Source organism: Gelidibacter sp., from assembly GCF_035515035.1.
Classification (GTDB): Bacteria; Bacteroidota; Bacteroidia; order Flavobacteriales; family Flavobacteriaceae; genus Gelidibacter.
The window spans coordinates 57,672-98,247 of the sequence record NZ_DATJCA010000068.1; the positions used below are offsets into that span (position 1 = coordinate 57,672).

General features: G+C 39.1%; 24 protein-coding genes (1 of these 24 running past the window's edge). 7 read left to right on the plus strand and 17 right to left on the minus strand.

From position 1 onward, the window contains the following. The 7 genes from VLZ86_RS05515 to VLZ86_RS05545 all read right to left on the minus strand — a co-directional run. Positions 1–580 carry the beginning of a TIM-barrel domain-containing protein gene (locus VLZ86_RS05515; protein ID WP_325449553.1) on the minus strand. The gene continues 1,814 nt to the left of window position 1, outside the view, so the window shows 580 of its 2,394 coding nt (coding positions 1–580); the start codon lies at positions 578–580; the stop codon falls past the left edge of the window. A gap of 75 nt (positions 581–655) precedes the next feature. Beyond that, positions 656–1,636: an alpha/beta hydrolase gene (locus VLZ86_RS05520; RefSeq protein ID WP_325449555.1), complete on the minus strand. Its 981-nt coding sequence runs from the start codon at positions 1,634–1,636 to the stop codon at positions 656–658. Between the two features lie 127 nt (positions 1,637–1,763). Beyond that, entirely contained in the window at positions 1,764–3,614 is a 1,851-nt protein-coding gene (locus VLZ86_RS05525; RefSeq protein WP_325449558.1) for a glycoside hydrolase family 13 protein, read from the minus strand. A 48-nt stretch (positions 3,615–3,662) separates the two neighbouring features. Continuing rightward, a complete protein-coding gene (locus tag VLZ86_RS05530) occupies positions 3,663–5,969 on the minus strand; it encodes a glycoside hydrolase family 65 protein (protein WP_325449560.1) in 2,307 nt (768 codons plus the stop codon). A 192-nt stretch (positions 5,970–6,161) separates the two neighbouring features. Then, positions 6,162–6,818: a beta-phosphoglucomutase gene (gene pgmB, locus VLZ86_RS05535; RefSeq protein ID WP_325449562.1), complete on the minus strand. Its 657-nt coding sequence runs from the start codon at positions 6,816–6,818 to the stop codon at positions 6,162–6,164. Continuing rightward, a complete protein-coding gene (locus VLZ86_RS05540; protein WP_325449601.1) occupies positions 6,811–8,343 on the minus strand; it encodes an MFS transporter in 1,533 nt (510 codons plus the stop codon). Before VLZ86_RS05540 ends, pgmB begins: the two co-directional genes overlap by 8 nt. A gap of 308 nt (positions 8,344–8,651) precedes the next feature. Continuing rightward, positions 8,652–9,692 carry a LacI family DNA-binding transcriptional regulator gene (locus VLZ86_RS05545; protein ID WP_325449564.1) on the minus strand — a complete coding sequence of 347 codons (1,041 nt, stop codon included), beginning with the start codon at positions 9,690–9,692 and terminating at the stop codon, positions 8,652–8,654. 285 nt (positions 9,693–9,977) lie between these two features. Between VLZ86_RS05545 and VLZ86_RS05550 the strand changes: the two genes are divergently transcribed. From VLZ86_RS05550 to VLZ86_RS05565, 4 genes are all read left to right on the plus strand, one after another. Continuing rightward, positions 9,978–12,881, plus strand: coding sequence for a SusC/RagA family TonB-linked outer membrane protein (locus tag VLZ86_RS05550; protein ID WP_325449566.1), 2,904 nt, complete (start codon positions 9,978–9,980; stop codon positions 12,879–12,881). 28 nt (positions 12,882–12,909) lie between these two features. Next, on the plus strand, positions 12,910–14,508 hold the full coding sequence (locus VLZ86_RS05555) for a RagB/SusD family nutrient uptake outer membrane protein (RefSeq protein WP_325449568.1): 1,599 nt from the start codon (positions 12,910–12,912) through the stop codon (positions 14,506–14,508). Between the two features lie 12 nt (positions 14,509–14,520). Continuing rightward, positions 14,521–15,870, plus strand: coding sequence for a SusE domain-containing protein (locus VLZ86_RS05560; RefSeq protein WP_325449570.1), 1,350 nt, complete (start codon positions 14,521–14,523; stop codon positions 15,868–15,870). Positions 15,871–15,933: 63 nt separating this feature from the next. Continuing rightward, positions 15,934–18,795 carry an alpha-amylase family glycosyl hydrolase gene (locus VLZ86_RS05565; RefSeq protein ID WP_325449572.1) on the plus strand — a complete coding sequence of 954 codons (2,862 nt, stop codon included), beginning with the start codon at positions 15,934–15,936 and terminating at the stop codon, positions 18,793–18,795. A 68-nt stretch (positions 18,796–18,863) separates the two neighbouring features. Here the strand turns inward: VLZ86_RS05565 and VLZ86_RS05570 are convergent, their stop codons facing one another. The 8 genes from VLZ86_RS05570 to VLZ86_RS05605 form a co-directional block, all read right to left on the minus strand. After that, entirely contained in the window at positions 18,864–19,214 is a 351-nt protein-coding gene (locus VLZ86_RS05570) for a DUF488 domain-containing protein (RefSeq protein ID WP_325449575.1), read from the minus strand. 6 nt (positions 19,215–19,220) lie between these two features. Continuing rightward, the gene (locus VLZ86_RS05575) at positions 19,221–19,892 is read right to left on the minus strand and encodes a flavodoxin reductase (protein WP_325449577.1); all 672 of its coding nucleotides are present in this window, start codon (positions 19,890–19,892) and stop codon (positions 19,221–19,223) included. Between the two features lie 512 nt (positions 19,893–20,404). Then, positions 20,405–23,185 carry an aconitate hydratase AcnA gene (gene acnA, locus VLZ86_RS05580; protein ID WP_325449579.1) on the minus strand — a complete coding sequence of 927 codons (2,781 nt, stop codon included), beginning with the start codon at positions 23,183–23,185 and terminating at the stop codon, positions 20,405–20,407. 348 nt (positions 23,186–23,533) lie between these two features. Continuing rightward, a complete protein-coding gene (nhaA, locus tag VLZ86_RS05585; RefSeq protein WP_325449581.1) occupies positions 23,534–24,877 on the minus strand; it encodes a Na+/H+ antiporter NhaA in 1,344 nt (447 codons plus the stop codon). A 316-nt stretch (positions 24,878–25,193) separates the two neighbouring features. After that, entirely contained in the window at positions 25,194–26,516 is a 1,323-nt protein-coding gene (locus VLZ86_RS05590; protein ID WP_325449584.1) for a DUF3472 domain-containing protein, read from the minus strand. A 157-nt stretch (positions 26,517–26,673) separates the two neighbouring features. Next, positions 26,674–28,386 (minus strand): RagB/SusD family nutrient uptake outer membrane protein, encoded by a 1,713-nt coding sequence (locus VLZ86_RS05595; RefSeq protein WP_325449585.1) that lies wholly within the window; start codon positions 28,384–28,386, stop codon positions 26,674–26,676. An 11-nt stretch (positions 28,387–28,397) separates the two neighbouring features. After that, positions 28,398–31,403, minus strand: a complete 3,006-nt coding sequence (locus VLZ86_RS05600) for a TonB-dependent receptor (protein ID WP_325449587.1) — start codon at positions 31,401–31,403, stop codon at positions 28,398–28,400. A 28-nt stretch (positions 31,404–31,431) separates the two neighbouring features. Then, entirely contained in the window at positions 31,432–32,790 is a 1,359-nt protein-coding gene (locus VLZ86_RS05605; RefSeq protein ID WP_325449589.1) for a Gfo/Idh/MocA family protein, read from the minus strand. A 287-nt stretch (positions 32,791–33,077) separates the two neighbouring features. Between VLZ86_RS05605 and VLZ86_RS05610 the strand changes: the two genes are divergently transcribed. Both VLZ86_RS05610 and VLZ86_RS05615 read left to right on the plus strand, forming a co-directional pair. Next, entirely contained in the window at positions 33,078–35,102 is a 2,025-nt protein-coding gene (locus tag VLZ86_RS05610; RefSeq protein WP_325449591.1) for a ligand-binding sensor domain-containing protein, read from the plus strand. 29 nt (positions 35,103–35,131) lie between these two features. Further along, the gene (locus tag VLZ86_RS05615; protein WP_325449593.1) at positions 35,132–37,165 is read left to right on the plus strand and encodes a hybrid sensor histidine kinase/response regulator transcription factor; all 2,034 of its coding nucleotides are present in this window, start codon (positions 35,132–35,134) and stop codon (positions 37,163–37,165) included. Positions 37,166–37,177: 12 nt separating this feature from the next. On the opposite strand, the gene VLZ86_RS05620 is transcribed toward VLZ86_RS05615, so the two are convergent. After that, positions 37,178–37,606, minus strand: coding sequence for a GNAT family N-acetyltransferase (locus tag VLZ86_RS05620; RefSeq protein WP_325449594.1), 429 nt, complete (start codon positions 37,604–37,606; stop codon positions 37,178–37,180). Between the two features lie 169 nt (positions 37,607–37,775). On the opposite strand from VLZ86_RS05620, the gene VLZ86_RS05625 reads away from it, so the two are divergent. After that, positions 37,776–38,564 carry an Fpg/Nei family DNA glycosylase gene (locus VLZ86_RS05625; protein WP_325449596.1) on the plus strand — a complete coding sequence of 263 codons (789 nt, stop codon included), beginning with the start codon at positions 37,776–37,778 and terminating at the stop codon, positions 38,562–38,564. 251 nt (positions 38,565–38,815) lie between these two features. Here VLZ86_RS05625 and VLZ86_RS05630 read toward each other — a convergent pair. Further along, positions 38,816–40,576: sodium:solute symporter (locus tag VLZ86_RS05630; protein WP_325449597.1), on the minus strand; the 1,761-nt coding region annotated here is incomplete at its 5' end.

Here is a 40,576-nt window from a genome sequence, read left to right on the forward strand (position 1 = left end):
ATTGATTTGATGACATCATGATAGGCATGGTGTAGTTCATCAACTCCGAATGGGTTTCGTAACCATAATGCGCACGGTTGTAGAGTTGCAATCGGTGACCGCGACGGTTCATGCCCAAAGCTCTTGCACCGCCACCATAGAGAATTTCGTCTTTTGTGAGGTTGAACTGGATGGTCTCCAAACTGTCGTTTTTGACGTAACCCATTTTTTCTGAGATGATGGGCTTGCCATGATAACGATATGAAATTTGAAAGGGTTGTTTTTTTATTTCAACTTCCAATCCACAAGTTTTTAATCTATAATTTGACCCATTATCTGTGAAAGTTGTTGTTTCACAATTGTTGTGTTTGAAATCATTTATTACTGCATGTGATTTCCCGTTTAAATCTTCCCCATCAGGAACAAAACTGGTTTCAATAATTTCTGAAGAAAGAATTCTTATTTGATATACGCCATCACTTACCTCGACTTTAACGAATTCTCCATCTTGAAATTCAGCACTTTTGAAAATTCGGTTTGGGTTTTGGGAGAAACCCAAGAGTGATGAGAATAGGAATATTATTAATAGGTGATTTTTCATTTGTAATTCTCTTTCAAAATTCAAGTTTTGCTCAAACCTGACAGGTTTTAAAAACCTGAGAGGTCTACTACTGCATCATTCTGACTTCTTCAACAAAAACGTCAATGGAATATCCAATCGTTTTTGCCATGAGATTTCTGTATGTTCTGCGCCTTCAAATTTCAGGTTTTTAAAATTTGAGTGGTCATATCCCTTCTCCTTAAAGATGGCGTTGACTCTTTGCGCGTATTTTGGATAGAATTTATCCAAGGTTTTTGTACCGTAATCAAAATAAAATCGGTGGGTTTTTGGAGAAGGCACATGGGTTTTCATATACTCAAAAAACGTATCGGCCAATAAGTCGCCATCATTTGGGTTAGTTCCAGGCCAGTGTGTTGATAAACATGCAGCGGCTCCAAAAACTTCTGGATATTCGCAAATGGCGTACATAGAAATCAACCCGCCCATGCTCGACCCTGCCACATAGGTATTGTCCCTATCTGTCAACACCGAATAATTGGCATCCACATAAGGTTTTAACTCATTAACGATAAAGCCCAAATAGTTATCTGACGTAACCGCATCAAACTTAAAATTATCCAGCTTGGCTTGTTCAAAAAGAGAATCCCGCACTGATGTAGGTAAGGATTCAAATGGTTTTTGTGGAAAATACTCACTGTGACGTAAATCATTGATATTGAATGGGGCGACAACAATAAAATCTTTGGTGATGCTGTCCTTCATCAATTGACTTGAAATTTCATCTACTTTCCATTCCTGTTTATTCCAAGTAATGGTGCTATCAAACAGCATTTGCCCATCGTGCATATACAATACGGCATACTTTTTACTGTTGGAATAACCTTCTGGGAGCCAGATATCAACTTTTCTTGGCGGAATATAATTGGATGGAAAATCATCAATCCGTAATAAGGTGCCTCCGCCAAAATCGCCTTCAATGGTTTCTGTCTGAACCTTGGAAATGTCCGCAGGTTTGATATTGATTTTCTTTTCTTTCTTAGTTTCACAAGAAAGTGAGATTGCTAAAAGAAGGAGGATATATACTATTTTTTTCATGTTATTTGATAAGACCTACAAGGTTTTCCTCTTTCGGAGGACAGGTGGAAACCTTGCAACTCAATTTGAAGTTTAAAAATTGTTTCTTCTCGAAGCCTCATTCCATTTGGGGTGAAATCCGTGAAATTTAAAACTCAATGATCATCGAAGTTTTTCCTTCAACAGTCAAAGTATTTTCCAAAGATATTCTTTCTTGAGACAACATTTCCTTGCCATTCGTTGCTGAACCAATCATTTCACCAAAGCGTTTCAAATCTAATGTTTGAACTTCAGGATTGTTATTGATAATTACCATCACTTTATCGTCAGAATTATATCTAAAATACACATAGACATTATTCTCTGGAACAAAGTGCATCGTTTTACCCGAATGGATCACCGATTTCGATTTTCGCCAGTTAAAAACTTTCTTTGAAAATTCGAAATATTCGGTTTGTTCAGCCGTTCTTCCTTCTGGGGTAAAAGCATTCATTGGATCGCCTTCCCATCCACCAGGAAAATCGCGTCTTATATCACCATCACCTTTTAAATCCTTATTTCCCAACATGCCCAATTCGTCACCGTAATAAACTTGAGGAATCCCACGGACAGTGGCAATAAGTGTCATGATCATTTTGTAGGTGCGGACATCAGACCCATAAATTTCATTGATCCGATTGGTATCATGATTACCAGCAAACACAAACATATTGTTGATGTCTGGATATAGAAAATCATTGACAAAGTTTTCATAAGCTCTGATCATCCCTTTATCCCAACCCTGTTCATCTTCTGCAAACATTTTCAGAATCGCGTCGTGAAGTGTAAAATCCATGACGGTTGGTAAATGGGAATTGAAATTATCAATTGCTCCAATTTTACTATCCTTTTGCCAATACGCCATTTGTGCCTGATTGTGCATCCACACTTCTCCAGCAATGTTGAAATTAGGATATTCGTCCATAATCGCTTTGGTCCATTTGGCAATTCCTTCCTTATCATTATAAGAATAGGTATCTACCCGGAATCCGTCCAGATCAGCGTATTCTACCCACCAAATGGCGTTTTGGATCATATAGTTCAAGGCCAAAGGGTTTTTCTGATTGATGTCTGGCATAGTCGTATCAAACCAACCGTCCATACACGCTTCCTTATCGGCTTCAGAGGCGTTGGAATCAAACTGCGTGGTCATTCTGTAACTACTTCTTTGAAATCCATTTTCCCCATGTTCCCAATAATGGATCCAATCTTTAGATGGCAAATCCTGGATCATCCAATGCTTACTTCCCCAATGATTGGTTACATAATCCATGAGGAGTTTCATATCGCGCTTGTGCATTTCTGATGCCAATCGCTGGTAATCCTCATTCGTTCCAAAGCGCGGATCAATTTTATAATAATCGCTCTGTGCGTAGGTGTGATACGAATAAATGGGCTCATTGTCTTCCAAAAGAGGCGTGCTCCAAATTGCCGTCACACCTAAGTCGTCTAAATAATCCAAATGGTCAATGATACCCTGAATATCGCCACCATGACGTCCGGAAAGCTCCTCCCGATTCACTTTTTCAACGGTATCATCCGTACTATCGTTATCTGGATTTCCATTGGCAAACCGATCTGGCATAATCAAATAAATCAAATCACTGGAATCGAAACCTTTTCTTAAGGCAGAATTCTCACGACGCGATTTTAACTCATACGGTCTTGTTTCAAGAACTTTATTGTCCTTTGAAAATTGAAGCTCATAGGTGCCAGGATTTATGTTCTTGGTATTGATGGTTATAAACAGATAGTTGGTATTTTCGGTTTTTTTGATATCGGTAATTTGAATGGTGTTTGAAAACGCCACGTCATAATGTGCGATTTCCTTACCATAAACCATCAATTGAAGTTCTGGATTATGCATTTCTGACCACCAAAAAGGAGGTTCAATTTTTTCTACTTGCGAAAAAAGTGTCATGCTTAAAAGTAGTATTAAAATGCTCAATAAGTTCTTCATTCCATCTCATTTTTGAAATTTTGAAATTACAATTGGATAACGCTTAGTTTAGACGGTGACTACATCATTCGGATTTATGGTCACTTTTTTTCCATGGACCAAAATGTCCATAGCTTCATTGCCTTCCAATTCAAATTTCGTTTCGGTTTTACCAACGCTTATTTCAAGAATCTGATTCCTAAAGTTAATTTTAAAGGCATAAGAATCCCATTGCTCAGGGATTTTAGGCTCAAAAGAAAGTTTGTTATCAATAACGCGCATGCCGCCAAAACCCTCTACAATACTCATCCAAGTGCCCGCCATGGAGGTGATGTGCAATCCTTCTTCCACCTCGTGGTTGTAATCGTCCAAATCCAAACGTGACGTACGCAAATAAAACTGGTAAGCCTGTTCCATTCTGCCCAATTTTGCTGCCTGAATACTGTGTACACATGGCGACAAGGAACTTTCATGGACGGTAAACGGCTCGTAAAAATCAAAATGACGTTCCAGTTCGTCTATTGAAAATTGATCCTCAAAGAAATAGAAACTTTGAAGTGTATCCGCCTGTTTGATGTATGGCGAGCGCAAAATTCGATCCCAAGACCAAACTTGGTTGATTGGACGCTCTGATTTTGGTAAATCTTTTACCGTAATCAACTCCTTATCCAAAAACCCGTCCTGTTGTAAATACACTTGATGTTCTTCTGAGTATGGAAAGAACATTTTGGAAGCAATCTCTTTCCAATCTGATAGTTCGCTATCTAAAAGCTTCGTTTTGCCTACCACACGTTTCAAATCTGAAGCATAGTCATCCTTCATTTTGGAAATGATGTCCAAGGTATAATTTAGGCACCACTGTGCGATATAATTGGTGTGGAAATTATTATTGATATTGTTTTCGTATTCATTCGGACCTGTTACGCCCAAGATCACATACTTATTCTTATCGGTCGAAAAGGTTGCGCGCTGCTTCCAAAAACGGGCAATGGCAATTAACACTTCCAATCCTTTTTCTGGGATATAACTGAAATCGCCAGTATAGCGGTGGTAATTGAAAATTGCAAAGGCGATGGCACCGTTACGATGGATTTCCTGAAAGGTAATTTCCCATTCGTTGTGGCATTCTTCACCATTCATCGTGACCATTGGATAGAGTGCAGCACCATCTTTAAATCCGAGTTTTTCCGCATTTTCAATGGCTTTTTCCAAGTGATTATAACGATAAGTCAATAAATTCCTGGCCACTTCTTGATCTTTGGTAGCCATATAAAATGGAATACAATACGCTTCGGTATCCCAATAGGTGCTACCGCCGTATTTTTCACCGGTGAAGCCTTTCGGACCAATATTTAAACGGGCATCCTTACCTAAATAAGTATGATTGAGTTGCATGATATTAAAACGAATCCCTTGTTGTGCTCGGACATCGCCTTCAATAGTGATGTCTGACATCTTCCAAATTTTTGCCCAAGCTTCTTTTTGGTCTTTAAGCATGTGATCAAAGCCAAGTTTTAAGGCTTTGGTCAAGGTTTTCTTTGCGATCGAAACCAAGTCGCTTTTGTCATGATAGCGATCGACGGTATAGCCTCCGAATTTTGTCATGGTCAAAGTCTCTCCCTTGTCTACTTTTGAACTGTATTCAAAAGCGATGGTTTTCTCTGTCTTTTTAATAGTATGGGTGTCATTTAAAACTTTCCCGTTCAGAGACAGTTGGGTCTGCATGGCAGTACAGACATGGAAATTAGTGATCATGGTGTGCGATACAATATATGCTTGATCGTCATCAGAATCAACACTTAAAATATTCCAGAATTTATCATCCCAATTGCTGTCTTCATTGGTGATTCCGGCATCGAGATAAGGCTCAAAAACTATTTGGGCATCATTATTTAAAGGCGTTACATTGTATTGAATGACGCCAACCTCATCCATCTCCAAACTTAAAAATCGTTTGGTTTCCACTTTAAGTTCGATGGAATTTTGAAGCGTTACCTCAAAACTTCTGGACAACCAGCCCTCTTTCATATTGAGTTCCCTTCTAAATTCCCGCACCTCTTTACATGCTGCCAAATCCAAGACTTCACCGTTGACCGTGACATTGATTCCTATCCAATTTGGAGCGTTGAGCACTTTGGCAAAGTATTCCGGATATCCGTTTTTCCACCAGCCTACTCGGGTTTTATCTGGATAATAAACACCGGCAACATAACTGCCCTGAAAGGTATTTCCTGAATAGTGCTCTTCAAAATTGGCGCGTTGACCCATGGCTCCATTACCAATACTAAAAATACTTTCTGATGATTTGACACGCTCGGCATCAAAGCCTTCTTCTATAATAGACCAATTGTCTGGTACGATATAATCTTGATTCATTTGTTATAATTATTAAGCTATTCCGAGGATTGAAATAATATGACGATCTTATTATGAGATTCCTTCACTTCGTTCGGAATGACGTTTAGTGGTTTATTTGTTTTTATTAACTGCAAGGGACGCAAAGCTATTCGCAAAGGGTCGGCAATGAAGTTGTTCCTGTTTGTTACTATTCTTTCTTAATACTATGCACTATCTGCTGATTAACTCGTTTAAAAAATCAATATCGATTTCCGTAAAATCGGTAAAGACATAATCTGCTTCATGAAGTATGTCTTTTTCGCCAATTCCAATGGAAATCATTCCGGCATTATTTGCAGCTTGAATTCCCGCCACCGCATCTTCAAAAACCACACAGTGTTCGTTTGGAACATTTAAATGTTCTGCCGCTTTTAAAAATACTTCCGGATCTGGTTTGCCTTTAGTGACGTCATTCCCATCTACGATAATGTCAAATTTTTCGAGGATATTGACTTTTTCCAAGATCATTCTTGCATTTTTACTTGCAGAACCCAAAGCGATATGTTGCTTTTTATCCCTAAGAAAATCTAAAGTTTTGGCGACATCAGGAAGAATTTCCTGTTCGTCCATTTTATCTATATAAGTCAGATAATCAGTATTCTTAAGCGCCATGAGATTTGCAAATTCAGCTTCGGTAATTGTTTTATTCCCCCAAGCGAGGATTTTTTCCAATGATTTGACTCTGCTGACACCTTTCAATTGCTCGTTTTGCTGCTTTGTAAAATCAACACCAATAGTAGCTGCCAATTTCTTCCAAGCTAAAAAATGATATTTTGCAGTGTCCACAATGACGCCGTCAAGGTCGAATATGAATGCTTTTTTAGTCATTTGTTATTGTATTTACTTTGTCGTTTACCAATAGTGAAAGGATACCTGCCAAAATCATCGAGCAGCCCCCAATCAATAAGGCATAAATAGGTTCGTTGTTGAAAAATTTAGACACCAAAAATCCAAGGATTGAAGCGGCCACCAATTGCGGAATCACAATAAAGAAGTTGAACACGCCCATATAGTAGCCCATTTTGGAGGCGGGAAGCGCCCCTGAAAGCATGGCATAAGGCACAGATAAAATACTGGCCCAAGCAATTCCCACACCAATCATTGGCAACCATTCAATAGTGAAGGTTGTTGGATTGGTAATAAAATAGAGTGACATCATTCCAAGTCCGCCCGCTACCAAAGCCAAGAAATGTGTAAATTTTCGGCTGGTTGCTTTTGCCAATAAAGGCAATAAGAACGCTACTGCAGCAGCGATAATATTGTAGTTAGCGAACATCTCACCTACTTGGTTTGCACCGGTATTGTATGCTAAGGACGTGGTATCCGTAGTTTGATAAATATGTTCAGTTACCGCAGCCGTGGCGTAAATCCACATTGAAAATAATGAGAACCAAGAGAAAAACTGCACCCAAGCCAATTGCTTCATGACCTTTGGCATCATTTGAAAATCATTCACAATGTTTACAAAACCATTTCTGGTTTTATTGGTTTGCAAATACCCTGAAATAATCAGTGCGATCCCTCCAAAAGTGATCAATCCTAACGTAAGAACATAGAGATCCTTTTTCAAATCGTAGGTATAAACCAAATAACTGGAGATCAAACCCACGATCAAAATGATGATGCCTTTGCTCAGATGCGATTTTCCGTTTTTTTGGTACCATTCTTCAGAAAAACTTTCCCTGACAGGTTTAAATTCCTTTTCCTGTTCTTCAAAAACTTTCATTTCTTCAGGCGTGTATTCTTTAGATCTTATCACTGTCCACAGAACAGCAAGAAAAAAAGCAATACCACCAATGTAAAACGAATACTTGACCGAATCAGGAATAATCCCCTCTGGCGCCGTATTGGCCACTCCCATATACGTTAGCATTAATGGCAGTTTGGAAGCTACATAAGCGCCAATACCAATGAAAAAACTTTGCATGGCAAATCCTTTGGTGCGTTGTTCTTCTGGAAGATTATCTCCAACAAAGGCACGAAATGGTTCCATGGAGACATTTATAGAAGCATCCAATATCCAGAGCATTCCTGCTGCCACCCACAAAACGGGAGAATTGGGCATCACAAACAAAGCCAATGAGGCAAAAATTGCCCCAACCAAGAAATAAGGCCGGCGACGTCCCAAACGGGAATGCCAAGTCTTATCACTTAAATAGCCAATAATGGGCTGGACAATTAAACCCGTCAATGGCGCAGCCACCCAAAGGATTGGAATATCATCAATCTCAGCTCCTAAAGTTTGGAAAATACGGCTAACGTTAGCATTTTGTAGGGCAAAGCCCATTTGGATTCCTAAAAACCCGAAACTCATGTTCCAGATTTCCCAAAATCCAAGCGTACGCTTTTTCATCATAGTATGTTTATATTAATACTATTGATAAGCGATAAAACTTATCAAAACTTATTTGTTAAGAAGTGAAAATAAAGTTTTGATTATGTGGTAAAGATAGTAAAGTTTTTAAATCTGCAATACATTTTTGATGCTACAGTAATTTCTTTCGGGCATTCCATTCTATTTCCTAGAGTTGATATGGGACGAAACGACTAACGTTTATGACGTTGATTCTGTCGTACTACTATTTTGTATATCACCCTGCCCCTTAACCCTTTACGTGAGCTGTTATTGATCTTTCTTGTTCTTTGCAGTAGAAAGTCTTCTTATTTTGTCGAATTTCTTTCAACGAGTTCAGTTTCAATAACAATTGTGGTATAGCGCTCTTCCTCATCATCACGCTCAAGATTGTCTATCAGCAGTTTTGCTGCGGCCTCCCCCATTTCCTGACCATGTTGACTTACCGTCGTCAAACTGGGGGTAGCATGCTTAGAAAGCACCCCATCAGTAAAGCCAATAAACTGAATATCTTCTGGGATTTTCATGTCCAGATTACGAGCCACTTTCATGGCTATAATGGCATACAGCTCATTCACTGCAAAAACACCATCGATATTTTGATTATTCTTAAACAAGCCTTCAATCTCCCTTTCCAAAGACTCTAAATGGTCTTCAGAGACCAATTCGTCATCTACTTTTAGAATTAAATTTGTATCTGGAGTAATTTCATAGGCCTCTAAAGCTTCCAAATAGCCCTGAGTTCTTAGTTTTCCAACGCTAACATAATCTTTCGTAGTAATAATGGCCACATTTTTACAACCATTGGACAGCAATTTTGCCACCGCATTTTTTGAGCCTTTTAAATCATCAATGATCACTTTATCACAGTGGATCTCATTCACTATACGGTCGAACATCACAATAGGCATCCCTTGGTTAATGGTTTCCTTAAAATGATGGTAATCTTGTTGTTGTAACGTTTCCTTCGCAATGGAAAGAATAAACCCGTCAATACTGCCATTGGCCAACATTTGCATGTTGATCACCTCTTTATCAAAGGACTCATTGGAAAGCCCGATAATTACGTTATAGCCTCTTTTATTTGCGACCAACTCAATGCCCCTGATGACTTTGGAAAAAAAATGATGCACGATTTCAGGAATAATAACCCCGATGGTTTTAGTTTTTCGGTTTTTAAGACTTAGTGCGATGTTATTGGGCCTATAATTGTAAAGTTTGGCAAAAGCCTGTACTTTTTGTCGGGTGTCCTCACTAATTTCAATACTGTCTCTCAACGCTTTAGACACTGTTGAAATGGAGACATCCAATTCTCGTGCTATTTGTTTTAAAGTGATTTTCTTTTTCATATTAACCTATCGTCAAAAAATGGCATTTAACCGCCGATAATGTAATTATAATTAACTACAAATTCAATAGCGAAAACTAAAGGTATGGCATTGTTACTAAATTCGTGATTTTTTGGTTATATTTAAATCATTCCCCCCAAATAGAAAAAAGTTGTCAACACGAAAACGTTTTCGCTATGAATATGACAATGTTATTTCCGAAATCCATTTATTATTTATTTAAGTTTAACCCAAGAAGTGAAAATAAAAGTGAATTATTAACACAATCAACTTTAAAAATCGTGTATGAAAACATTTATGAATAGCTTAATGTTATTGGTATTTTTAATGCCCTCAGTCATGTGGTCTCAAACCACTGTTTCTGGGACCGTAACAGATGAAGCTTACGCATTACCCCTACCGGGCGTAAATATTGTAATTAAAGGAACTACCACAGGAACAACTACAGATTTTGATGGTAACTTCAGCATCAGCGTAAATAACGGCGATGTCGTTGTGTTTTCTTATGTTGGTTATGCCGCTCAGGAACTCATCTATACAGGACAACAACGTTTGAACGTGGTACTTAAAGAAGATACCGCGCAATTGGACGAAATTGTTTTGATTGGATATGGCTCAACAACTAAGCAAGACGCTACAGGTGCGGTTGAAAAAATAGGTGAAAAAGAATTTAATCAAGGAGCCATTGTATCTCCTGAACAATTATTGGCAGGAAAATCTGCCGGGGTACGTATTACCTCTGGAGGTGGAGATCCAGGTGGTGGCTCGGAAATCAGAATTAGAGGTGGTGCATCGCTATCCGCTAACAATTCACCGCTAATTGTTGTAGATGGTTTGCCATTGGACCAAGGTGGTGTGCAAGGGGTAAGAAATCAATTGAACGCCATCAATCCAAATGACATTGAGGATTTTGTCATCCTTAAAGATGCTTCAGCAACCGCAATTTATGGTTCGAGGGCATCCAACGGTGTGATTTTGATCACCACCAAGAAAGGAAAAACCAATTCGCCATTTAAAGTAGAATACGACCTGAAAGCGTCCGTAGCTACAGTCAACGATTATGTAGACGTCCTTTCGGCAGATCAAGTTAGAGCAATTGCCCTCACGGATTCCAATTACAATGCTAGTTTATTAGGAAATGCCAACACCGACTGGCAGAAACATATTTATCAAACTGCCGTTGGAGCGATTCATAATATTACCATTTCTGAAGGTTATGACACCTTTAACTTTCGCGCCAATATCAACCATACCTCACAGCAAGGGGTTTTAACTGGCGATTTATACGAACGAAATTCCATCAACCTTTCTGCTGTCAAACGTCTTTTAAACAACAATTTAAAACTGACCTTAACCACAAAAGGTATTTTAGATGACAACAAATACGCCGACAAAGGTGCGATTGGTGCAGCGGTAGGATTTGATCCAACCCAGGCGGTATACAATCCAGATGGATCATACTTTCAGCATGTGGGCCAAAACTTGGCTTTTACCAACCCTGTTTTCACATTGGCCAACAATAATAACAGAGCTCGTAACCAACGAAATATCACGAATTTCAATATCGATTATAACCTCCCGTTTTTGGAAGGTTTAAAATTCAATTTGAATGCGGGTCTTGATTATTCTGAACTTTCAGGTAAACAATACAGTCCTGCCAGTCCTAATAAACCGGGAAGCATTAATTACGAGAATTTTTACGAAGGCCTCAACAGAAACTCGTTGTTGGATTTCTATTTCAATTACAAAACAACCTTAGAATCCATTAATACAAATATGGATTTAACTGCAGGACATTCATATCAGGAGTTTTACATCAAATCTGATCGTAGTGAAACAGAATCTTCTGGAAGTTTTGTTGAACGTCCAACCATAATCAATAGAAATGCATTGGAGTCTTATTTTGCACGTGCAAGTTTTGACTTTGACAACAAATATCTTTTGTCTTTGTCTTTAAGACGTGATGGATCTTCACGATTTGGAGCAGATAATCGATGGAGTAATTTCCCTGGTGTTTCTATAGGATGGAAAATGACCAATGAAGAATTTTTAAAAAACTCGTTGTTCTCAAATCTAAAATTGAGAGCCGGTTGGGGTAAAACCGGTCAACAAGAGATTGGTCAAAATTATGGCTACTTAGGTATTTATAGCCCAGGTAGATCAGACGCCAGTGTTCAATTTGGATACGTCAATGGAGTTCCACAATTTATAAATACGTTACGCCCTGAGGAGTTTGATGAAAACCTTAAATGGGAAGAAACGTCGCAATACAACGTTGCTTTAGATTTTGGGTTCTTTAATGAGCGTTTAACAGGAACTGTTGATGCGTATTATAGAGAAACTACAGATTTGTTGGCGACCATTCCAACAGCTGCAGGTTCAAACCTTTCAGATTTGTTAACCACCAACGTCGGATCGGTTTTGAGTAAAGGTATTGAGATCAGTTTAAACGGTGCTTTGGCAAGATCAACAGATTTTAATTGGGACATGGGCTTTAACGTCACTTTCCAAGAAAATAAAATTACGAAATTGAGCCTAGGTGAAGATCCAAACTTCTTCATCGCCCAAGGTGGTATTAGCGGTGGCACAGGTAATAATATTCAGTTGTGGAAAGAAGGTTTAGATCCGTCTACTTTTTATGTATTTAGACAGGTTTATGATACCGCGGGAAAACCTATAGAAGGTGCTTATGTTGATGTAAACGGCGACAACCAAATTACCGAAGCCGATAAACAAGCTTATAAAAAAGCATCTCCTGATGCCTACATGGGATTCACCAACACTTTAAATTACAAGAATTTAGATTTTAGTTTTACGTTCAGAGGAAGTTTTGGGAATTATATGTATGATAACGTCGCTTCAGACAGAGGAAATATAACCACCATCAATGATGCACCGGGCCAATATTATGTGAACGGCCATACAAGTGTGTTCGATACAAATTTCAACAACCAAAATCTCTTTTCTGATTATTATATCAGCCGAGCGGATTTCGTGAAATTGGACAACGTGTCCTTAGGCTATTTAATTCCTGGTGAAAAAGTGGACTTGAGAATGTCATTAACCGCAACCAACTTAGTGACGCTAACGAAATTCAACGGTTTAGATCCTGAAATTTCTAATGGTATAGATAATAATTTCTATCCGAGACCACAGACTTTTGTATTGGGACTAAATTTTACATTTTAATATCATGAATAATATTAAACACAATGTTATGTTAAGAACACTTAAAAATATCTTTCTTGCCTTTACAATCGTGCTTTTCGCACAATCCTGTGAGAGCAATTTAGATTTACAACCTGAAGACAATCGTCTTACGGCGGAAGCAGCCTTTGAAGAACCTGGCGCCTATAAATCTTTTCTAGCTAAATTATATGCGGGCATCTCTGTCAGCGGCCAGGAAGGACCAGCTGGAAACCCAGATTTAACTGGATTGGATGAAGGATTTTCCAACTATTTACGTTTGTATTGGTCCATGCAGGAACTCACTACGGATGAGGCCATCGTTGGATGGAATGATGGTACCATTAAAGACTTACATGCGCAAACCTGGACGTCTGGTAATGAATTTATCCGTACCATGTACAGCAGAATATTTTATCAAGTGGCATTGACCAATGAGTTTTTACGTCAAACTGCCGATGCTAAATTAGATGCCCGTGGAGTGGACGCCAGCTTACGCTCAGACATCCAAAACTATCGCGCTGAAGCTCGTTTTATGCGTGCATTAACTTATTGGCATGCTCTGGATTTATTTGGAAACGTCCCATTTGTTACAGAAGAAGACCCAATTGGCGCCTTTCTACCAGAACAAATTAAGCGTGCAGACCTTTTTAACTTTATCGAATCAGAATTGCTCGCCATCGAAAACGAGATTGTCGCCGCAAGACAAAACGAATATGGAAGAGCGGACCAAGCTGCAGTTTGGATGTTGCTTTCCAAAATTTACTTAAATGCCGAAGTGTACACAGGTACACCTCGCTATACTGAGGTCATAACTTATACGACTAAGGTAATCGGGGCAGGATACACCATCTCAACAAATCCTTATTTCCATCTGTTTTTAGCAGATAATGACAGTAACGGCTCACAATCAGAAGTAATTTTTCCAATCACTTTTGATGGATTACATACCCAATCCTTTGGAGGAATGACCTTCTTGATCCATGCAGCAGTAGGCGGTAGTATGAAACCTGCTGATTATGGAATTAACGGCGGATGGGCAGGTTTAAGAACCACCTCTGCATTGGTAGAACAATTTCCCGGAGAAGCTAACTCTCCAGACGGTAGAGCCTTGTTTTACACCGATGGTCAAACAAAAGAGATCAATAACACCTCAACATTTACTCAAGGATTTGCAGTAGAAAAGTTTAGAAACGTAAAAGTAAATGGCGAAGCTGGATCAGATCCAACGGGAGATATTCCTGATACGGATTTCCCAATGTTTAGATTGGCTGATGCCTATCTTATGTATGCGGAAGCATTTGTTAGAGGTGGTGGTGGGAGTGCCGCAGATGCAGTAACTTATATCAACCAATTGAGAACAAGAGCCTATGGCAATAACATGGGCCATATAAATCAAGCCGACTTGACGCTCAATTTTATTTTGTCTGAGCGCTCAAGAGAATTATTCTGGGAAGCACACAGAAGAACGGATTTGATCAGATTTGGTCAATTTTCTGATCAAGGCATCTGGCCTTGGAAAAGAAATGTGCCTCAAGGTGCAACCACAGAAGCTTTTAGAGACCTCATGCCTTTGCCTGCAACAGATTTAGGTATCAACACCAACTTAGAACAAAACCAAGGATATTAAAAAAACAAACACATGAAAAATTTTAAAATATTTAGCTTATTTATTTTAGCCATGATTGGGCTAAATTCTTGTGAAACTGATGACGATGTCATTTTCATAGCTCAAGAACCAGGTGAATTTGTTTTAACAAATACCATCTTGCCAGAATATATTTTGACATCTACTACGGGAAGTAATCTTGGTGAACGTTTTACATGGAACAGCGCCGATTTTGGGGTTCCAACCAACGTGTCCTATGATTTACAACGTTCCATTAAAGGTGATTTCAGTGATGCGGTATTGGTAGGTACAACCTCAGGTAATGAAATTGCAATGACCATTGGCCAAATGATGGCTGCAGCTACTGAAGCTGGTTTGGATTCTAATCCTGCAACACCAGAACCAAACACGGGCTCTTTTGCAGTTAGAGTACGGGCTTACGTTGGAAGTGGTGGCAGTAATACAGAAATATTCTCTGACACCAAAACCATTTCCGTAGTCCTTCAAGAAGCTACGACTGGTGGCAGTGGGATTACTGAATCAACATGGGGCATTGTTGGTTCCGGTTATAATAACTGGGCTGAAGGTGGCATACCAGATGGTAAATTCTATACCACGTCAACTACGGGGGTGTTTGTTTCTTACGTATCCTTAATAACTGGCGAAATCAAATTCCGCGAAAACAATGATTGGGGAAATAATTTAGGAGATGATGGCGCAGACGGTAAACTTGAACAAGGTGGAGCGAATATCGCAGTTACAGAAGGTCATTATAAAATCACCTTAAATGTTAACGACAGTACTTACAACATTGAGCCATTTACCTGGGGTGTAGTAGGTTCTGGATACAACAATTGGGGAGAGGACGGTCCTGATGCCAAGTTTTATTATGATTACTTGACCGATACTTTTAAAGTAGGAGTGAGATTGATTGATGGTAAAATTAAATTCAGACAAAACAATCAATGGACGATTGATTTTGGAGACAATGGCGGAGATGGTACTTTAGACCAAGGCGGAGATGATATAGAAGTGACAGCCGGACATTACACCATAACTTTAGATTTCAATTCCAATATCTATACCATTGAAGAGGATGAAATATGGGGAATTGTCGGTTCCGCTTATAACAATTGGGGGGAAGATGGTCCTGATTTTGCCTTAACTGAGGTGCATCCAAATGTTTGGATCGGTGATATTGTAACCTTGATAGATGGTAAATTTAAATTCCGAACCAATAATGCTTGGGGCACAGACTTTGGTGACAACGGAGCTGATGGCACTTTGGATGCGGGAGGTGACGATATTGAAATCGAAGCAGGAAAATATCGCGTCAGAATGGATCTTACTGACAACACGTACAAGCTTTACAAAATAGAATAATCTTTGAAAGTAAAAAGGCTGTTAGAAATGACAGCCTTTTTTTAATTTAAATGGAAATAAAATATGAAATATCTCTACCTTAAATTACTTTTTTTAATCCCACTATTCACGTTCGCGCAACAACAGAACGTCACTTATAGTATAGCTCCTTCGCCTTTTGAAGAAAACCAGAGCATCACATTGACCTTTAACGGCAACAGCATCAACGAAGCCGCATGGGGAGTGACTACCAACTCCCTTTATTTATGGTCGTGGTCTTATGACCTCAACCTCAGTAATGAGCAAAACAGTCCAACAAATGGCGCTTGGGAAGCATCAATTGAGGCCAATAAGTTGACTTATAATGGCGGAAATGACACCTACAGCATCACTTTTACGCCCAACACCTTCTATAACCGAACAGGAATAGGGCGTATTGGATTTTTATTAAAAGCAAAAGATGGTTCTGGAGACAAGAAATCCCAGGACATTTTAGTTGATGTAGGAACTTTCCGAGTGGTGTTAAACCAACCAGCAGATGGTTCTACCACTATTATTAATTCTGGAGAAAGTCTCAGCATCTCCGCAGAAAACACCGGCGGAAATGCGTCGTATGTATTAAAGGAAGCTGGAAACCCAACACCTATCAATACACAAACAAATATCTCCAATTATTCTTTTACACAAGCCAATATTACACGAAATACCACTTTTCAATTGGAGGTTACCTTGGGTGGAAACACCATTGTTAAAAGTTTTTCAGTGTTGGTAGATCCTGGATCAAGCGTAGCAATTATGCCAACCACCTATCAAGATGGAATCACCTATTTAAGTCCTACAGAGGCGGTATTGGTTCTTTATGCTTCAGGTAAGGATTTTGTGTACGTTGCCGGAAGTTTTAATGACTGGCAGCCAGATGCCACTTATGCCATGAAGAAAGATCCAACACGCAACAATAAGTTTTGGATCAGATTGACAGGATTGACGCCAGGAAAAGTAGAGACCTACCAATATTGGGTGGTGGATCATACGCCCGTTGCTAATTCTCCAAAAATAGTAAAAACAGCCGATCCTTATTCAACCTTGGTGTTATCACCGTTTGATGACCCCAATATTCCTGCATCCACTTACCCTAACCTTCCCGCTTATCCTGCCGGACAAGAGCGTGAAGTGACCGTGTTACAAACCGGTCAAACGCCCTACAACTGGCAAGTCACCAATTTCACCAAACCTCAAAAAGATGATTTGGTGGTGTATGAAGTCTTGGTCAGGGATTTTGGCTCCAACCGAAATTTTCAGGATTTGATTGATAGGATGGATTATTTTAAAAATCTGAATATCAATGCCATTGAACTTTTACCCGTGATGGAATTTGAAGGCAATGAGAGCTGGGGCTACAATACGGCTTTCCATATGGCTTTGGACAAGTTTTATGGCACTGAAAATAAGTTTAAGGAGTTTATTGATGTCTGTCATCAAAATGGGATCGCCGTTATCTTAGATGTGGCACTCAACCACGCTTTTGGGAGAAATCCGATGGTCCGCATGTGGATGAATGATCCTGATGGCGATGGTTGGGGAAGTCCAAGCAATGAGAACCCGTATTTTAACACGACACCAAGACACGCTTACAACGTAGGTTCAGATTTTGATCATTCTAATCCAAGAACAAAAGAGTACGTAAAAAGAGTTGTAAAACATTGGATTGAAGAATTTAAGATTGACGGGTTCCGATGGGATTTGACCAAAGGCTTTACTCAAAACTGTACTGAAAATAACGAAGGCTGCACCAATGCCTATCAAGCTGATCGGGTGGCAATTTTAAAAGACTATGCCGATTATTCCTGGTCCCTGGATCCAACCCATTACGTTATTTTTGAACATTTAGGTTCAGAAAACGAAGAAAAGGAATGGGCCAATTACAAGTACAATGAAGGTAAAGGCGTGATGATGTGGGGGAATATGAATTATGCTTATAATGAATTGACCATGGGATATACCGCAGATATTAGTGGAATTGGACACAAATCGAGACCCTCGTTTCAAGGACCACGTGTTATAGGGTATGCCGAAAGTCATGATGAAGAGCGTTTGATGTACAAGAATTTGATGTACGGGAACAGCACCAACAGTTCTCATAATGTTAAAGATTTAAACACTGCACTGTCAAGAATGTCGGCGTTGGGTGCCGTGACCTTAACCGTCCCAGGTCCGAAAATGATTTGGCATTTTGGCGAATTGGGCATGGAAAACTCTATTTTTACTTGTAATAACGGTTCCGTTAATGTTCCTGGAGGTCCGGACGGCGATTGTAAACTGGACACTAAACCACAGCCCCAATGGACACAAAATTGGACTGGTGACACTAATAGAAATAAAATCTATAATGATTGGGCGCGTCTGATTGCATTAAAAACCAATGAACCCGTATTTAAAGGCGATTATACGATGACTTCCAATAACCTGACGCCATCCATAGAACTATTTGACAACAATTTATCTGATGGTGCACTTAACAAGGTTATTGTTTTGGCAAATTTTGATGTGACTGCAAAGACGATGAATACTGCCATCCCGACGGGCCAAACCTGGTATGATTTGATGGATGCCACCGGTAGCACTACTTATAATAGTGAAACCGTAAACATTGCTGCAGGTCAGTTTAGAATTTTTGGAAATAAAGCATCAACATTGAGTATGGAGAATTTTGAAAATGTTTCAGATTTTGCCATTTTTCCAAATCCTGTCAACAACACTTTTAAAGTGAATAAAGAAGTAAGGCTGCTGGATATTTATGATTTGACCGGCAAACGCATCAAATCATTTAAAGGCGACTTTACACCAACGGATAGTTTCGATGTTTCCGATTTGAACCAAAGTATTTATCTAATCAAAATAGAGAACAAGAATGGACACGTGTTAACTACAAAGTTAATTAAGATGTAATCCAAGGAATCGCCGCTATTTAAAAAGAGCTTCTCGTAAACGGGAAGCTCTTTTTGTTTTATAGTTTCTTAAATATTTTCCAAAACCTCCTTAAGAACCACGGCTTGATTATATGTTTCATCCTTTGCACCATAAAGCAAAGTCACTGTTTGATCTTTCGCCTTTTGACCCAGATGTTTTAGGGCATCTACTTTATCTTTTAATTCTTTCTTGTATTTAAAAGAGAAATCGTCAAACTTATCAGGATCGTGATCAAACCATTTTCGCAATTCTGTAGACGGTGCCAAATCCTTGTTCCAGTCGTCCAAATCAGCATCTTCTTTAGACACTCCTCTAGGCCAAATCCGATCAATCAAGATCCGATACCCATCACTTTTTGAAGGCGCGTCATACACCCTTTTTATTTGGATTGGTTTCATAGCAAATTAAAATTCTTCCATTACGATCTGTTCCTTCTTCACATTCAAATTGGATAATTGCTTTTCAACCGCTTCCATCATAGGCGGCGGGCCACAGAGGTAAAAATGTTTATCATAAGCAAGTCCGCAGTTATTCAAGAATTTCTCAGTAATCTTTCCATGTTCAAAACCTTCAGCAGCATCCCTGGATAGAATATTGATAAAATTCTGACCTAACATCTCTTTAAATTCTTTTTCGAGAATGATATCTTCTTTTGTCTTATTTGCAAAAATGAGCTTATTGTTGCCCAGTTTATTCTGTTCTTTGAGATTCCTTAAAATTGAAATAAAAGGTGTTACCCCCGCGCCGCCGGCAATAAATGTACCTTCACCTTTGTAGGCAATGGCACCAAAAACTTCATTAACAATCAAATGATCACCAGCTTTTAGAGATAGCAATTTGTTCGTAACCCCGTTACGGGACGGATACGTTTTGATCATAAATTCGAGGTTCTCATCCTTTGGAAGCGATGTAAACGTAAAAGGGCGACCTTCATTTTCCCATCCCGACTCTTCCACAAATATTTCTGTTGCTTGCCCCGGTTCAAAGACCATTCCTTCAGGTTTTTCCACCACAATATGAAGTACATCATGGGTGGCATGGTCAATCGATTTTATAGTTACTTCTTGATTTTCCATTTTTCAGAAATTATTTTTTTTCTATTATTATTTTTTAGTTGAGGCGCGGTTTGTTTAACTACTACCTATTAGAGTCAAAACGTGGTTAAAGGATACAAAATCTCAGATATTTCTTATTGGTATTTGTTATTGGTAATTGGAATTATTGTTTCTGGTTTTTGTTGTTTCCGATTTCTAATGCTTATAACAACCTAAAAACTGCCCGCCTTCTCAAAAGCTAAAGGCGGGGCAGTCCAACTATATGGTTATTAAAATTTATTTAGTGTTATTTGTTATGAGGACATATTGCTTGTCTTCAATTTCAATTTCTCTGCCTTGAGCATAACTCTGAACTCCTAACTCGAGTAAACCAACAATCGTTAATCGTTAATAATCAATTTGCCTTCGGCCACCCATCAGCCGCTACCTCAACAACTGGCCGTACCACCCGCTTGGACGGATTCATTCGGACAAGAAAAGGTACGTTCGGGTGGGTCATCAAACGTTCATCAACGATCATCAATCCCTACCCCCTATTTCTCATCCAAAAACTGTCTCAGTACATACTGCAGAATTCCACCATTGCGGTAATATTCAATATCTATCAACGAATCCAATCGGGCAATGGCCTTAAATTTAATACGTTCACCTTTATCATTCTCCGCCACAACATCTACAGATTTGTGCGGGGTCAATCCTTCAGAAATCCCTGAAATAGTAAAAGTTTCAGTTCCATTCAGTCCTAGTTTCTCAGCGGTTTGCCCAGCTTCATATTGTAGTGGCAACACCCCAAGACCAACTAAATTACTTCTATGGATACGTTCGTAACTTTCAGCTATAACAGCTTTTATCCCCAGTAAAAACGTACCTTTCGCGGCCCAGTCTCTAGACGAACCACTTCCATATTCCTTGCCGGTAAGGACCACTAACGGCGTGTTATCTTTTTGATATTTAAGCGAGGCATCATAAACACTCATTTCTTCTCCTGATGGTAAGTGCGTGGTATAACCACCCTCTTTTTGAGCAAGTTTATTCTTGATCCGAACGTTGGCAAAAGTTCCTCTCACCATCACTTCATCATTTCCTCTGCGGCTTCCATAAGAGTTAAATTCTTGTTTTTTGACACCGTTTGCAATCAAGTATTTTCCTGCCGCAGAATGCTCATCAAAAGCACCTGCCGGAGAAATATGATCGGTTGTAATACTGTCACCCAACACCAAAAGTGCCCGTGCATTTTCAATATTCTGAAGTGGGGGCGCCTTTTCAGAGATATCCTTAAAGAATGGGATTTCTTTAATATAAGTGGATTCTGGATCCCAATCATACAATTTACCTGTTGGAATCTCTAAATTTCTCCAAATCTCATTTCCATCGAAAATCTCTGAATAGTTTTTATCAAAATCTTTCGGCGTAAGTACTTCCTTCAGCACCGCATTGATTTCATCATCGGTTGGCCAAATATCTTTTAGATACACTGGCAATTGGTTTTTGTCATAACTGATAGGATCTGTGGTTAAGTTAATATCCACTCGACCCGCAATGGCGAAAGCAACGACCAACATAGGCGACATCAAGTAATTCATTTTCACCTGTGAATGGACACGTGCCTCAAAGTTTCGATTGCCTGAAAGCACGGAGCATACAACCAATTCATGATCATCGACTGCTTTAGCAATGGCAGGAGGCAACGGACCTGAATTCCCGATACAAGAAGTACAACCATAGCCCACCAAATGAAATTGAAGCGCTTCCAAATCCTTTAATAAATCGGCTTTTATCAAATAATCTGTAACCACTTTTGATCCTGGAGCTAAAGACGTTTTTACCCATGGTTTGACATCAATACCGTGCTGCCTTGCCTTTTTAGCCACCAAGCCAGCACCAATCATCACAAATGGATTGGAGGTATTGGTACAGGAGGTTATGGCCGCAATAACTACTGAACCGTCTGATAATGAATATTTTTGTTCGCCTTTATCAATCCAAACCGTTTTAAGTCCGTTTTGCACATTCGTTTCAATTTTTGTGCCTGCAGACATCGCTCTTGGCGGCGAGGTAGGTTGGTTACCTCCTTCGTTCTTCCAACGGATGACGGACTCACGTTCTTCATGTTCTATATATTCACGCTCATATCCTGAACTTAGCAAATCAATAAATGTAGGCTTAAAATCCTTTAAAAGAATCTTGTCCTGCGGACGTTTCGGACCTGCAACGGTAGGTTCAATAGTGGAGACATCCAGCTCCACAACTTCGGTGTAGTGGATTCGGTCTTCATTTTCACGCCATAACATATTGGCTTTACAATAGGTTTCCACCATAGCAATCTGTTCCTCAGAACGATTACTTTCCCGCATGTACTTTAATGTTTTATCATCTATTGGGAAATAGGTAATGGTGCATCCAAATTCTGGTGACATATTTCCAATGGTCGCTCTATCTGGCACCGACAAATGGTCAAGTCCCGATCCGAAAACCTCAACAAATTTACCTACCACCCCTTGTTTTCTGAGGATATTGGCAATGGTCAGCACCAAATCTGTAGCCGTTGATCCCAACGGCAATTTACCGGTCAATTTCAATCCGATGACCTCTGGCATAATAAAATACAGGGGTTGCCCTAAAATTGCAGCTTCTGCCTCAATACCACCAACGCCCCAAGCTACAACGCCAATGCCGTTAACCATTGGAGTATGGCTATCCGTACCCACTACGGTATCCGGAAAAAGTTCGCCATTACGTTCAATGACGCCTTTAGATAAATATTCTAAGTTAATTTGATGGCAAATACCCATTCCTGGAGGGACCACACTAAAATTATCAAAAGATTGTTGCGCCCATTTTAAAAATTGATAACGCTCAATATTCCGTTTGTATTCTTCTTCTATATTGCGCTGATAAGAATAATCCGTACCAAAATAATCTACTTGAACGGAGTGGTCTATGACCAAATCCACAGGTACCAAAGGATTAATGGTCTCAGGGTTTCCTCCTTTACGAGCCACCTCTGCCCTAAGGGCCGCAATATCAACCACGGCAGGAACACCCGTAAAATCCTGCATTAAAACACGTGCAGGTTTAAAAGGAATATCTTTATCCACCCCCTTTGGTTTCCAGTTAAGAAGTGTTTCAATGTTTTCTTTAGTTACTGAGAAGTCGTCAAAATTACGCAACGCATTCTCCAATAAAATACGAATTGAAAAAGGCAATTTATCAATCTCATAACCTTGATTTGAGAGCTCCTCAAGACTATAAAATGTGAAGCTTTTACCGTTTACAGCCAGTTGTCTTTTAGTTTTAAATAAATCATTACCCATAGTATCTGCGTTTTAAAATGTTAGTATTTATCACCTAATCAAGTAGTGGCATTGGGCGCAAAGTTCTTTGTAGAATGGTTGGGGAGTAGCATTCATAAAAACAAAAATGAAAGAAAATCAAAAGAAGATTAATTTTCCTGCAAACCTACTTGTCAAAAACACTAATTTAAGGTGATCAGTGTTTTATTTTAAGCTCTTTAAATTTACGAATTTGTTCTAACATAAGTAATCTTATCGAAATAAAAATAAGGTACTTAGATGGTTAAAGCTTATTAATTCTTAAAAATTGGCATTCCACGGTCAATTTCCATTAAGATAGCATCGTAATATTTGTTGAAATTTCTTTATTTATTTCGGTAAGTGGGATAAATTAATTCTGATCTTATCTTCAGTAATTGCTTCAGGTTTACGGGTTGCGCTGCGAAGTACCAGATATCCCAGCAGACCACTCAGGCCAGATGCCAAAAGAATTCCAATTTTAGCTTCTTCCTGTAAAATTTGATCAACAAAAGAAAGGTTGACGATAAATAGCGACATGGTAAAACCGATACCGCAAAGGAGAGAGATCCCAAAAAGCAATCGCCATATTTCTGGAGTTTTCCTCGTTTTTCTATAGAAAAAACTCAGGAATATCCAACTGGCAAACATGATCCCAATTGGCTTACCTATCAATAGCCCCAACATGGTTCCCCAGGTAATTGGCAGATGGAATGCCTCTCTTAAAATCTCCATATCAAAAATAATTCCGGCATTCACGAAAGCGAAAGTGGGCATGATAAAAAAGTAAACGAGTCCATGTAGTTTTCGTTCCAATCGTTTCAATGGCGACTCCATTTCCCGATGTAAATTTTCGAGAAAACTGTGGACTTGAGGACTTGTCATGGTGTAGGCGTCATCCTTTGCTTCCTTAAAAAGCCTATACCCTTTTAAAGACGCCTTTTTGATCTGATCCATATCCCATTCGCGTCGTAAAGGCACGGTTAACGCTAATATGACCCCTGCTATAGTGGCATGAACGCCAGAAGCCAATATGGCCCACCACATGACAAAACCTATAACGAGATAGGGCGTCAATCTGTTCACGCCCTTTCTGTTAAGAATCAGGAGTATTATAGTACATCCCGCTGCTATCCCCAAGGCGTGCCATTGGATTTCATCGGTATAAAAAAAGGCGATGACCAACACGGCAATGAGATCATCAACCACCGCAATTGTAGTAATAAAAACCTTAGCCCAAGAAGGCATTCTCGACCCGAGCATCGCAATGACGCCAATAACAAAGGCAATATCTGTAGCCATTGGTATGGCCCATCCTTTTACATAATCAGTCCCAAGATTGAAAGCAAGATATATAATGGCAGGGAACATGGCGCCACTAAAGGCGGCGGCAACAGGAAATATCGCCGACCTGAAAGACGTCAAACTACCAAATTTCAGTTCGCTTTTAATTTCAAGGCCAACCATCAAAAAGAATAGTGCCATTAAACCATCATTGACCCAATCATGTAACGACTTAGAGATGTAGACATCTTTAAAACCCATTCCAAAATTGAGTTGCATTACCGTATGATAAAAATTATTTAGGGAGGTATTGGCCACAATCAACGCTGAGGCAGTGGCGATGATCAATAATATCCCTGGTGCAGAATCTTTTTTTAGAAATGCATTTATACTCTTTGTTACCTTACCCATATTGGAGAGGATTGTTTTTAAAGTACAATTTCGCATTTTAAATTCTCTCAATCAATAAAAAGTGAAATTATATTTTTAAAACTATTGGTGTTGAAATTAAGCGTCAAAACGAAGCCGATTGTAACGGATGGGGATTCATCTCTTAGTGCTTTTATGGAAAGATGGTTCCGAGATTCCCGATCAATAATCGAAATCCATGTTTTTAGCTATCTGGACAACCATCACAAAATAATGCACTCGCTCTTGGCTTTCACTAAGAAAGCCCGAAAATATGACATTCTTCGGGCCTTCAATCTAACCAAATCAACTTAACATTTTAATTTTTTGGCATATCCAATTGCGTAAAATCAACATTTGGCGCTGCCCCATTTGATGTTCTTATAAACTCTGTATTGATTGGAGTGGTATCATTAAAAAAGCCACAATTTTCCATAAAAAATTGGTTACCGTTCACCCCACCGGCATAGTCCATACGAGATTCCTTTCGTGCTGTGGCGTCTGCAGTAAATTTAGCTTTGGTCAGTTCCATCCATTCTTTATCCGTGGTGTAAACCCACTGATTGTTATAGTGTGCTTTTCGCGAGATATTTCCAGTTTCAGGTACAAAATTCTCTAAAAATGAATACAACCGTTTTAAGTATCGACTGCCTTGTGGTCTTCTAAAGCTCGCAATCAAATTCCATTTATTATTTTCTGGAGTATAAAAATACGCGGTATAATCTGTTGAATTATTTTCGGCAGGAACACCTTTCAATAAAAATTTATAAGAGGTATTCGCTTTCCAATTGTACACTTTATAACTCTGTCCTCCAGACCCCTCATTTCCAAATTCACCAGTAGTTACGCCATCGCCTTTGGCCAGCAAAATAATTTTATGATCGTCAGGAATCTCCTTTGGATCTTGAGTATCAAAAGGACTCCACACCGAAAACAAGACGCGACGCTCCGTTTCTGAATTGACCTGAATGCCAAAATAACCATCTTGAAAACCATTCGCCATAAAATAGGAACCTATGACATCTTCACCTTCGGGAACATTGATTTCGTTATAAAACCATTCAATTTCCTTTTCCTCAGGCAATTCATAGGTTAAATGGACTGAAGGGCCACGCCTTCCAAAATAAAAGTCGTCTTTAATAAAATAGATGTTACCTTCCGTAGCCGTACCCCCAATTAAAACTTCACTAATAGTTGCCACAACAGGTCCTGATTTCTCAATACCTACCATCTCAATGACATTATAACCCGCTTTGACATCAAAAATGCCAATGTCAATTGTTTGGCTTTCGGAAGCGTTTGTTTTTATGATTTTGGTTTGATCGGCTAGTGTGACTTTTATTCTTGAAGTACCCTCTGGGACATTCAAATTCAAACCAAGATGCAGCTTTCCTGAAGTATCTGTTTTAAAATAAGTGCGAACAACGGTTTTTAAATCGGTCCAATTTTTAATTTCAGAATCACTTATCATATTGGAAGTCATAGAGGTCTTATTGACCACCCAACTATTAGGACCTGCAGGGATTTGGATAGATAAATTGAGTTCTAGTCCTCCTTGATCATTGGATCTATTGGTGTTGCAACCTATCAGTGTAAAAGAAACGAATAAGACTAGAAATGAAAGGTGCCTTTTTTTTAACATAGTTTATAATTATTTATACACATAATAAAATTCATTTAAAACAGTGGTTACTGTTGATTGCTGTTCCGTCAAAGGATAAAATGAAAGAAGCTTGATTTTAAGTCAAGCTTCTCCCGATATGTTCATTTTTTATCAGAATCGTTGACACCAACGCTAATTATTGCGTCGGATTCTGAGTCAATGTTCCTGGGTAAGAATTTATAGCATCCTGTGGAATATAATAGACCACACGATAGTCAGTAGCCGAGATATCATCAAATTGGTTGTGAGGTCCTGGATAGTGACGTGTCAATTCCTTTCCATTCCGGAATACGTCATAACTACGTTCTGCTTGATAAGCAAGTTCCAATTGACGTTCTTTGTCAATCCGAGTGCCAGCATTGTCGGCATCCAAAGCAGTGTATCCGCCATTAACAATAGAACGCTCTCTAATAGTGTTTAGATCAGTCAGAGCATCGCTATAATTCCCCAATTTGGCATAGGCTTCAGCACGGTTCAGGTAAACCTCTCCCAAACGGCTGATTACGGGAGAGTGCAAATGAGACTCCTCCCCTTCCAACGACGCTTTTGTAATGTAGAACTGTGGATAAACACGGTTAAGCGTTATATAATCGTCTATAACACCAGAATAAGTTTTTCCGTCTTTGTATTCGATTGAATAAGTCTCCTGATTGGCATCAATGACAGTAAGCGTATAGGTGTCATCCCCTTCCTTAGCGGTAATTGTACCACCATTACGAGTGATATTTGCCTGTACATAGTTTAAATTATTAGGACCATCTTCTTTGACAAAACGGAACACTTCAGTATAATTTCCAGTGTTAGCATCTTTTGAATAGGTAGGCATAATAAATGCTGCACGTGCATCTACAAGATTATAGCTGTCTTCACGCCAGTCATTGCGACCGGTTTCATTTAGCAAATCGATATATTTAGCACTGGCATACATTTCTCCCCATCCCATTCCGCCTAAGTTGGCATACATTCCTCCAACACCATAGTAATGGTCAAAACCTGAAAACTCAGAAGCCACACGTTTGATTGCAAATATAGTTTCGGCATTGTTTTCTGGAATAAAAGTATTGTACTTCATAAATTGAGCTCTTGGCAACAAAGAGTACTTTCCAGAATTGATCACTTTATTTGAGTAATCTACAGCAAGTTGTGCATATTCAGTATTAGGTGCAGAGTAGGTTCCACTCATATAAAGATAGATACGAGACAACATGGCTTGCGCTGCTTCTTTTGATGCGTAGATAGAAGTTTTATCTAAAGTCAATAATGCTTCGGCCTTCTTTAAATCGCTGATGGCTTGCTCGTAGCTTTCTTTTACTGTTGCACGATCATCAAAGTTCATATTAAGAATATCGTCAGGGGTTCCATTCACAATTGGAACACCCAAATTCGTTTCTGGATTTTGGTAATAAGGACGACCGAATGCACGGGTCAAGTAAAAGTACATCATCCCACGCACGTAATATGATTCCCCAATCTTATTATCAATCTCCGCACTTTGGCCTTCATCAATCATATCAATGATATTTGAAGCCTGTGCAATAGCTTTATACCCCGAGTCCCACATTTGGGTCAAGCGATAGTTGTTTGGAGTACGTGCATACGATAGAAATTCATAAAAGGCATCAGTAGATGATCCACGGATCATCATATTATCTCCTGCATATTCTCCCATTCTATGCATAGGATCTGACCAAGCTTTTAACTGGGCATACATTCCGTTGAGCAAGGCTTCGAGAGAGGCATCTGGATCCCCGACAATAGTCTGTGAGTCCATGCTTCCGTGAGGCAGGCGGTCGATATCACACGCTGCGAATGTTGCCACGACCAATAGGGCTATAAATATTTTTTTCATGGTGTATAGTTTTAAAATTGTAAGTTAAGTCCAAGCATAAATTTACGCGTGGTCGGATATACTGCAGGACCTGTTGATCCCATTACAGCTCCATCAATTGCTGGAATTTCTGGATCTACTCCTGAGTATTTGGTGATGGTGAATAAATTCTCTCCGGATAAGGAGATGCGTAAGTTATCCACCTTAAACTGGCTTAAGTCAATATTATAACCTAAAGTCAAGGAACGTAACTTTAAAAAATCGTTGTTTTCTAAATAACGCGTGGATGTTGCATTTCCCTTATCCTGGTTATTATACCTCGCTACAGGGTGCGTTGCAATGTCACCTGGCTTTTCCCAACGGCTCCATTCTGGTCTCAAACGCATTTGGTTACGGTCTGTATAAGTTCCGTCCGAGTCGTATTCCTGTCTTGAATAGTTATATATTTTACCGCCTAGAGCATAACCGAATACAGCGTTAAAATCAAATCTCTTATAATTCAATGCTGTAGAAAAACCTCCAAAAATATCAGGAGATACTTTACCTGTTTTCTCAAATGTTGCTTGTGAGTAATTAGAAGTGGTTTCACGAGACAATTCATTTCCGTCGGCATCTCTTTCTACCTTGTACCACAATGGCAATCCGTCTTCAGGATTTACGCCAGCCCATTCTTTTAAGTAATAGGTATCCACTGGGCGACCTGGCTCCAACATGCGTTGTGCCGAACCGGCAATTCCCAGACCATCGCCAACTATAATAGGTCGAACCACGTAGTCACCATTGGCATTTTTTGTTTTGTAGAGTTTAGTCAACTTATTAGAGTTATGGCCTAAGTTCAAATCCAAACTCCAGGTTAAGTCCTGATTGCGGATGATATCGCCACCAATGGAAACCTCAATCCCTTTATTTTCCATTTCCCCAATATTCTGCCAAATGCTCGTCACACCTGTCAACCCACTAATTGGAACTCGGTAAAGGATATTGTCAGTATTTTTCTCATATAAGTCCACCGTTAATCTTGCTCGGTTGTTCCATATACTTGCATCAATCCCTATACCACTGGTATAAGTCTTTTCCCAAGTCAAATCTTTATTTCCAATTTGACTGATCAATGCTCCAGGATTCTGGTTGTAGCTCGCGCCACCTGACACAGCATATAAATCATATTGTGGATACAATGCACTTGGCCGGTTTCCTACCGAACCGTAGGATGCGCGAATTTTTAAATTATCCACCCAGTCTGCTTTAAACCACTCTTCATGGTTGATGTTCCATCCACCACTTACCGAGAAGAAATTTCCATACTTGGCATTATCACCAAAGTTGGAAGCCCCATCTCTACGGAAAGAAACCTGACCCATATATTTATTGTCATAGGCATAATTAGCATTGAAGAAAACGGATTGGACAGCCCATTCGTTAATCCCCCCTTTTGTACGCTCTGGGACCGCAACAACGTCTAATACTTCAAAACCTGGGATAAATCCGGTACCTGCCGCATCTAAAGATTCCGAACGGTAATCATTAAATTCATAAGCGAGCAAAGCATTTACATCGTGTTTCCCCCAACTTTTATTAAGTTTTAAAAGTTGACTGGTAAACATTCGGGTGTAATCTGATCGATACTCTGAAATACGACCACCTACACTTTCACCGCCACTAGAACGAGGATCTGTATAACCATTTGACTTATAGGTATTGTAACGTACGTTGTTGATAGATGAGAAGGTCAACCAATCCGTCAACCTAACGTCGAAATCCATATTCCCCATAAACTCATAGTTTTTGTTAGCACCATGATTCCACTGAAGATCGTAGAGGTAATTGGTGCTGGCACTATTTACCCAACTGCTGGAACGATGTCCAACTAAACTTCCATCTTCATTATAAGGGCTATCCCATGGCAAATTAGAATACATGGCCGTTGTAGAATACTGACGATCATCCACATCACGCATAGATCCTGAGATTGCCGGCTTTATTGTCAACCAATCCAACGGTTTATATTCCGTTTTAAAACGGAAATTGTAACGTTTGTAGTCATAACCTTTAACAGCTCCTTCTTCATCGTATAAACCAAGAGACATATAAGAACGTAGGGTTTCAGTACCTCCCTGAATAGAAACGTTATAGGTACGTGTCAAACCAGTCTTAGTGGCTAAATCCCACCAATCAAAATTGCTGTTACGCAGATCAGCATTCCAACGTGGAAATGAAATTTGACTGGCATTAGAAAACGAGGAGTAATAATCATATAATTCCGCCCCATTCATCATGTTTGTGTTCCCGTTATTTAGGGTGCTAATACCCACTTTGGTAGAAAAATTAACCGAAGTTTTTCCAATTTTAGCTCTTTTTGTCGTCACCACGATAACACCATTAGCGCCCTGAGATCCATAAATGGAGGTGGAAGCAGCATCTTTAAGAATCGTCATGGTCTCGATATCATCTGGGTTCAGTTCCCCTGCGCTAGATCCTACAATGACACCGTCAATCACCCAAAGTGGGCTCGTTGTACCACTTAAGGTAGCTTGACCACGAATAACAACCGCACCTCTTGATCCAGGCTGTCCTGACCCCGAAGCGACATAAACACCAGGCGCTTTTCCATTAAGCATGTTTTCTACGGATGGCGTTGTAACGTCCCTAAGGTCATCTCCCGTAACCGTATTCAATGCGCCGGTTAAACTCTCTCTTTTTTGTGTACTATATCCAACAACAACCACCTCATCCAAACTGGCGATATCTTCCTGCATGCTAATGCTTATGGATGTCCTGCCATTTACTTTAACCTCTTGCGTCACAAATCCCATAAAAGACACAACCAAAGTCGCATCGCTAGTGACATTTATAGAAAAATTTCCATCAAAATCAGACACCGTCCCATTGGTAGTACCTTTTTCTAAAACAGTTGCTCCTGGAACAGAAACCCCAGTACTGGCTTCAGTTATCGTACCTCTTACCTCAATTTTAGATTGCTGCGCGTAAGCAGATCCAACAAATAAGGATAAGAATAAGACTAATAATAGTTTCTTCATAAGTTTTATTTTAAGTTTATTTTAAGTTTTAATAGGTATCCTTGATCCAATTGTAAGGCTTACGTTTTACCCACATCCCTCTTGTAAAATCCGGGATTTCCTGAGGTGCACCGTTATTTTCAATAGAAGCCTCTGAAAGCGGGGTAATTGCACTCCATGCCGCTGCATCATAAGCATCCATTGGAGGTGCTATCTTTTCTTTGGCAGATTCTATAAACGAATTCATTACAAAAAAGTCCATTCCCCCATGACCAGCGCCAGTAGCGAGCTCGCCATATTTTTTCCATAAAGGATGGTCATATTTTTTAAGCCATTCATCGGCATCATCCCATCGGTGTGGTTTTGATTGGCCTTCGATATAAATTCTTTTTCCATCATCTTCCCATAAGCCATTGGCGCCTTGGACTCTAAACCCTAAGGAATAAGGTCTTGGCAAATTAACGTCGTGTGTGATGATGATGGTTTCACCATTGGTGGTTTCTACTGTTGTGGTAATCACATCACCTTGTTTGAATTTCAATTTAGCGTTGGGATGGTCCTTGCCACCGTTGACAACAATATAATTATGTAATCCGATTCCTTTGGAGGCATTTGATGTTAGGGACATCAAACGATTTCCCCTGTTGATATCACACATAACTGCAATAGGCCCTAAACCATGCGTTGGATAGACATCGGCATTTCTTAATAATGAATGTTGGGTGCGCCATTTGGATTCAGAAATACCTTTATCACCAAATTCAACACCTTTGCCGTAAGCTGTTTTACCGTCGTTGAACTTTACACCACGTAAATCGTGCTGATACCCACATCTAAAATGGACCAATTCACCAAAGACATCCTTTTTCACCATATTCAATACCGCAAGAACATCTCTACGGTAATTCACATTTTCCAGGATCATTAAATGGGATCCTGTTGCTTCGTGAGTGTTTACTAAGTCCCAGCATTCCTCCAAAGTATTTGCAGCAGAAACTTCTAAGCCGGTGTATTTTCCAGCCCTCATAGAATCAACAGCCATTCGGGTATGCCACAACCAGGGTGTAGAAATTACAACTGCATCAACTTCCTTTAAGTTCAATAAATTCAGATAATCTTGATCATTTTTACTGAAAACCTGTGGTTTTGCAAATCCTGCATCCTTGATCATTTTCAATGCCACTTCAATCCGGGCAGGATCCACATCACAGATGGCAGTTATTTCTGTATCTTTTCTGAGCAATGCATTGTTTAAATGATTCACCCCTCTTAGTCCAACGCCTATAAATGCCATTTTTAATTTTTGGTCGGCGGAACCCAACATCGCACCAAAGGACATATTGGGAAGCATCATTAAACCCGCACCAGCCAATACTGTTTTTTTGACAAAATCTCTTCTTGAACTCATATTATAAAATCGTTAATGTTTCGTTAAATAATCTAGTCTCAAATTTGAAATTAAAGTTCTTTAATGTGGTAGATATTTTAGTCGATTGGGGAGAATATGAGTCGGATGATGAAATTATCCCCCTATTTGACGAAATAATCGCTTATGCTCAATTAATCCATTCGCTACAAGGCCCCCTTACATTTATATTATTAATATATTTACCATAATTAATCAGTTTACTCTAGTAGTTCTCCTACTATTTATACACTTCAAAGAAACAGCCCTACAAATTCAAGAATTATCTCATGCACAGTTTGAAGCCTTATCTTTTAACCTTCTGTATATGTATAGCGCTGGTTACAGCTGCACTTGGGCAGCACCATGTTAATTTCACACATTTAGCGCCTTCTTCAGATAATAGAGCGATTACGGTTACAAAAACCATACAGGATGCTTCTGGAAATATTTGGATGGTTGATAAAGGAGACATATACATCTATGATGGTTATAACTACAGACGTATCAACAACCAAACTATTTTTCCTAATTCCCAAGATTATGTACCCATAAAAGATATTCTGATTGATGATTTCAAAAACATCTGGGTGATATCGGCCATAGGTTCATTAACCCAATACAATCCGGAGAAAGGAATTTTTGAGGATTTAACGCCACTAATAAACAATGAGAAAATAGGCGCAATCACTTCAAAGAATAAAGCAATTTGGTTAGCTACAACCAAAGGCAGTATATACACCTATGCCAACGCTAAAACGGATAGCATTACTACTTTTCCTGGTTTGGGAAGCAATTCAAAAATCGTTGTGGATATTGCCATAGGACAACATAAGGACATTTTTTTAAGCACAGGGGATGGCAACGTTATGATCTATTCCATCCCGTCCAAAAAACAAGAATTTCTGAAAGCACCTTTTAATAATTACCCTGAAAGCCTAAGGTTATTGGCGGATAGTTACAATAGACTATGGATTGGCACGGAAACAAGGGGTCTTTTTTTATATGACATCACTAATAAAGAATTTATTCAAGATTCATTTTTTAAAGGAAATACACACAATATTAAAAATGAGTTAATCCTAAATCTTTTTGCGGATACTCGTGGTTTTTTATGGGCAGGAACAGACGGTGGTGGTATATATAAGATAAATTTAACAACGGGAGATGTTCTTTTATTCACCAAACAAGTGAATAGCGAGACTTCTTTAAGTAGTAATACCATTTTACATATTAATGAGGACAATCACCAAAACATCTGGATCACACCCAATTACGGCAATTTGAATATCCTACCCAACGCAGATAATAATATCAATTATCACGAAGGATCGGAAAATCGTGTGCCCAGTAGAATATTGAGCATATACAAGGGTTCAGATGATGTTTTATGGGCAGGCACCGATGGTTCCGGCTTAACCAGAATTACTTTCAATGCCGATGACAGTACTACTGAAAAACAGTTTTTTCATGATTTTACTACCAATAAAGGATTTTACGTTCAGAGCATAGCTGAGGACAACAAAGGTAATATCTGGATTGGCACCTACAAAAATGGCCTTTGGTTCTATGATTCCAAGAAAAGTGAATTTCGTAAAATCCCCGTGTTGAACAGCAAGAATCAAAAAGCAACTGATGTTAGGACCATCTACAAGGATAGCAAAGGACGCGTTTGGGTGGGATCCAACACTAGCCTGAACATCTATTCTGACAATTTGGAACTTCTGGCATCCTTTGAAAACAATGTGAACGGCTTAAAAGGAACCATTGTTGAAAGTATTATTGAAACGCAAAACGGCAGTTTATGGCTCGGTATTTATGAAGGTAGCTTATTTCAATTTAACGAGAATCACACTCAGTTAAATGCGTCTACTTTTTTGGACTTTTCCATCTTGAACGACCAATTGGACAGGATTAAGAGTGTCAAATCCATTTCAGAAGGCACCTATAACAGCTTATGGCTAATAAATGATTCCGGCAAATTATTAAAGTACGATATCAAAAAGAATATATATACTTCATTTGAGGATTTAAAGACCATTTCAAATAGAACGCTAGCCGCGGTAATCAATTCTGGAAATGACAATTTATGGATAAGCTCCAACAACGGTATTGTGAATTTCGATACTAGAGGTTCCATCATAAAAACCTATTTTATCACTGACGGACTACAAGATAATATGTTTTTGTCAAGAAGTGCCTTTAAGGATTATAATGGGGTCTTATATTTTGGCGGATCGAAAGGTTTCAATTATTTCTATCCCAAAGATTTACACAAAAAAGAGTCACGCCCAACCTTCAAATTAACACCATAGAAGTTCTGAACCAACCCGCAGAAGTTTTATTGCCAGAACAAATAGACAGTGGCATTGTCAATGTCAAGGTCTTACATCTAAAACATAACCAATCTTCATTTTCATTTCGTTTTGCTGCTTTGGACAATATCTTATATCCAAAATATTTTTATGCCTATCGATTAAAAGGCTTTGACGACGATTGGATCTACAGTCATTTGGACCGTTCTGCCACTTACACCAATATCCCGGCGGGCAATTACACTTTTGAAGTTAAGACAGGCACAAGAGACGACGTTTGGGATATCCCTGCCAAAAGTATCAACATCTCCATTGAACAACCCTTTTGGAACAAACCCGTTGCCTGGATTTTATACATCGGCGTTCTCGGATTAGTGGTTTACGGTGTCAGACGTTGGTATGCCTTAAAAAAGAAGTTGTTAACCGAAAAAATCCGTCATCAAAATCAGAATGAACTTCATGAATTAAAAATGAACTTTTTCGCAAAGATGTCCCATGAAATCCAAACGCCTTTAACCCTAATTTTAGGACCGCTTGATGACATGATTCGGAAAGCAGAAAAAAATGGAAATCTCCTTTTAAAACAGCGATTGGAAATCATCGGTTATAATAGCAGACGACTTTCTAAAATTGCCTACGAATTGACCTTGGTCAGAAATAAGGAATTGGATAGACTTCGATTGAATGTCACAAAAAATAACCTCTATAAAAAGATTGACAACATTGCCCAATCGTTCCATGAATTAGCAAGAAAAAAGCATATCGACTTTGCGGTTAACTGTCCAAAAAATCTAACAGCAGCATGGTATGACAAAGAAAAAGTAGAACATATCATCTATAATCTACTCTCCAACGCGTTTAAGTTTACGCCAAAAGAAGGGAATATTATTTTGACCGTAACGCCGATCAATTCAAAAAAGATGATCCGGTTATCTGTAACCGATTCCGGTCCCGGCGTGGCTAAGGAAGAATTGAATACAATTTTTGAACTCTTTTACCAATCCAAAATTGGAAGAAAAAAGAAAGGTATCGGGATTGGGTTGGCCCTAACTAAAGAATTGATCGATTTGCACAAAGGAAAAATTGAAGTTGAATCTTCCGCAATAACCGGCACAACATTTACCATTACGTTTCCGATCCATAAGGAAGCCTATACAGATATGGAAAGAGTGACGTCCGATGATGAAGATGAGCCTCAAGAAATTGCCATAGAAAATGAGGTCATCCCTGAAATGCAAAACGAAAACAACGCTTTAAAAAAGACCATTCTTATTGTTGAAGACACTTTAGACTTACAACTTTTTTTGAAAGAACTTCTCCAAAACCAGTATAATATCATTTTAGCCGAAAACGGCATTGAAGGTTTTCATTATGCCAAGAGCAATATTCCAGACCTTATTTTAAGTGATATTATGATGCCAGAGCTTGATGGTATTGAAATGTGCAAACAATTAAAAGAAGAGCAGCTCACTAAACATATTCCTATTATTTTACTGACTGCAAGAAATTCCACCCACTCAAAAATAACCGGACTGAAATCTGGCGCCATAGAATATATCAACAAGCCTTTCAACACCAAGGAACTGTTACTTAAAATTGAAAATATTCTTATTGCCAAAGATGATATTATCACAAAATACCGGAAAGAAGTCATTTCAAGGCCTGAAGTTCCTTTGGAAAAATCTCAGGATGAAATCTTTCTGGAAAATTTAGTGGCCAATATTAATTTGAGATTGGAGGATGCGAATTTCAAAATGGAAGAATTGGCCGCACCTTTAAACATGAGTTATTCCACAATCTATAGAAAATGTCACGCGCTAACAGGCCATAGTTTGGTAGATTTCGTAAGGATTTTACGCTTAAAAAAAGCGGCTGTTTTAATTACTAAAAACGGATTCACCGTTTCTGAAACAGCATTTATGACCGGATTTAATGATCCCAAGTATTTTTCAAAATGCTTTAAAAAACAGTTCAAAAAAAGCCCTATAAGTTTCAAGAACGAAGCCCATAAAATTGGCGTCGATGAGTATTTAAACAAACATGAAGTAGGTTCTTTTTTGTAGAATTATTCAAATTTACCCAATTGTCAATCTATAGACATTAGTTTCCCTTTTGATAAAACCCAACTTTTGATATAAAGTATTGGCCGCAATCCTATCTGGACTAGAAGTCAAATTGATTGTTTTAATATTTTGTTTTTTAACATAATCAATAGCAAACGCCATCAATTGTTCTCCAACACCCATACCTCTGGCTGAGTTGTCCACCACAACATCTTCAATCCAAATTTTATCGCCCGTAGGAATTTTAGTGAACACCAAGGTCAATGTACCGAGGACTTCATTGTTCTCTTCTGCTATAAATAGTCGTGTTGAAGTCGAATTAACAATCGCCTCGAGATCCTTTTTTGATGGCAAAGGATTGTCAGGGGCGAGTTGAGGAATCAACTTGTTAAACGCATTTAAAACCTGATCTGTAACGGTGGTGAGCTTATAAATCTTCATAGTTACAAAATTAAGAATTTTTTTGCCTACTTCTTTCATTAAAAACTGAATTCAAATTGTTATGGTAAATATCTGACTTTACGATATTTACCCCACACATCTACACTTTATAAAATCTCCAACAGATTATCTTCAAGATTTTAATTAATTTAGACACAAATAGAAGACAATGCCAGAATTACCAGAAGTAGAGGGCTATAAAGTTTATATTGACAGCACATCCCTCCATAAAAAAATCACCGCATTTGAATGTCGTGATAACCGATTGCTTAAAACGGCACCCGCAAATTTTGAAAAGCATTTGGTCAATAAAGAACTGACAGAAACAAAGCGGATTGGAAAATATCTTTTCGTAAAAACCTCAGGCGAGAAAATCCTTGTCATCCATTTTGGAATGACCGGCCGTCCCAATTATTATAAAGAAAAAGAAGACCGTCCAAAATACGGCCATATCGTACTCACTTTTGAAAACGGCTTTCATTTTGCCTTTGAGAACAAACGCAAATTTGGTTGGTGGGATCTGATAGATTCCATTGAAGATTACAAACTAGCTCGTAACCTCAGCGATGATGCCCGCGACTTAAGCTTAAAAGATTTCAAAGACTCGTTACGTAAACGTAAAACCTTTATCAAGGCCGTACTTATGGACCAAAGTGTCGCGGCCGGTATTGGCAATTGGATGGCTGATGACATCCTTTACCAATCAAAAACCCATCCGGAGACTAAAGTGCAAGACCTCTCGGATAAAAATATTGAGTCTATTTTTAAGGCCATGAAGAATGTTATAGAAGTGGCAATTGAAAACGACGCCCACCACCCTGATTTCCCAGAAGAATTTTTGATCCATAATAGAAAAGAAGGCGCAACCTGTTTTCACACAGGCGCTGAAATCCAAAAAATAAAAGTGGGTGGACGCTCTACCTATTTCTCGCCAGGGTGGCAAAAAATAACGGACTAGATTTTATTGAATTCATAATTAAACGCACGAGGTTTTATTGGGGCGTGCCCCTAAAGGGTTGGGCTATCCGTTACAAGTCCTCGCTTCTCCTATCGGAGTCGCTGCGGGCTTTTCACTGCTATCCCTCACGCAAGATGGCTAGAGCATTTCAAACTAAGCTGCCAATCCACAAAATAATGACACAGATCTTTATTAAGAAATCACAAAAAAACCATCAACATTTCAACAATAAGTGCCTATAAATACAATCGTTAAACGCTCGTGTCCTTTTCTTTATTTGGAAACATCAAACTAAAAGCATAGCCAAAGATAAAACATGAAGTAACCCCCAAAAACGAATACATTAAAAAATTGATTTCTGTAAAAACGCTGACATACCATATTACAAGCGCACTGACTACCAATCCCATTAATGTGCCTTTGGCATTCGCTCTTTTGGTAAGCATTCCCAAAAGAAACATGCCTCCCAATCCTCCCGTAAAAAGCCCTAAGAAACGATAGAACTGATCCCATAGTGATTTGATCTCAGAGCTTGCCATCCACAGCGCTAAAAGCACTCCAAGAACACCGGTAACCATCGTGGCTAATCTTGCTATGCGTAACAGCTTTTGATCCTTTACTTTTGGTCTGAAGTGCAAATGGAAATCGTTGCAATACGCCGTAGAAACAGAATTCAGACTACTACTGATACTCGACATGGCCGCAGAAAAAATTCCCGCCACCAACAAGCCTGATACGCCCTTTGGCAATTCTCTTACAATGTACCATGGAAAAATGGAATCGTTATTGGAAATGGCCGGCGACAGTTTACTGGGCATTTCTGAATAGAACATAAACAACAGCGTTCCAATTCCAAAAAAGATAATGGTTGCCGGCAAGGTCAAAACTGCATTAGTGTATAAGGTTTTTTGGGAATCCTTGACGCTGGAACTGGTCAAATACCGTTGAACGATCGTCTGATCCGTCCCTTGAGTAACCATCGCCGAGGCCAGACCCCCAATAAAAACAACCCAAAATGTAGACTCTGTAAAATTAAGCTCCATATTGGCAATATTGAATTTATCCCTTTCTGAGGCATAGGTAATCATCTCGCCAAATGAAGTTTCCGTATGCATCATAATCCACGCCACCGCTAATATGCTACCTCCAAGAAGCACAATTACTTGCATAACATCAGTCCAAATCACTGCTTCAATACCTCCAAAAGTAGTGTAGAATATGCACAGCAAGCCCATGATTAAAATACTGGTCTCCACAGGAATACCGGTAACAATGGAAATGGCCAATGAAGGCAACAACAATACGATGCCGATGCGACCTAATTGAAATAAGATAAAAGACAAACTCCCAAAAGCACGTGCGGCGTAATTAAAGCGGTCCTCCAGATATTCATATGCCGTTTTTATTTTTAGTTTATTGAAAAATGGAATGAACACAAAAGCGATTAAAGGCGTGATGAGAATGGCCGTAATATTCAGAAAAAAGAACGACCAATCGGTCACGAAAGCCTTGGCTGGAATGGCCATAAAGGTAATGGCACTCAATAGCGTTCCAAAAACACTTAAACCAGACGCCCACCACGGAATACGTCCTCCACCTACAAAATAATCTTCGGTCGATTTTTGTTTGCGGGCAAAGTAAAGTCCAATCAACTCTGAGATCAGCAAATACAGGGCAAGGACACTATAATTAAGTATTCCAAAAGGATGTGCAGCATCCGCAATCTTAAAGCTTTGCACTCCCGAAGTACGGATCCCTGGAGACACCTCACCAGAAATAATAAAAAAATCGTTATTGTTTTTAAAAGACAGTGCAGTTACCGGCATTTTGGAAGGTAGGCTCGCATAAACAAACCACTTTTTGGTAATGGTATTGTAAGCTAGGATCTCATTCGAAAACCCAGGATGTGTGTTTAAAATCTCATCCCTTCTAGAGGTCAATTGATTTCTTATCGAGTCTGATTTTACCGTAGCCAAGTCCAATCCAATGGTTTCCAATTCGTCAAAAAGTAC

Excerpts from the sequence above, each read along its gene's own strand:
- VLZ86_RS05550 (WP_325449566.1), top strand. The coding sequence starts at position 9,978 with ATGAAAACATTTATGAATAGCTTAATGTTATTGGTATTTTTAATGCCC.
- acnA (WP_325449579.1), bottom strand. The coding sequence starts at position 23,185 with ATGGGTAATGATTTATTTAAAACTAAAAGACAACTGGCTGTAAACGGT.
- VLZ86_RS05560 (WP_325449570.1), top strand. The coding sequence starts at position 14,521 with ATGAAAAATTTTAAAATATTTAGCTTATTTATTTTAGCCATGATTGGG.
- VLZ86_RS05610 (WP_325449591.1), top strand. The coding sequence starts at position 33,078 with ATGCACAGTTTGAAGCCTTATCTTTTAACCTTCTGTATATGTATAGCG.
- VLZ86_RS05570 (WP_325449575.1), bottom strand. The coding sequence starts at position 19,214 with ATGAAACCAATCCAAATAAAAAGGGTGTATGACGCGCCTTCAAAAAGT.
- VLZ86_RS05620 (WP_325449594.1), bottom strand. The coding sequence starts at position 37,606 with ATGAAGATTTATAAGCTCACCACCGTTACAGATCAGGTTTTAAATGCG.
- VLZ86_RS05575 (WP_325449577.1), bottom strand. The coding sequence starts at position 19,892 with ATGGAAAATCAAGAAGTAACTATAAAATCGATTGACCATGCCACCCAT.
- VLZ86_RS05565 (WP_325449572.1), top strand. The coding sequence starts at position 15,934 with ATGAAATATCTCTACCTTAAATTACTTTTTTTAATCCCACTATTCACG.
- VLZ86_RS05555 (WP_325449568.1), top strand. The coding sequence starts at position 12,910 with ATGTTAAGAACACTTAAAAATATCTTTCTTGCCTTTACAATCGTGCTT.
- VLZ86_RS05525 (WP_325449558.1), bottom strand. The coding sequence starts at position 3,614 with ATGAAGAACTTATTGAGCATTTTAATACTACTTTTAAGCATGACACTT.
- VLZ86_RS05540 (WP_325449601.1), bottom strand. The coding sequence starts at position 8,343 with ATGAAAAAGCGTACGCTTGGATTTTGGGAAATCTGGAACATGAGTTTC.
- VLZ86_RS05625 (WP_325449596.1), top strand. The coding sequence starts at position 37,776 with ATGCCAGAATTACCAGAAGTAGAGGGCTATAAAGTTTATATTGACAGC.
- nhaA (WP_325449581.1), bottom strand. The coding sequence starts at position 24,877 with ATGGGTAAGGTAACAAAGAGTATAAATGCATTTCTAAAAAAAGATTCT.
- VLZ86_RS05530 (WP_325449560.1), bottom strand. The coding sequence starts at position 5,969 with ATGAATCAAGATTATATCGTACCAGACAATTGGTCTATTATAGAAGAA.
- VLZ86_RS05590 (WP_325449584.1), bottom strand. The coding sequence starts at position 26,516 with ATGTTAAAAAAAAGGCACCTTTCATTTCTAGTCTTATTCGTTTCTTTT.
- pgmB (WP_325449562.1), bottom strand. The coding sequence starts at position 6,818 with ATGACTAAAAAAGCATTCATATTCGACCTTGACGGCGTCATTGTGGAC.
- VLZ86_RS05605 (WP_325449589.1), bottom strand. The coding sequence starts at position 32,790 with ATGAGTTCAAGAAGAGATTTTGTCAAAAAAACAGTATTGGCTGGTGCG.
- VLZ86_RS05595 (WP_325449585.1), bottom strand. The coding sequence starts at position 28,386 with ATGAAAAAAATATTTATAGCCCTATTGGTCGTGGCAACATTCGCAGCG.
- VLZ86_RS05520 (WP_325449555.1), bottom strand. The coding sequence starts at position 1,636 with ATGAAAAAAATAGTATATATCCTCCTTCTTTTAGCAATCTCACTTTCT.
- VLZ86_RS05600 (WP_325449587.1), bottom strand. The coding sequence starts at position 31,403 with ATGAAGAAACTATTATTAGTCTTATTCTTATCCTTATTTGTTGGATCT.
- VLZ86_RS05545 (WP_325449564.1), bottom strand. The coding sequence starts at position 9,692 with ATGAAAAAGAAAATCACTTTAAAACAAATAGCACGAGAATTGGATGTC.